The organism is Carnobacterium sp. CP1, assembly GCF_001483965.1.
In the GTDB taxonomy this organism is placed as follows: Bacteria; Bacillota; Bacilli; order Lactobacillales; family Carnobacteriaceae; genus Carnobacterium_A; species Carnobacterium_A antarcticum.
This window is the reverse complement of sequence record NZ_CP010796.1, coordinates 1,324,115-1,381,785: the sequence shown is the minus strand read 5'-3', so window position 1 is coordinate 1,381,785 and position 57,671 is coordinate 1,324,115. Positions and strand designations below refer to the sequence as shown.

Annotated in this window: 57 protein-coding genes (2 of these 57 running past the window's edge); 36 read left to right on the top strand and 21 right to left on the bottom strand. The window is 38.7% G+C overall.

The window, feature by feature from the left end; genetic code table 11:
* On the top strand, positions 1-473 hold the 3' end of the coding sequence (gene uvrC / locus NY10_RS06480) for an excinuclease ABC subunit UvrC (RefSeq protein ID WP_058919202.1). It extends 1,300 nt beyond the left edge of the window; the window shows 473 of its 1,773 coding nt (coding positions 1,301-1,773); its start codon lies off the left edge, out of view; its stop codon occupies positions 471-473.
* Between the two features lie 213 nt (positions 474-686).
* Positions 687-1,817 carry a cation:proton antiporter gene (locus tag NY10_RS06475; protein ID WP_058919201.1) on the top strand — a complete coding sequence of 377 codons (1,131 nt, stop codon included), beginning with the start codon at positions 687-689 and terminating at the stop codon, positions 1,815-1,817.
* Positions 1,818-2,136: 319 nt separating this feature from the next.
* Here the strand turns inward: NY10_RS06475 and NY10_RS06470 are convergent, their stop codons facing one another.
* From NY10_RS06470 to NY10_RS06460, 3 genes are all read right to left on the bottom strand, one after another.
* A complete protein-coding gene (locus tag NY10_RS06470; protein ID WP_058919200.1) occupies positions 2,137-2,493 on the bottom strand; it encodes an iron-sulfur cluster biosynthesis family protein in 357 nt (118 codons plus the stop codon).
* A 377-nt stretch (positions 2,494-2,870) separates the two neighbouring features.
* On the bottom strand, positions 2,871-3,602 hold the full coding sequence (locus tag NY10_RS06465) for an amino acid ABC transporter ATP-binding protein (RefSeq protein WP_058919199.1): 732 nt from the start codon (positions 3,600-3,602) through the stop codon (positions 2,871-2,873).
* A complete protein-coding gene (locus NY10_RS06460; protein ID WP_058919198.1) occupies positions 3,595-5,049 on the bottom strand; it encodes an amino acid ABC transporter substrate-binding protein/permease in 1,455 nt (484 codons plus the stop codon). The genes NY10_RS06465 and NY10_RS06460 overlap by 8 nt, the downstream gene beginning before the upstream one ends.
* Before the next feature lie 183 nt (positions 5,050-5,232).
* Between NY10_RS06460 and NY10_RS06455 the strand changes: the two genes are divergently transcribed.
* Complete coding sequence (locus tag NY10_RS06455) at positions 5,233-5,796, top strand: GNAT family N-acetyltransferase (RefSeq protein ID WP_058919197.1); 564 nt, start codon at positions 5,233-5,235, stop codon at positions 5,794-5,796.
* A gap of 51 nt (positions 5,797-5,847) precedes the next feature.
* Here NY10_RS06455 and NY10_RS06450 read toward each other — a convergent pair whose 3' ends face one another.
* Entirely contained in the window at positions 5,848-6,366 is a 519-nt protein-coding gene (locus NY10_RS06450) for an LURP-one-related/scramblase family protein (RefSeq protein ID WP_058919196.1), read from the bottom strand.
* A 270-nt stretch (positions 6,367-6,636) separates the two neighbouring features.
* On the opposite strand from NY10_RS06450, the gene NY10_RS06445 reads away from it, so the two are divergent.
* A complete protein-coding gene (locus NY10_RS06445) occupies positions 6,637-6,906 on the top strand; it encodes an ACT domain-containing protein (protein WP_058919195.1) in 270 nt (89 codons plus the stop codon).
* Between the two features lie 15 nt (positions 6,907-6,921).
* Complete coding sequence (locus tag NY10_RS06440) at positions 6,922-8,277, top strand: PFL family protein (protein ID WP_058919194.1); 1,356 nt, start codon at positions 6,922-6,924, stop codon at positions 8,275-8,277.
* A gap of 56 nt (positions 8,278-8,333) precedes the next feature.
* On the opposite strand, the gene NY10_RS12425 is transcribed toward NY10_RS06440, so the two are convergent.
* Positions 8,334-8,498, bottom strand: a complete 165-nt coding sequence (locus tag NY10_RS12425; RefSeq protein ID WP_082664202.1) for a YvrJ family protein — start codon at positions 8,496-8,498, stop codon at positions 8,334-8,336.
* Positions 8,499-8,677: 179 nt separating this feature from the next.
* The gene (locus NY10_RS06435; RefSeq protein WP_058919193.1) at positions 8,678-9,580 is read right to left on the bottom strand and encodes a Cof-type HAD-IIB family hydrolase; all 903 of its coding nucleotides are present in this window, start codon (positions 9,578-9,580) and stop codon (positions 8,678-8,680) included.
* A 182-nt stretch (positions 9,581-9,762) separates the two neighbouring features.
* Between NY10_RS06435 and NY10_RS06430 the strand changes: the two genes are divergently transcribed.
* The 5 genes from NY10_RS06430 (at position 9,763) to NY10_RS06410 (ending at position 13,542) form a co-directional block, all read left to right on the top strand.
* The gene (locus NY10_RS06430) at positions 9,763-10,443 is read left to right on the top strand and encodes a uracil-DNA glycosylase (protein ID WP_058919192.1); all 681 of its coding nucleotides are present in this window, start codon (positions 9,763-9,765) and stop codon (positions 10,441-10,443) included.
* A 183-nt stretch (positions 10,444-10,626) separates the two neighbouring features.
* Entirely contained in the window at positions 10,627-11,607 is a 981-nt protein-coding gene (gene pta, locus NY10_RS06425) for a phosphate acetyltransferase (RefSeq protein ID WP_058919191.1), read from the top strand.
* Positions 11,608-11,728: 121 nt separating this feature from the next.
* Positions 11,729-12,367: an NAD(P)-dependent oxidoreductase gene (locus NY10_RS06420; protein ID WP_442857102.1), complete on the top strand. Its 639-nt coding sequence runs from the start codon at positions 11,729-11,731 to the stop codon at positions 12,365-12,367.
* Between the two features lie 149 nt (positions 12,368-12,516).
* Positions 12,517-12,999 (top strand): tRNA (adenosine(37)-N6)-threonylcarbamoyltransferase complex ATPase subunit type 1 TsaE, encoded by a 483-nt coding sequence (gene tsaE, locus NY10_RS06415; protein ID WP_058919189.1) that lies wholly within the window; start codon positions 12,517-12,519, stop codon positions 12,997-12,999.
* A 3-nt stretch (positions 13,000-13,002) separates the two neighbouring features.
* Positions 13,003-13,542, top strand: a complete 540-nt coding sequence (locus NY10_RS06410) for a GNAT family N-acetyltransferase (protein WP_058919188.1) — start codon at positions 13,003-13,005, stop codon at positions 13,540-13,542.
* Positions 13,543-13,602: 60 nt separating this feature from the next.
* On the opposite strand, the gene NY10_RS06405 is transcribed toward NY10_RS06410, so the two are convergent.
* The 5 genes from NY10_RS06405 to NY10_RS06380 all read right to left on the bottom strand — a co-directional run bounded on the left by NY10_RS06405 (position 13,603) and on the right by NY10_RS06380 (position 17,912).
* Complete coding sequence (locus NY10_RS06405; RefSeq protein ID WP_058919187.1) at positions 13,603-14,136, bottom strand: 3'-5' exonuclease; 534 nt, start codon at positions 14,134-14,136, stop codon at positions 13,603-13,605.
* Positions 14,137-14,335: 199 nt separating this feature from the next.
* Positions 14,336-14,647, bottom strand: a complete 312-nt coding sequence (locus NY10_RS06400; protein WP_058919186.1) for a hypothetical protein — start codon at positions 14,645-14,647, stop codon at positions 14,336-14,338.
* A gap of 1,001 nt (positions 14,648-15,648) precedes the next feature.
* Positions 15,649-16,767: a lactate oxidase gene (locus NY10_RS06390; protein ID WP_058919184.1), complete on the bottom strand. Its 1,119-nt coding sequence runs from the start codon at positions 16,765-16,767 to the stop codon at positions 15,649-15,651.
* 55 nt (positions 16,768-16,822) lie between these two features.
* Positions 16,823-17,527, bottom strand: coding sequence for an LrgB family protein (locus NY10_RS06385; protein WP_058919183.1), 705 nt, complete (start codon positions 17,525-17,527; stop codon positions 16,823-16,825).
* Complete coding sequence (locus NY10_RS06380; RefSeq protein ID WP_058919182.1) at positions 17,520-17,912, bottom strand: CidA/LrgA family protein; 393 nt, start codon at positions 17,910-17,912, stop codon at positions 17,520-17,522. Before NY10_RS06380 ends, NY10_RS06385 begins: the two co-directional genes overlap by 8 nt.
* 176 nt (positions 17,913-18,088) lie before the next feature.
* Here NY10_RS06380 and NY10_RS06375 point away from each other — a divergent pair, with 176 nt between their 5' ends.
* From NY10_RS06375 to NY10_RS06365, 3 genes are all read left to right on the top strand, one after another.
* Entirely contained in the window at positions 18,089-18,994 is a 906-nt protein-coding gene (locus tag NY10_RS06375; RefSeq protein ID WP_058919181.1) for a LysR family transcriptional regulator, read from the top strand.
* A gap of 680 nt (positions 18,995-19,674) precedes the next feature.
* Positions 19,675-21,072, top strand: a complete 1,398-nt coding sequence (locus NY10_RS06370) for a 6-phospho-beta-glucosidase (RefSeq protein WP_058919180.1) — start codon at positions 19,675-19,677, stop codon at positions 21,070-21,072.
* A 114-nt stretch (positions 21,073-21,186) separates the two neighbouring features.
* Entirely contained in the window at positions 21,187-22,503 is a 1,317-nt protein-coding gene (locus tag NY10_RS06365; protein ID WP_058919179.1) for a PTS sugar transporter subunit IIC, read from the top strand.
* A 74-nt stretch (positions 22,504-22,577) separates the two neighbouring features.
* Here NY10_RS06365 and NY10_RS06360 read toward each other — a convergent pair whose 3' ends face one another.
* Complete coding sequence (locus NY10_RS06360) at positions 22,578-25,211, bottom strand: cation-translocating P-type ATPase (protein ID WP_058919178.1); 2,634 nt, start codon at positions 25,209-25,211, stop codon at positions 22,578-22,580.
* A 582-nt stretch (positions 25,212-25,793) separates the two neighbouring features.
* Between NY10_RS06360 and gmuD the strand changes: the two genes are divergently transcribed.
* The 3 genes from gmuD (at position 25,794) to NY10_RS06345 (ending at position 29,586) form a co-directional block, all read left to right on the top strand.
* Positions 25,794-27,188 carry a 6-phospho-beta-glucosidase GmuD gene (gene gmuD, locus NY10_RS06355; protein ID WP_058919177.1) on the top strand — a complete coding sequence of 465 codons (1,395 nt, stop codon included), beginning with the start codon at positions 25,794-25,796 and terminating at the stop codon, positions 27,186-27,188.
* 222 nt (positions 27,189-27,410) lie between these two features.
* Positions 27,411-28,703: a PTS cellobiose transporter subunit IIC gene (gene celB / locus NY10_RS06350; protein WP_058919176.1), complete on the top strand. Its 1,293-nt coding sequence runs from the start codon at positions 27,411-27,413 to the stop codon at positions 28,701-28,703.
* Positions 28,704-28,869: 166 nt separating this feature from the next.
* Positions 28,870-29,586, top strand: a complete 717-nt coding sequence (locus NY10_RS06345) for a GntR family transcriptional regulator (RefSeq protein ID WP_058919175.1) — start codon at positions 28,870-28,872, stop codon at positions 29,584-29,586.
* Positions 29,587-29,640: 54 nt separating this feature from the next.
* Here NY10_RS06345 and NY10_RS06340 read toward each other — a convergent pair whose 3' ends face one another.
* On the bottom strand, positions 29,641-30,393 hold the full coding sequence (locus NY10_RS06340; protein WP_058919174.1) for an exodeoxyribonuclease III: 753 nt from the start codon (positions 30,391-30,393) through the stop codon (positions 29,641-29,643).
* Between the two features lie 139 nt (positions 30,394-30,532).
* On the opposite strand from NY10_RS06340, the gene NY10_RS06335 reads away from it, so the two are divergent.
* The 3 genes from NY10_RS06335 (at position 30,533) to NY10_RS06325 (ending at position 33,686) form a co-directional block, all read left to right on the top strand.
* Positions 30,533-31,432 (top strand): Gfo/Idh/MocA family protein, encoded by a 900-nt coding sequence (locus NY10_RS06335; protein WP_058919173.1) that lies wholly within the window; start codon positions 30,533-30,535, stop codon positions 31,430-31,432.
* A 188-nt stretch (positions 31,433-31,620) separates the two neighbouring features.
* Complete coding sequence (locus tag NY10_RS06330) at positions 31,621-33,000, top strand: TrkH family potassium uptake protein (protein ID WP_058919172.1); 1,380 nt, start codon at positions 31,621-31,623, stop codon at positions 32,998-33,000.
* A 14-nt stretch (positions 33,001-33,014) separates the two neighbouring features.
* Positions 33,015-33,686 (top strand): potassium channel family protein, encoded by a 672-nt coding sequence (locus NY10_RS06325; RefSeq protein ID WP_058919171.1) that lies wholly within the window; start codon positions 33,015-33,017, stop codon positions 33,684-33,686.
* An 81-nt stretch (positions 33,687-33,767) separates the two neighbouring features.
* On the opposite strand, the gene NY10_RS06320 is transcribed toward NY10_RS06325, so the two are convergent.
* Positions 33,768-34,457: an RluA family pseudouridine synthase gene (locus tag NY10_RS06320; protein WP_058919170.1), complete on the bottom strand. Its 690-nt coding sequence runs from the start codon at positions 34,455-34,457 to the stop codon at positions 33,768-33,770.
* Positions 34,458-34,727: 270 nt separating this feature from the next.
* Between NY10_RS06320 and murB the strand changes: the two genes are divergently transcribed.
* The 10 genes from murB to NY10_RS06270 all read left to right on the top strand — a co-directional run bounded on the left by murB (position 34,728) and on the right by NY10_RS06270 (position 44,199).
* Positions 34,728-35,630, top strand: coding sequence for a UDP-N-acetylmuramate dehydrogenase (gene murB / locus NY10_RS06315; RefSeq protein WP_058919169.1), 903 nt, complete (start codon positions 34,728-34,730; stop codon positions 35,628-35,630).
* Positions 35,631-35,868: 238 nt separating this feature from the next.
* Positions 35,869-36,411, top strand: coding sequence for a helix-turn-helix domain-containing protein (locus NY10_RS06310; RefSeq protein WP_058919168.1), 543 nt, complete (start codon positions 35,869-35,871; stop codon positions 36,409-36,411).
* A gap of 90 nt (positions 36,412-36,501) precedes the next feature.
* Positions 36,502-37,593 carry an ABC transporter ATP-binding protein gene (locus NY10_RS06305; RefSeq protein WP_058919167.1) on the top strand — a complete coding sequence of 364 codons (1,092 nt, stop codon included), beginning with the start codon at positions 36,502-36,504 and terminating at the stop codon, positions 37,591-37,593.
* A 15-nt stretch (positions 37,594-37,608) separates the two neighbouring features.
* Positions 37,609-38,424, top strand: coding sequence for an ABC transporter permease (locus NY10_RS06300; RefSeq protein ID WP_058919166.1), 816 nt, complete (start codon positions 37,609-37,611; stop codon positions 38,422-38,424).
* Positions 38,421-39,254: an ABC transporter permease gene (locus NY10_RS06295; protein ID WP_058919165.1), complete on the top strand. Its 834-nt coding sequence runs from the start codon at positions 38,421-38,423 to the stop codon at positions 39,252-39,254. The genes NY10_RS06300 and NY10_RS06295 overlap by 4 nt, the downstream gene beginning before the upstream one ends.
* Entirely contained in the window at positions 39,251-40,324 is a 1,074-nt protein-coding gene (locus NY10_RS06290; protein WP_058919164.1) for an ABC transporter substrate-binding protein, read from the top strand. Before NY10_RS06295 ends, NY10_RS06290 begins: the two co-directional genes overlap by 4 nt.
* Positions 40,325-40,601: 277 nt before the next feature.
* Complete coding sequence (locus NY10_RS06285; protein ID WP_082664201.1) at positions 40,602-41,060, top strand: ASCH domain-containing protein; 459 nt, start codon at positions 40,602-40,604, stop codon at positions 41,058-41,060.
* Between the two features lie 60 nt (positions 41,061-41,120).
* Positions 41,121-41,792, top strand: a complete 672-nt coding sequence (gene rpiA, locus NY10_RS06280; protein WP_058919163.1) for a ribose-5-phosphate isomerase RpiA — start codon at positions 41,121-41,123, stop codon at positions 41,790-41,792.
* A 110-nt stretch (positions 41,793-41,902) separates the two neighbouring features.
* The gene (locus tag NY10_RS06275; RefSeq protein WP_058919162.1) at positions 41,903-43,204 is read left to right on the top strand and encodes a pyrimidine-nucleoside phosphorylase; all 1,302 of its coding nucleotides are present in this window, start codon (positions 41,903-41,905) and stop codon (positions 43,202-43,204) included.
* A 179-nt stretch (positions 43,205-43,383) separates the two neighbouring features.
* The gene (locus NY10_RS06270; RefSeq protein WP_058919161.1) at positions 43,384-44,199 is read left to right on the top strand and encodes a formate/nitrite transporter family protein; all 816 of its coding nucleotides are present in this window, start codon (positions 43,384-43,386) and stop codon (positions 44,197-44,199) included.
* Positions 44,200-44,254: 55 nt separating this feature from the next.
* On the opposite strand, the gene NY10_RS06265 is transcribed toward NY10_RS06270, so the two are convergent.
* Entirely contained in the window at positions 44,255-44,473 is a 219-nt protein-coding gene (locus NY10_RS06265) for a hypothetical protein (RefSeq protein WP_058919160.1), read from the bottom strand.
* 354 nt (positions 44,474-44,827) lie between these two features.
* On the opposite strand from NY10_RS06265, the gene NY10_RS06260 reads away from it, so the two are divergent.
* The 4 genes from NY10_RS06260 to NY10_RS06245 all read left to right on the top strand — a co-directional run bounded on the left by NY10_RS06260 (position 44,828) and on the right by NY10_RS06245 (position 47,412).
* The gene (locus tag NY10_RS06260; protein WP_058919159.1) at positions 44,828-45,538 is read left to right on the top strand and encodes an AzlC family ABC transporter permease; all 711 of its coding nucleotides are present in this window, start codon (positions 44,828-44,830) and stop codon (positions 45,536-45,538) included.
* Positions 45,535-45,858, top strand: coding sequence for an AzlD domain-containing protein (locus tag NY10_RS06255; RefSeq protein ID WP_058919158.1), 324 nt, complete (start codon positions 45,535-45,537; stop codon positions 45,856-45,858). The genes NY10_RS06260 and NY10_RS06255 overlap by 4 nt, the downstream gene beginning before the upstream one ends.
* Before the next feature lie 154 nt (positions 45,859-46,012).
* A complete protein-coding gene (locus NY10_RS06250) occupies positions 46,013-46,549 on the top strand; it encodes an acyl-CoA thioesterase (protein ID WP_058919157.1) in 537 nt (178 codons plus the stop codon).
* A gap of 35 nt (positions 46,550-46,584) precedes the next feature.
* Positions 46,585-47,412 (top strand): GNAT family N-acetyltransferase, encoded by an 828-nt coding sequence (locus NY10_RS06245; protein ID WP_058919156.1) that lies wholly within the window; start codon positions 46,585-46,587, stop codon positions 47,410-47,412.
* A gap of 206 nt (positions 47,413-47,618) precedes the next feature.
* Here NY10_RS06245 and fni read toward each other — a convergent pair whose 3' ends face one another.
* From fni to NY10_RS06215, 6 genes are all read right to left on the bottom strand, one after another.
* Entirely contained in the window at positions 47,619-48,692 is a 1,074-nt protein-coding gene (gene fni, locus NY10_RS06240; protein ID WP_058919155.1) for a type 2 isopentenyl-diphosphate Delta-isomerase, read from the bottom strand.
* 40 nt (positions 48,693-48,732) lie between these two features.
* Entirely contained in the window at positions 48,733-49,812 is a 1,080-nt protein-coding gene (locus NY10_RS06235; RefSeq protein ID WP_058919154.1) for a phosphomevalonate kinase, read from the bottom strand.
* 46 nt (positions 49,813-49,858) lie between these two features.
* On the bottom strand, positions 49,859-50,836 hold the full coding sequence (gene mvaD / locus NY10_RS06230; RefSeq protein ID WP_376821390.1) for a diphosphomevalonate decarboxylase: 978 nt from the start codon (positions 50,834-50,836) through the stop codon (positions 49,859-49,861).
* Entirely contained in the window at positions 50,826-51,767 is a 942-nt protein-coding gene (gene mvk, locus NY10_RS06225) for a mevalonate kinase (protein WP_156413277.1), read from the bottom strand. Before mvk ends, mvaD begins: the two co-directional genes overlap by 11 nt.
* A 99-nt stretch (positions 51,768-51,866) precedes the next feature.
* Positions 51,867-53,225 carry a tripartite tricarboxylate transporter permease gene (locus NY10_RS06220; RefSeq protein ID WP_058919151.1) on the bottom strand — a complete coding sequence of 453 codons (1,359 nt, stop codon included), beginning with the start codon at positions 53,223-53,225 and terminating at the stop codon, positions 51,867-51,869.
* Positions 53,225-53,485 (bottom strand): hypothetical protein, encoded by a 261-nt coding sequence (locus NY10_RS06215; protein ID WP_058919150.1) that lies wholly within the window; start codon positions 53,483-53,485, stop codon positions 53,225-53,227. The genes NY10_RS06220 and NY10_RS06215 overlap by 1 nt, the downstream gene beginning before the upstream one ends.
* A 240-nt stretch (positions 53,486-53,725) precedes the next feature.
* On the opposite strand from NY10_RS06215, the gene coaA reads away from it, so the two are divergent.
* From coaA to NY10_RS06200, 3 genes are all read left to right on the top strand, one after another.
* Positions 53,726-54,649, top strand: a complete 924-nt coding sequence (gene coaA / locus NY10_RS06210; protein ID WP_058919149.1) for a type I pantothenate kinase — start codon at positions 53,726-53,728, stop codon at positions 54,647-54,649.
* 124 nt (positions 54,650-54,773) lie between these two features.
* Positions 54,774-56,330, top strand: a complete 1,557-nt coding sequence (gene guaA, locus NY10_RS06205; RefSeq protein ID WP_156413276.1) for a glutamine-hydrolyzing GMP synthase — start codon at positions 54,774-54,776, stop codon at positions 56,328-56,330.
* Between the two features lie 222 nt (positions 56,331-56,552).
* Positions 56,553-57,671: the 5' portion of a TerB N-terminal domain-containing protein gene (locus tag NY10_RS06200; protein WP_058919148.1), read on the top strand. Its footprint extends 213 nt past the window's final position; 1,119 of the gene's 1,332 nt are visible here — the first part of the coding sequence; it begins with the start codon at positions 56,553-56,555; the stop codon falls past the right edge of the window.

Sequence of the window (57,671 nt, the reverse complement as noted above, 5' to 3'; positions counted from 1 at the left end):
GGAGACGCTACGAACGATTGCTTAAAGAAAACTTGCCGTTGCCGGATCTGATTTTAATGGATGGCGGTAAAATCCAAGTAAACGCAGCTATCAATATCCTCGAAAATGAATTGGGATTGGCTATTCCTGTAGCCGGCATGGTGAAAGACGATAAACATCGGACATCATCGCTTATTTATGGAGAAAAGCATGAGAAAATCGAATTAAAACCAACCAGCCAAGCGTTTTATTTGGTGCAGCGGATCCAAGATGAAGTCCACAGATTTGCCATTACTTTCCATCGTCAATTACGCAGTAAAAATAGTTTGTCCTCAAAACTAGATCAAATCGAGGGCGTTGGACCAAAAACACGAACTAAAATTTTGAAACACTTTAAATCGTTAAAGAAAGCTAAAGAAGCAAGTGTGGAAGAAATCAAAAGTTTGGGTATTCCAATCAAAACAGCTGAAAGAATCAAAGCAGAATTAGATTAAGCTAAGAAAAACGCTCTTTTCTACAATGAGAATTGTAGAAAAGAGCGTTTTTTTGTTCTGTTTTGTTAAAGTTATTCAATTAATGCAGAAAATATCCCTAAAAAGCCTGACATAAAGTATACTGTAAAAGGTAAAAATAATTGAATGAAAACTGAAAATTCGGGTAGGCCAGAATCATCTTTTTTTGTTTGAAATAGTAATAGGAGTGTCGAAATGTTTATTTTACAATTTTTAATTATTTTATTAGCTGCAAAACTGGCGGGACAAGTCAGTATTCGTTTAGGGCAGCCCTCTGTTTTAGGGAAAATCATCATCGGGATCGTTATTGGTCCGGCTATGCTAGGTTGGATACAAGATACTGAAATTTTAAAAGTATTTAGTGATATTGGAGTTTTATTGCTGATGTTTTTAGCAGGTTTGGAAACGAATTTGACTGATTTGAATAAAAACAAAAAGTCTTCATTATTCGTAGCTGCTGGAGGGATTTTATTTCCGATTGTCGGTGGGTTCGTAGGAGGATACGGTTATGGTCTTTCTATTGCTGAATCTATCTTCTTAGGTTTGATTCTATCCGCCACTTCTGTCAGTATTGCTGTACAGACATTGCGTGAGCTTGGCTGGTTGCAGAGCAGGGAAGGTTCTACCTTGCTAGGTGCCGCTGTGATAGATGATATCGTTGTTGTTATCCTATTGGCATTAGATATGAGCTTTTTTATGGGAACGAACGTTAATCTATTTGTGTTACTAGTTGAAAAAATTCTGTTTTTTGTCATCAGTCTGTTGATTTCGAAATGGTTGGTTCCTACTTTTATAGGGCTGTTTTCAAAATTAAAAGTTACTGAGTCTTTGTTAAGCGGATCACTGATCGTCTGTTTTGCTTTTGCTTTATTTGCAGAATATTTAGGAGTAGCTGGTATTATAGGTACTTTTATTGCTGGGATTGCCATTGGACAAACAGAATATAAAAAAGAAGTTGAAAGCAAGATAGAATCGATTGCTTATGGTATTTTTGTTCCAGTGTTTTTTGCCAGCATCGGGATTTCTGTTTCGTTCATTGGACTAAGCAACCAAATCGTCTTTACGCTTGTTTTTTCAGTAATTGCGATTGCTTCAAAATTCGTGGGCGCTGGTTTAGGTGCTCGCTTGTCTGGATTTAATACCCACTCTTCAATGGGGATCGGGGCAGGAATGGTTTCACGAGGAGAAGTAGCTTTAATCGTTATCGCTATGGGATTAGAAAATCAGTTGATTCCTGTCGTTTATTATACGCCTATGATTATTGTGGTGATCATTACAACGCTTGTAACGCCGCCACTATTGAAAGTGTTTTTCAACAACAAATGATTAAAGATACGTTTTTTTCTAAGTTATAAAAAAAGTCAGCTCATAGAGCTGGCTTTTTTGGTTCTATCATTTTTGATATTGATAAATGAGATGGCTGTATGCTATAAACTTGAAATTTTTGGAGAAATAGTGGCTGCTTGCAGCTATGAAGAGGATTCAATGCGAATTACGAAGCGCTTATGCTTCGTTTGAGGCTTGAAAACCTGGAGACTATAAGGCTCCAGGAGATCCCATGGCCTTCAACAAGCAAAAACATAAGTTTCGGAGAAAATTCCAACTCCCTAAGAGTCACCCACACGATCTGACAAAGAGCTGTTTTTTAACGTACAGCTAAAAAGACTGAAGAGCCTGTATCATCTGTAATCAACACATTAGGATTAATTAATCCGCTTGCACCTTTTAAAACCAAAGTGTTTTTTTCTTTTTGGTAATTTAATGTCAATTGTTCATCTAAGAAGTCTAAACTCCAACCTTGAATCGGCAAGTCGCCTAACGAACTAGCTAGAGTTGTGTCTAATTCAGGATCTTCTTGTTGGGTTAATTTTAAAGTGAAAATACCATTATTCCCGCAAATACAGCCAATCCGAGATTCATAGTAAACGACTAGTTTCCCTGGATTGAGAGTTTGTGCTTTTGAAATGCGTTGCTGTGCAGCTTCTGTTATTTCTAAAAACATATCAAACACTCCTTCGATACTCTTACTTCTTACTCTGCTACTCTATACAATAGTATCGCGGAAAAGGATGAAAGTCCACTGCAGCAGCTTAAAGAGTAGATTTTATCCTCATGATTAATAGGTTTTATTATTTTTGGTGTGGGTAAGTGAAATGATTGCATTCTATAACCGTGAAATCATGGCGACATCCAAGGCTCTAGGAGGTTCCATGGCTTTCCACAAGCAACACGTAAGTTTCGGAGGAAATTTCAACACCTAAGAGAGTCGCCAACACGATTTAACAAAGTAGCCGTTTAATGATTAAAAAAACAAATGAAAAAAGGTTCTATGGCACAAAACCATAGAACCTTTTTTGCTCCTGTGGAACAAAGGATTTTCTAAACTAAAATTTTATTTAAGAAGTCTTGAGTACGAATGTGTTTGGGATGATTGAAGATCTCTTCGGGCGTACCTTCTTCGACAATGTAGCCCCCATCCATAAAAATAACGCGGTCAGCCACTTCTTTAGCAAAGCCCATTTCATGAGTGACAACGACCATCGTCATCCCTTGGTTGGCAAGTACTTGCATGACTTCTAAAACATCCCCAACCATTTCTGGATCCAATGCACTCGTCGGTTCATCAAACAACATAATATCAGGCTGCATTGCCAACGCACGGGCAATGGCCACACGTTGTTTTTGACCTCCTGATAAAGAATTGGGATAATCGTCAACTTTTTCAGTTAAACCGACCGTTTCTAACAACCCTAGAGCTCTAGTTTTAAGTTCTGCATCGGTTTCTTTTTTTAATTCTTTAGGAGCCAAGGTAATGTTTTCTAAGACTGACAAATGAGGGAACAAGTTGAAATGTTGGAAAACCATCCCAATATTTTCGCGCACTTTATTGATGTTTTGAGAAGGATCGCTTAAGTCATAATCGTCGATGATCACTTTTCCGCCTGTGATTTCTTCTAATTGATTTAAACAACGCAAGAAAGTACTTTTTCCAGAACCGGACGGCCCGATAATGCAGACCACTTCTCCTTCTTTGATCTCAACATTTAAATCTCTTAATACTTCTAATTGACCAAAACTTTTTTTAAGGTTTTCAACTTTTAATTTAGGCATTGTTTAACTTCCTTTCCAAGTAATTTGAAAATTTCGTTAGAGCAGTAATCACGATTAAATACATCAAAGCAACGATCAACCACATATCGCCAGATGAGAAAGTCCGAGCAATAATGATTTTTCCGGTTTGTGTCAATTCAACGAGACCGATCACGGACAAGATAGACGTATCTTTTAACGTGATGACAAATTGGTTGATAAATGAAGGCACCATGATTTTGATAGCTTGTGGCAGCACGATTTTGCGCATAGAAAGGTTGTAAGGCAACCCTAAGCTGCGAGCTGCTTCCAGTTGGCCTTTATCAACAGCCTGGATGCCTCCGCGTACAAGTTCTGCAATGTAAGCAGCAGTATTTAAGCTTAATGTGATGATTCCGGCAACAGTGGCTGAAAGACGCAAGTCAAAGAGCTGCGGAATAGAAAAGTAAACAAAAAATGCTAAAACGATTAAAGGGATTCCGCGGAACAAATCCACATAAATAGAAGCGATCCATTTCAAAACCGTATTCGGTGAAGCGCTAAAGAGTCCCAAAACAACACCGACGATCGTAGCGATCACAAAAGCAATAAGCGTCAGCAATAAGGTCTGGCCTAATCCTTTTAAAAGTTCGCCGCTATTTTCTTTGATCAATGCGAAGAAACCCATATTAGATGCAGCAGCTGTAGAATTTTCGCCTAAATAAGTATCTAAAATCTCTTGGTATGTTCCGTTTGCACGGATATTGATCAATCCTGCGTTGAATTGTTCGATCAATTCGGGATTCATTCCTTTATTCACTGCAAAACCGTAATTATCGCCAGGTTCTGCTTCAGTCGGCAATTTTAATTTTAAACGGTCATTATTAAGTGCATAAGCCATGACTGGATAATCTTCAAAGGCGGCATCTGAATTACCAGCTTGAACATCCTCATACATATTAGCGGAGTCTTCAAAGGTATTCAGTTTAAATCCGTATTTTTTTTGAATGGACTCTGCAAAAGCAGATCCAGTCGTACCTGTTTTGACTGCAACTGTTTTTCCAGCTAAATCTTCATAGCTGGTGATCTCATCATCTGAAGCACCAACGGCCATGACGACCCCGCTTTCAAAGTATGGATCAGAGAAATCAAAAGAAGCTTTACGCTCATCTGTGATACTCATTCCAGCAATCATTCCATCAATTTGGTTGGATTCTAAAGCTTGTAGTGCGGCACTGAATCCTAAAGGTTTTAATTCATATTCGAAACCTTGATCCTCAGCAATGGCATTTAAAATATCAATATCGATTCCAACGTATTCTCCATCGGCCGTTTGGTATTCAAATGGAGCAAAGGTTACATCCGTTCCGATAAGGTATTTTCCATCTGTTGTTTTTGCAGAAGCATCCATAGGATATGCCATTGAAAAACATACTCCTACTATCACCATTAGTGCGACCAAAAACATTGAGCGTTTGTGCTTTTTCATAAATTTCCCCTCCTGTATAAGTTATTATTTTAATTTAAAGTGAAGCCATTTGCAACTGCTATGTTATCTTGCTGTGTTAGGAAACCTGACATAAAAAAATAGGAATGAATCCTGAAAGACCATTTGAAATAAAAACCTATTTTAGGTATAGTTGTAAAAAGATTTTGAGGAGTGTGGAAAACAATGATCAGACCAGCTGTAAAAGAAGATATTGATCAATTGATAGCATTAGTTTGGATCGTATTAGAAGATATGGAGCTGCCGCTGCTCAAGCAAGCATCGGAAAATCGTTTGAAGGCGCTCATGAAAGAAGCTATGCTGAATGAAAATTATCGTTATAGTTACCGGCGTGCAATCGTCTGTCTGCGAGATGGCAACATTGCAGGAACTGCTTTTGGATACAAAGGCGAACTGGAACCCGAAATAGACCAAGCATTTATAGAAGTCACGCAAGCAGCAGGATTGGAAGACGGCCATTTATTCCAAGATACAGAAACGCATCCTGGCGAATGGTATCTTGACACACTAGTAACCGATGCTGCTTATCGAGGACAAGGTGTGGCTACAGAATTGTTAGCTGCTCTTCCGGAGATCGCTAAAGCACAGGGTGAGACTCTTATCGGCTTAAATTGTGATCAAAAGAACCAACCAGCTAAACACTTGTACCAAAAAGCAGGGTACCAAAAAGTTGGAGAGTGTACGTTGAGCGGTACCGTATATGACCATATGCAACTCTCGTTAACTTAAAAAAGCTTCTGCTTTTGAAGATTTTCAAAAACAGAAGCTGAAATGAATGGTTTATATTGGTTGATAAAAGTGTCCTTTTGCGCGCTTGGCTGCAGCAGGCAAGCGTGTCAGAGTCAAATGGTCTACAATGACCGCGATACACAAACAAATAGGAACATCTTGGGATTGGTTAACGCTTAAAGCATAAAAATCACCAAAAGCTAAATATGCTTTTTCCATTGTCATAACGGGACGAGTCGGGTGATGGACACGATAATGGTGGTTATAAAAATCACCCGTTACGAGCCAATTTAACCGGCTGACTTTAAAATAAGGTCCTTTTATTCCAGGATGTTTTGTAATGGAAGCAATTTTTTTCCCGGCAACATAGACATCAAATTTAGGGAAAAGCGATAAGACCGTTTGCTTGACTTCGACTAGCAAGGTTCCATCCATTGCATAGAGTGAAAGTCCGTCACCGATTCTGCCCCATTTTCCAATAATAAGAAAGATGTCTTTTCCTTTTTCATCTTTAACGATAATTCGATTTTGAATAGATACATACGCTTGTTTCATATAAAGGTGTACCATTTTTTAATCACCTCAAGTTGATCGTTCATTGTCGTTCGTTTTGTCGTGAAGAGAAAAAACAAGCCCTTAGTTTTCTAATAAAGGACTGTTTAAAAAGGCGAAAGAGTTAGTTATTTAACAAGATATAGATTTCCTTAATTTCATTATAACAAAAATACTATAAAAAACGAAGGGGCCTAAAAATTACCCTACACTTGTTGGTTTCCTTTTTGTATACTAGGAACAACAAAGAATGAAAAGTAGAAAAATAAAAAAGGAGAGTAAAAAAACATGAAAGCTATCGTAACGGTAATTGGAAAAGATCAAGTGGGAATCGTGGCCAAAGTTAGCCAAACTTTGATGGAGTTAAATATCAATATTTTAGATGTTTCGCAAACAATTTTAGATGGGTATTTTACAATGATGCTCATTTGTGAAGTTGGAACAGCAAATCAGCCTTTTGATGAAGTTAAATTACGGCTGCGTGCTACTGGCGAAGAGTCAGGCGTAAAAGTCACGATCCAAAAGCAAGAAATATTTGACGCAATGCATAAACTTTAAAGGAGGAAACCAGACTTGGAACCAACTAATATATTAGAGACGATTCGCATGATTGAAGAAGAAAAACTTGATATCCGTACGATCACTATGGGAATTTCATTATTGGATTGTATTGATAGCGACGGTGAACGGGCTCGAAAAAAGATTTATGAAAAAATCGTCACACAAGCAAAAGACTTAGTAACAACCGGTGAAGCAATCGAAGCAGAATATGGCATCCCAATTGTGAATAAGCGTATTTCAGTTACGCCTATTTCGTTGATTGCAGGAGCTTCAGCTGATGAGGATTACGTAGCCTATGCTAAAACATTAGATGCTGCAGCCAGAGAAGTGGGAGTAAACTTTATTGGCGGTTTCTCTGCGTTAGTGGACAAAGGCTACCATAAAGGGGACTCGGTTTTGATTCGTTCTATTCCCCGTGCTTTAGCTGAAACAGAACGCGTTTGTGCTTCTGTTAGTGTAGGGTCAACGAAGAGCGGCATCAATATGGATGCTATTGCTCAAATGGGCGAAATCATTAAAGAAACCGCAGAATTAACGAAAGAAACACAAGGATTGGGCTGCGCTAAACTAGTTGTGTTTACGAATGCAGTAGAAGATAATCCGTTTATGGCAGGTGCTTTTCATGGTGTAGGTGAAGCGGATTGTGTCATCAATGTGGGAATCAGCGGTCCAGGGGTTGTGAAGCGTGCACTTGAAAAAGTGAAAGGCGAATCATTTGATGTGGTAGCAGAAACTGTGAAGAAAACAGCTTTTAAAATCACACGTATGGGGCAGTTGGTAGGGCAGCAAGCTTCGAAGCGGCTGAATGTTCCATTTGGAATCGTTGATTTGTCACTAGCACCAACACCGGCAGTTGGCGATTCAGTTGCGCATATTTTAGAAGAAATGGGATTGGAACGAGTGGGAACTCATGGAACAACAGCAGCTTTAGCTTTATTGAACGATGCTGTAAAAAAAGGTGGTATCATGGCATGCGGACATGTTGGAGGTTTATCGGGAGCATTTATTCCGGTTTCAGAAGATATCGGTATGATCGAAGCTGTAGAAGCAGGAGCATTAACGATTGATAAACTGGAAGCCATGACTGCTATCTGTTCAGTAGGATTAGATATGATCGCTGTTCCGGGAGATACGTCAGCCGCTACATTAGCAGCGATGATCGCAGATGAAGCAGCAATCGGGATGATCAACAATAAAACGACTGCTGTACGTGTTATTCCGGCTCCTGGTTCAAAAGTAGGCGATCGAATCGTTTTAGGCGGCTTGTTGGGAACTGCACCAGTGATGGCGGTCAATCCTTTTGGGTCATCTGATTTTATTGCCAGAGGGGGCAGAATCCCTGCGCCTGTACATTCATTTAAAAATTAAAATTCAACAAAAAAAGCATTTGAGACAATGAGAACCTTTGTCTCAAACGCTTTTTTTTATGGAGTACTTTTAAAGACATGGTTCAGGTCTTGAATAGCTTTGACTAATTCGTCGAGTTTTGTTTCCATTCGTTGGAGTAAAAACCAGGCAACAAAAATGGGGAAACCAAGACTGCCGATAATCTCAGCAATAACAGATAACCATTCCGTGTTCGCTTCCATTAGGACCGCTCCTTTCTTGAGAAGAGTGCCATCTCATTAAAGATAACGAAATGAAAACCAGCAGTGTCACCTATAGAGATACAAAAACAGCTCTTACCGATAAAGCGGCAAGAGCTGTTTTACATGAAATTCAACGAAGCAAATCATTGTTTTATTAAACGATTGCTATGGAACGTGCGTTAATCTTTTAATGGTACTGAAACCAATTGCTGATCCATGTCATTGCTGAGTGCCAATAAGACTGATTGAGCAACACCGTCATCATTGTTAGTAGCTGTAAGGTATTTAGCTTGCGCTTTGACGCCGTCTTCAGCATTTTCAACAGCCACACTGTAACCAGCTACTTTTAACATTGAGACATCATTAAAGTTATCTCCCAGAGCCATTACGTTTTCCATTGGGATGTTCCATTTTTCTGCTGCACGGGCTAAAGCAAGGCCTTTTTGAGCTTTGATGTGGTTGATTTCAATGTTGTTAATAAATGAAGCAGTAATGGCTAAATCACCGGTAGTAGCTAAATCATCTGCTAGAGGACTTAATACTTCTGGCCCATCTTCACTAAAAGTAATCATTTTTAAGATTTCAATAGAATCATTTTCTAATAGTTCTTCGTATTCAGCAACATAATTGATATTCATAATTTCTAAACGGGCAGCTGCCAAAACAACAGCCATTTTGAAAGAAGTATCTGGATTGGTTTTGTAAAGCAAAGAAGCAACTGATTCGATCCGTTTGGCTTTATTATCTGAATAAATACCATGTGAGGTAGTCATTTCACAGTAAAGATTTAAGTCTCTTGTTTTCTTCAAAATCGTGCGAACAGTGTCTTTCTCGATGCCGATATTTTCGATGACTTCGCCTTTTTCGTCATAGACTTGTGCTCCATTTAAAGTGATGAGCGGACAAGAAATGCCGACTTCTTCTAATAATGGTTTAGCTTCTGTGTATCCACGGCCAGTGGCGACCATAAAACGAATGCCTTGTTTTTGTGCTTCCAAGATAGCTTTAGCATTCGTTTTTGAAATAACCATACGTCCGTTAAGTAATGTTCCATCCATATCCGATGCAATAAGTTTAATCATGATTATTTTTCCTCCTAAAATTCATTTGTCCTTTTTAGTTTACCATTATTCAATCAAAAAAAGTATGAATAAAGTTTTTACCGTACTTAAACTGCTGCTTAGGTAAAGTAGTCGAAATACTTGTACGAGATTAAGAACTTTAGTACGATGAACAAGAAAAGATAAAGAATGGAGGCTATATTTTGACTATACCGATTAAAAATGACTGGGCGCCGATTTTAAACCAAGCGAGTTTGACTCCTACTTATCAAAAACTGAGACAGTTTTTGGCAAAAGAATACCAAGAAGAAACAGTTTATCCAGCAATGGATCAAATCTGGGAGGCTTTTGAGTGGACGCCGTATCATGAAGTCAAAGTAGTGATCTTGGGACAAGACCCTTACCATGGTCCGCATCAAGCTCATGGCTTGAGTTTTTCTGTACAACCTACAGTGAAAGTTCCACCATCGCTTTTAAATATTTATAAAGAACTAGAAAATGATTTAGGCTATCCTCCAGTAAAACACGGTTATTTAAAATCTTGGGCGGATCAAGGCGTGTTATTGTTGAATACAGTGTTGACCGTACGCAAAGGAGAAGCTCATTCACACCGGAATAAAGGGTGGGAACAAGTAACAGATATGGTGATACAAAAGTTGAGCGAACGAGAAACCCCTATGGTATTTATTTTATGGGGAAGTCCATCGATAAAAAAAAGAGCCTTGATTGATGAACAAAAACATACAGTCATTACTTCACCGCATCCTAGCCCGTTATCTGCTTACCGAGGATTTTTTGGATCAAAACCATTTTCGAAAGCCAATGCTGCATTGATTCAAATGGGGCAAGAACCGATTAACTGGCAGCTGCCGGAGGAAGTCTAAAATTTTCCAAGCGGTTATATGAGGGATATTTTCAAACTGTACTAACGCAAAATGGATAACAAATGAGAAAAGCGATGGAATATAGAGTTTATTTAGAAAACAGGCTCAAAAAACTGTTATTTTCTGACATAAGATAGTATGATAGAAGAGAAGTAAAAAACACAAAACGTGGAGGGAATTAGCGTGGAATTATTTGATAGTTTAAAATTTAACATTGTTAGAAAAAATATCCGAATTGTTTTTCCAGAAGGAACAGAGCCTCGTATTATTGGAGCAGTTGTTCGTTTACAATCAGAAGAATTGATTCACCCAGTATTGCTTGGTAACCCGGCAGAAATTAAAGACATTGCTAAAAAACGCGGTTTTAATGTCGATAACATCGAAATCATTGATCAAAACAATTATGAAGGCCTGGATGAATTGGTCGCTGCATTCGTTGAACGTCGTAAAGGAAAAGTTTCAGAAGAACAAGCAAGAGAGTTGCTGAAAGATGAAAACTATTTCGGAACGATGTTGACCTATATGGGCAAAGTTGAAGGATTAGTCAGTGGAGCGGTTCATTCTACAGGTGATACTGTTCGTCCTGCTTTGCAAATCATTAAAACAAAACCAGGTGTGAGCCGGACAAGTGGCGCATTCATTATGTTGCGTGGACGCGATAATGAAAAATACTTGTTCTCAGATTGTGCTATCAACGTAAATCCAAATGCTCAAGAATTAGCTGAAATTGCTGTTGAAAGTGCTAAAACGGCTGAATTATTTGGCATTGACCCTAAAGTGGCAATGTTAAGCTTTTCAACTATGGGATCAGCAAAAGCTGAAGAAGCAACCAAAGTCGCTGAAGCAACTAAAATTGCTCAAGAATTAGCTCCACAATATGAAATCGACGGTGAATTACAATTTGATGCTGCTTACGTAGCGTCTGTTGGACAACAAAAAGCACCTGATTCAAAAGTTGCAGGTCAAGCAACAGTCTTTGTATTCCCTGAATTACAGTCTGGGAATATCGGCTACAAAATTGCCCAACGTTTTGGTAACTTTGAAGCTATTGGACCTATCTTGCAAGGATTGAATAAACCAATTTCTGACCTTTCACGTGGTTGTAACGAAGAAGATGTTTATAAACTAGCGATCATTACAGCTACTCAAAGCTTAATGAACTAAAAAAAAGTGATGCTTTCTTTAAAAGAAGCATCACTTTTTTTCTATATAAGTGAGAATGTTTGCGCTTGCTCGCTGCTTCTTATTATAATGAATGAGAGCAATAGAAAGTAAGGAGGGATTCATGATGAAGATAGGAATTATTGGCGCTACAGGAAAATCCGGTTCGCGTATTACAGCAGAAGCATTGGATAGAGGATATTTAGTGGTGCCGCTTGTTCGAAATGCGAATAAATTGGAAGACCAAGACTGGACGATCGTCGAAAAAGATCTATACGATTTGAATTATGAAGACGTTAAGGGGTTAGACGTGGTAGTCGATGCTTTCAAGCCTCCTCAAGGACGCGAAGAACTTCACCAGACTAGTCTGGAACACTTAATAGCCATTCTGAAAGGACACTCCAAACCTCGTTTAATCGTTGTTGGAGGAGCAGGCAGCTTAATAGTCGATAGAGAAAACGGTACCCGGTTAATGGATACAACAGACTTTCCAGATGTTGCCAAACCAACTGCTTTTCATATGAGCAAAGCTTTAGAGACATTAGAAAAAACGACTGAGGTAAATTGGACCTATTTAAGCCCTTCTCAATTTTTTAATCCAAAAGGAGAACGGACTGGAGGCTACCAAGTTGGCACAGATTATCTATTAACCAATCACTTGGGTCAAAGTGAAATCAGTTACGCTGATTATGCCATTGCTTTAATAGATGAAATCGAAAATCGAGCTTTTGTCGGCAAGCGTTTTACGGTTTGCAGCAAATAAAAAAATTGTTTCGTTATTTTTCCATCATAAGCTTTTTAGCGGCTTTTGGTGGAATTTTTGTTTCGCATTTTTCTGCCTAGTGCTTTACAATTAAGTTAAAAGAAGTTCTATCAGGAAAACAGGATTTTATATAGATAAGAGGGAAAGAGATGAAACCAATTCAAGCGCACAATGAAGATGAAACAAAAGCAATTGCTGCTGCCCTGGCAGCCTTCCTTGTTCCAGGCGATATTATCTTATTAGAAGGCGATCTGGGAGCTGGGAAAACAACTTTTACTAAGGGGTTAGCAACAGGACTAGGAATCAAAAGAGTCATTAAAAGTCCGACTTATACCATTATCCGTGAATATTTAGATGGCCGGTTGCCTCTGTATCACATGGACGTTTACCGGTTAGAAGAAACCGGCGGAACAGACCTAGGGTTGGAAGAATATTTTGAAGGCGATGGAGTCTCTATCGTAGAGTGGGCTACATTCATTCCAGAGGATATCCCTAGTGAATACTTGCAAATCAAATTACAGCCCTCTGGAGAAGATTTAACAGAGCGCACCATCACTTTCAAAGCAGTAGGCCAACATTACGAAGCATTGTTGAGCCGTTTGGATGAAAGTGAAAAGGAAAAAGGAGTTTAGGAAATGTCAGAAAAACAATCAGTAGCTATTTCAATTCGTCCAGCATCGCCTAATGATGCTGCTGGCGTTTTGGCACACGTTAGCCAAACGTCAAAAGAAACAAGCTTTTTGACCATGGGAAGTGAAGGACCGAAGATAACGGTCGAAGAAGAAAAACACCATCTTAAAAAAATTGATGAATCAGATAACAACTTTTTGTTACTGGCTTTGGACGGAGAGAATATCGTTGGAATGGCATCTATCAACGGAGGTTCCAGCCCCAAAGTGAAACATATTGGAGAGCTGGGTGTTTCCATTGTAAAAGACTATTGGGGTATGGGATTAGGAACCTTACTGTTAGAAGACATCATTGAATGGGCAGCAGCATCCGGCGTTATCAAACGGTTGGAACTGACGGTTCAAGCACGTAATAAACGAGCGATCCATGTATACGAAAAATTGGGTTTCTTGCAAGAAGCAGTCATGCAACGCGGCGTAAAAGACGACGACGGCAGTTATTTGGATGTCTGCTTGATGAGTCTGTTGATTGGTGAAACAGAGTAAACAAAAAAGAGGACAAAGAAATATTTCTTTGTCCTCTTTTTTGTTAATGGTACTGCCAAGTCAAATATGTTTGACCATTTTTTTTAATGGATCCGTTCCAAAGCGATCTTCTAAATAAAGCAAGATATTCGCACTCGCATTGCTGTCATCCAAAGCGTGGTGATGATTCTTTAATTCGATACCTAGATGATCACAAACGGTATTCAATTTATGATTAGGAAGTTCAGTAATGAGTTTGCGGCTCGATTGAACGGTGCACAGTGTTTGGAAATGCGGTCGCTCAATTTCATAATAATCTAAACAACCGTGCAAAACGCCGCGATCAAAAGGCAGATTGTGAGCGACGATCAATTTGTTTTCTTTAAAACAGGGCTTGATGTCTTCCCAGACACGGGCAAAGTTCGGTGCATCTGCCACGTCGCTTTCATGAATCCCGTGAATTTGAATATTGCGCCAAAAAAACTCGGTTTCTGGTTTGATCAAAGAATAATAGTGGTCGACAATTTGGCTGTTTCGTACAATGGTTAATGCTACAGAACAAGCACTGTGCCGTTGGTGATTGGCTGTTTCAAAATCCAGTGCAATAAAATTCATTTTTTTCCTCCTCGAACAGACATTCTGTTAATAGTATAGTCGCTTTTATCTTAAAAGGCTAATTTCCGGTTTGATTATAAGAAAAGTTTAAGAATTTCAGTGGCTTTTCTTTTGGAGCATGTTCTAAAAGAAAGAGATGGATATATAAAAAGAGATGAGACTTTTGTCTCATCCCTTAAAGTGATTTTCCTGTGGATTTTTAAAATAATCCTTTCAGTAACTGATACAGTCCAATAAGATAGAATACTATAATGAAGTATTTTACTTCAATGAAGAAGAATGAATGCGTATTTTTAATAATGACTTTATTTCCATTTTCATCAAATAAATGCTGTTCCTTTTTAGGCAATTTATTTCCAATAAACCAAGACAATGTCCCTGCGATAAAAAAGACTAGACCAAATAAATACGGGAATTGATTCATCACATCATTATTTCCGGTTATAAATAGAGCAGGAAAATAAACCAGTGCAATACTTGCCATAACAATAGGGATTATAATAAAACCCAAACTTTCCAAACGATCATATTATAGTTCCTCCTTTTTTCTTTTTTTATTATACAGAAAAAGGAACTAAAAAACGATGATTTTACGTTTTTTTAGAATTGCGGCAATTGAAAAAACATGCCTATTTTATGTATCGGTGGGGTGGCTTTCAAACGTTATTCAGTCCTATCTGATTTTCTAAGGAGGCAATACCCTAAGATTAACAAACTATACCCCACGAAGATGTTTTGAGTTATTAATGCAAAAATAGCTGAATTAAAGACAACTGCTGAAAGAAATTTAAAGAGAAGACATTTATTCATTGGACAACCTCCGTAGATAGTTCTTATCTTACTTCTAGCTCTATTGTCTAGGAAACGTTGAGACACTAAAAGAACGCAATGGTTTACATCTGAGCACCTAATGGTTGATAAGGTGCTTTTTTCATACTATCAGTCTCATGTAAACCATTTGGTTGCTAAAAGGTAACCAATGGTTGATAGTCCATGGTCAGTGCTTTCGGTATGATGATATAGAAAGAAAGCTGCAAGGAGACGTGGCAAATCGATTACAAATCTCGAGGCGATCCATCTCTAAGTGGAAGAATGGAAATAGCTAGCCTAGTTTAGGCAATACCGTCGAATTTATAGAGTGATTTAATAGAAAGAAGGGTGAAAATTGTCTGCTGTAATAAAAAAAATATTGAAATCATCTGCTGATTCCTATTTGTCATTAGTACTGCTACTTACCATTACTAATCTTATTCTTACGTTAAGAGAGGATACGACAATCAAAGATAAATTCACTCGGGAATTTTTTTACAGTCTGGTTTGGATTATACCTATATTGATTGTAGCTGTGAGCATTAGAGTATTATTTACTCATTATATAAACAAAAAAAGAAGAATGTGAAATCGAAGAGAACATCTAGTCAACCCGCTTTTCACCTCGGAAAAAAGCCTCCAATAAAAAAGCAGCGCCGACGTCCATTACGGGCGCCAGTGCTGCTTCACTTACTCAAAAACTTATTTTTTCATATCAAACAAACGAGCGTTTTTCACGTCTTCAATTGTTTGTGTTCCAGCTAGCTGCATAACTCGTCTTAAATCTGTTTCGAAGTAATCTAAAACAGATTTAACGCCTTTCCATCCGCCTAAAGCTAATCCATATAATACTGGACGACCTACAGCAACGATGTCAGCACCGCTTGCTAGCGCTTTGAAGATGTGTTCTCCACGACGAATGCCACTGTCGAATACGATTGGAACACGACCAGCGACTGCTTTAGAAATTTCAGCTAATGTATCAAATGAACCCGGTGCTTCGTCTAATTGACGGCCTCCGTGGTTAGAAACCCAGACACCTGCTGCTCCAGCACCAATAGCTAAGACAGCATCTTCAGGAGTTTGGATCCCTTTAACAAAGACAGGCAATCCTGAATAATCAGAAATGAATTTAACATCTGCTGGACAGATTTTTTGTTTTGATTGAGCATAAATATTGTTCAGAGACATATTTTTACCTGATCCAGTCAAGTAACGCGATACGATCGGCATACCAAATGGGTAAACGAATTTATTCAGCATGTCTTTTTCACGGTTGCCGCTTAATGTTGCATCAGCTGTTAAGATGATTGCTGTAGCGCCATCAGCTTTTGCTTCGTCTAAAATGTTTTTATTCATTTCGTCATCTTTACTCATGTAGATTTGGAACCACCGTGGGCTGCCGTCTAAGCCTTTTTCGATTTCTTCAAATGTAGCTCCTGAGTAAGCACTGATGGACATGATCGTTCCGCCAAATTCAGCGATTCCTTTAGCTGTTCCGGCTTCTTTAGTTGCATGAGCTAACCCATGAGCTGCGATTGGGGCCATGATAAATGGTACTTTGATGTCATGGCCTAAAATAGAAGTTGAAGTATCAGGATTTTCGACATCCGCTAATACACGAGGCAAAATACCTTTGCGTTTCCAAGCTTCGTTGTTTTGTTTTAATGTGTATTCTTCACCAGAAGCACCTGAGATATAATCAAACCCGCCTTTAGGCACTACTTCGCGAGCTTGGTCTTCAAGTCGATAAGTGCTGATAACATCGATTTCTTGTTCTACTGTTGGTGCATCATATTTAATAATTTGTTCATCTACCATAGTTTTTCAACCATCCTTTTATGTGTATTTTTTTAAATTTTAAACCCATTTTAAATTAAAACAATAAATTGATAATCGGAACCGTTAATGGTGCTAAGATAACGACGACAATTCCCGTCACAACGATTGACAACCCAGACATCGCGCCTTGAACGTCACCCATTTCAATCGCTTTGGTGGTTCCCATTGCGTGAGAGGAACTTCCAAGAGCAACTCCCTGAGCTACTGGATCATCAATTTTGAATATTTTGAAAACTGTTTGTCCGACGACAGCACCAATCACTCCAGTAAATACAACCACCGCAACGGTTAAGGAAACAATACCGCCAAGGGATTCAGAAACGCCAACTGCAATCGCTGTAGTAATCGATTTCGGAATCAACGTTGCCACCATATTCCGGTCAAATTGGAACAACAATGCGAAAGCAAAAATCATTACCGTATGGAAAACCACTCCGGATACGATTCCAGTTAAGATTGCTGGATAGTATTTTTTCAAATATACAAAATTCTTTTCCAGTTTAATGGCTAAAGCTACAGTAGCTGGAGTAACAAACAAACTAAAGAATTGTCCGCCAGTATTATAGGTTTCCAGCGGTATATCGGTTACTAGAAGCAGAATGATAATGACAACAATCGCAAATACTAAAGGCGTAAACAGCGGATTCGGCCATTTGGCTTTTAATTTTCCAGCCAGCAAATACAAACCTACTGTAACCACGATCCACAAAAATGGACTGGTTAAAATCTTATCAAACATGCAAGTTTTCTCCTTTCTCCGGTACAGTGTTTTTCTCTGCACGGCGTTTTACGCCTTGTACCACTTTCCCAACAAATGCCATCATAAGCACGGTTGTTACTGCCATAATAATCAGCAGCTGCCACCACGTGTTGGCTAAAACATCAAAGTTTGATATCAACCCTACACCTGCTGGGACGAAGAAAATGCCCATGTTATCTGTCAGCCATGTGCCGGCTTCATCTACTTGCTCCATGCGGATCCATTTAAAATGCAACGCGAAGAACAGTAAAATCATTCCGATGACACTCCCTGGAATGGCTATAAATGAAGCCATTAAAGCGGAAATAACTTCCCCTAAAAAAGAGAATAAAAAAATCCAAAAAAGCTGTTTGATCAATTTCAAAATGCCACACCTTCCACTAATAATTTGTAAGCGCTTCAGTACATATACTATATCATGTTTTGTTTTACTTAGAAAATATTGTTTTTTTATGGTATGATAAATTATATTTATGAAAAGGGATTTATTATAGATTTTATTTATGTTACGAGCTTCACAAGCCTCGAAAGGAGAACACCATGAATCTGCAAGATTTAGTTTATTTTAACCGTTTAGCTGAAACACTGAATTTTACTGCAACTGCTGAACATTTTTATGTCTCACAACCCTCTATTTCGATGACTTTAAAACGCTTGGAAAAAGAGCTGGATACGGTCTTGATTGATAGAAAACGAATTCACAAGAACTTGCGTTTAACGGAAACGGGAGAAATATTGCTTAAATACTCTACACATATCTTAAAGTCGGTAGAACAGGCTAAAGAAGAAATTCATGATTTAAAAAATCAAGTCGTTTACTTTGGTTTTTTGCCGACCATTGGCGGTCATTTCATGGCCCAGCTGATGCCGCATTTGAAGAAGTTTTCTGCCTCTATGAAGCTTATTGAAGAAGAAAGCTCGGATGTCATGTTGGATTTGGTGCGCAAAGGACAAGTTCCGTTAGCCATTATTGGGAGCGATCGTCTTACTTTTGCCGAAGATAACTTGTTACAGATCCCTTTAAAAAAAGAAGAAATGGCACTTTGGGCATCTCCTGACAACCCTTTAGCCAAAAAAGACAGCGTCACAGCAGCAGAAATTCAAGACGAATTGTTTATTTCGTTAGCGCAAGGCTATACCCACCAGCGTATTTTTAAACAATGGATGAAAGACAATCATATTGAACAGCCGCAAACTCTTTATACCAAAGAAATCCAAACGGCATTGTCCATTGCTTCTTCCACTCACATGCTTGCTTTTATGAGCGACATCTTAGTAGAAGACCGTCCACGTCTAGTCAGAATTCCAATTGAAAATGCACCTCAGTTTTACATTAGCCTCATCGTGAATAAGAAACTCAGCAACACCACGTATTTCCAAACAGAGTTCAACGAGGTCCTGATTGAACTTGCTGAATCTTACGGAAAAGAGCTTCATAAAAAATAATGGAACGGAGTTTTTTTCAAAAAGAATACACTTGAAAGAGAGAATACAATAAAAAAGGACTGGGAACCGGCTAACAAAGGTTTTTAGCCTTTTTTTAGCAATTGTTATGAGCTGTTATTCAGTTCCTTATGGTTTTTCTGGATTTATTATTATAACAGTTGGCGATAACGATACTCAAATTTACTGACTTTAATGTTTTAAAAAAAGGGTGAATTTGAATGGAGGATAAGGTACGCAAACCCGTTTTGAGGACGGTAAGGATGAGAAATTTTTATCGGTATGGCATGCAAATCAAGTGCAGCAGATGTGCTTTTTGGCTGAGGCCGAAAAGGCCCGATCGAATCGGATAAAACCGATTGAGTGCCATATGAACGATGAATGGCAGTGGTATGATCCGTAAGAACACCATGATTTTTTAGAAAGCAGTTTTTAAAAGAAGGTAATGCTTAGTTATGCAACACTTATGAAAAAAGAATAAAATCATATTTAGTGACCAATCAGTCAACAGCTAATTTAATTGATACAATAGACCCCTAAAGGCAGGCATCCGTTTGTTTTTAGAGGTGCTTTTTTTGTACTGAAAAATTATTTTTAAATTAGTGCTTGACATGTAATGCATTACATAAAGTATAGTCAATTTAGGAAAAGAAAGCGTTTTATAAGAAGGGGGACAATTACATATGTCGAAAGAAGCATTGAAAATCGTTACAATTGGTGGAGGTTCCAGTTATACACCGGAATTGATCGAGGGATATATCAAACGGAAAGATCAATTGCCGATTAAAGAAATCGTTTTGGTCGATATTGAAGCAGGCAAAGAAAAACTAGAAATCGTGGGAGAAATGGCAAAACGAATGGTTAAAGCAGCGGGACTTGATTGGAAAGTGGAGTTGACACTTGACCGTAAAGCCGCTTTACAAGGAGCCGATTTTGTCACTACACAATTCCGAGTAGGTCTATTGGATGCACGTGTGAAAGATGAACGGATTCCATTATCGCATGGCGTATTAGGTCAAGAAACAAATGGAGCAGGAGGAATGTTTAAAGCGTTCCGAACGATTCCAGTTATTTTAGACATCATTAAGGATATGAAAGAAATTTGTCCAGACGCTTGGTTGGTCAACTTTACAAATCCAGCAGGTATGGTCACAGAAGCGGCTATTAAGCACGGCGGTTGGAAAAAAACAGTTGGGCTATGCAATGTTCCAATTGGACACTGTTCAACGGCTTCAGAAAAATTAGGCATACCGGAAGAAGAGCTGTTCTTTAAATTTGCCGGAATCAATCATTTCCATTGGCATCGAGTTTGGGATAAAACGGGTAAAGAAAGAACAGCAGAACTGATTGATTTGATTTACGGCCCTAATCAATCTGAAGAAGATAGCCACTTGAAGAACATTCATAACGCTCCTTTCCATTATGAACAAATCAAAGACTTAGGACTATTGCCTTGCGGTTACCACCGCTATTATTATATTGAAGATGAAATGTTAAATCATTCTATTGAAGAGTTCGAAAAAGGCGAGACCAGAGCTCAGGTGGTTAAAGAAACAGAAGCACGTCTATTTGAACTATACAAAGACCCGCAACTAGATCACAAACCAGATGAGTTATCGCAACGCGGCGGAACACACTACAGTGATGCAGCTTGTGAGATCATTGCCTCTATTCAAAATGATAAACGGACAGATATGGTTGTTTCTACTGAAAATAATGGAACGATAACGGACTTGCCATACGACAGTATTGTAGAAGTTTCAGGTGCTGTTACAGCCCATGGTGTAGAACCGTATAACTGGGGAGCGTTTCCTCCTGCAGCTAGAGGCATCATCCAGAATATGAAAGCTATGGAAGAAACGGTGATTCGGGCAGCTATTGATGGGGATTATGGTGCAGCACTGCAAGCATTTACGATCAATCCATTAGTACCAGGCGGAACAATAGCTAAAACGTTATTGGATGAAATGCTTTATGCACATAAAGATTACTTGCCGCAGTTTGCTGAAAAAATAAAAGAGATTGAAAAAAATCAACCTGAAACAGTTAACTATGTGGATGAATTAATGAAAAGCAATTAAAGGATAGAGATTCTGTTAAATTAAGCTGATGAAAAATTCAGCTTGATTTAACACTATTTAATGTAAGCGCTGTTTTATGGAGAGGGAAAAATAATGAACTAAGGAGTGTTAATAATGGATAAATTTTTAGATGTTCTTCAAGAAAAAATGGGACCGATTGCTTACAAATTAGATTCAAATCGTTATTTATCAGCTATAAAAACAGGTTTCTTTGGAGCTATGCCTATTTTGATTTTAGGTTCTATGTTCTTACTTTTCGGCAACTTGCCGATTAATGGATATCCTGAATTTATGGCATCCATTCTTGGAGAAAACTGGAGCAGCTACTTCACAGTACCTTACGATATGACGATGGATATTATGACGTTATTTGTTATCTTAGGTATTTCCAAATCACTGGCTAACTATTATAAATTAGACGATTTATCAGCGATTGTTATTTCAATTGTCGGTTTTTTAATTCTAACTCCAACGATTTCTACAGCAGATGGCGTTGCAGGCATTCCAACTAGCAATTTAGGGGCAAGTGGACTATTTGTTGGAATGATCACGGCTATTGTAGCCGTTGAAATTTCACGATGGGTAGTTGGAAAAGGCTGGACTATCAAGATGCCCGATTCTGTTCCTTCTAATGTTTCAAAATCATTTACAGCTTTGATTCCGGCATTATTTGTTATTTTAGCTTTTAACTTTATTCGGATTGGTTTTAGTTTTACTTCTTATGAAACAGTACAAGCTTTTATTTTTCAATTTTTGCAAACGCCTTTAACGGCCCTAGGAACTTCTTTGCCAGCGACATTGATAATTGTTTTTTTCGAACTTATATTGTGGGCATTTGGAATTCATGGTTCAAATATTGTTGGAGCAGTTATGACTCCAATTTGGTTGTCATCGACTGCTGACAATGCTGCAGCTTTTGCAGTCGGAGATGCATTGCCGCATATTGTGAACTATCAGTTTTATCAAAATTTCGTCAAAGTCGGCGGAGCTGGAGGAACGATCGGTTTAGCTATTTTATGCTTATTTGCAGCACGCTCAGCTCAATTTAAAACGTTAGGAAAACTTGCTTTTGGTCCCGCAATGTTTGGTATTAATGAACCGCTTATTTTTGGATTGCCAATTGTTTTAAATCCCATTATACTGATTCCTTTTCTAATAACGCCACTGTTGATGATTATTTTGACTTACTTTGTTATGGCTACAGGTTTGGTTCCTTTAACGAATGGGGCCAATATACCATGGACAACACCTCCAGTTATTGCTGGTTTCCTAGTGAGTGGTTGGCGCGGAGGGGTTTATCAAGTCATTCAAATTTTGCTCAGTGTCGTTATCTACTACCCTTTCTTTAAATTAGTAGATACGAAAGCCTATAACATTGAAATGGAGGGTCAAACAGCCGTTAATGCGGAAATGCAGGGAGCGATGGAGTAATATTAAAACGACAAAAAGCCCGCTACGACGAAAAATAGTCGCAGCGGGTTTTTGTGTTGAGCATTATTTTTTAATTAGTCCTTTTTGCGGATCACTAACTTAGTGATCTCCATTAAGACTACTGCTCCAGCAGCTAATCCAGCAGCAATTCCCCATTGTGTCCAGCCAAAGTTGGCAGGAATTGAGAAGAATTCACGGATACCTGGAAGAACGGTTAATCCATATAAAGCAGAACAGAAGAGAACGGCTAATAAGACGTACACGTTAGAGAAGAAGCCAGCTCCGATAGCGGTTTGTGAATTTGAACGAGCAGGGAAAGTTTGCAATGTACGAGCTAAAATTAAAGTCGTAAAGGCCATTGCGATACTCATTTCATCTGAATAACCCAGTCCAATATATTGAGAGATAATAACAGCTATACCGATCAATGCTCCGCGATAAAGAACAGAAACTAAAGTTTGACCAGCAAAAATCCCTTCATTTGGGTCTCTTGGTTTACGAGACATGACATTTGGTTCGCCTTTTTCCATACCTAAAGCAATTGCCGGAACGGAATCGTTAACTAAGTTAATGAACAACAGTTGTAAAGCAGTGAAAGGGTTAACCCAATCCATAATTAAAGCGGCGACAATAGCAATAATAGCTCCTAAGTTGCCGGCAAAAAGATAAGCGATGGCTTTTTTGATATTGTCATAGACATTCCGGCCTACTTCAACAGCGTTGATGATAGAAACGAAATTATCATCGGTCAAGACCATTGCTGCAGCATCTTTAGCTACGTCTGTTCCGCTTCCCATTGCAATTCCAATGTCAGCTTGTTTTAAAGCCGGAGCATCATTAACACCATCTCCGGTCATAGCGGAAACTTTGCCTTTATCTTGCCATGCTTGTACGATACGAATTTTGTTTTCTGGAGAAACACGAGCATAAACTGAAATTTGTTCTAATTTAGCATGCAATTCTTTTTCGCTTAATGCATCTAATTCTTGTCCGGTCAATGCGATATCGCCTTCTTCAGCAATTCCAATATCACGGGCAATTGCACGTGCAGTTGTTTTGTGGTCACCCGTAATCATAACCGTTTTGATGCCAGCTTTTTTAGCTTCTTCAACAGCGCCATAAACAGCTTCACGAGGAGGGTCGATCATCGCCATAATACCCGCTAGGATCAACTCGTTTTCGTCTTCAAAACTAACTGTTTGATTTGCTCCAATCGGTTTATAAGCAAATGCTAAGACACGTAGCGCACGGTCAGAGAAAGATTCGTTTTGGTCTTGCAACTCTTTTAATCGTTGTTCCGTTAATGGCAAGACTTCGCCATCAACCAATATTTTTGTACTGCGGGCAAAAACAACATCTGGGCCGCCTTTGGTTAACATCAATCGTTCACCATCAATGGTATGGACAGTTGACATTAATTTACGGTCGGAATCAAAAGGCAATTCTGCTTCACGAGGGTAACTCGTACGCAGTTCGCCATAAGGTTTGTTGACTTTATTGCTGAAAGCGATCATAGCAACTTCAGTAGGATCGCCTAATTCTTGGCCTTCTTCATTGATATTGGAATCATTTGCTAAAACAGCAATTTGCATCAAGCGTTTTTCATCAAATGACCACGTATCGGGATGGTCATTAAATTTGCCTGATTTGCCGTTTGCTAAGAAGTAATCGACGATCGTCATTTTGTTTTGTGTCAATGTTCCTGTTTTATCCGTACAAATAACGCTAGTTGCTCCTAATGTTTCAACAGCCGGTAATTTACGAATAATAGCATGTCGTTTGGCCATTTTATTGGTTCCCATCGAAAGAACGATCGTTACGATAGATTGTAAAGCTTCCGGTATAGCTGCAACAGCAACAGCAACGGCAAACATAAAGGCGTTCAACATATCCGCACTGATATTCGATGAACCGCCAAAATAAATACGAGCAGCTTCAATGGCAAAAATAACGACAGATAAAATTAAAATGCCGATACCCAATTGTTTACTGAATTGATCTAATTTCTTTTGCAGCGGCGTTTGTTTGGTCATGGCATTTTCAAGCAAGTTAGCGACTTGACCGATTTCGGTGTTATTACCAGTTCCGGTGATAACAAAAAGACCGCGTCCGTAAACGACCAAAGTACCGCTGTGAACCATGTTGGAACGGTCTCCGACAGGGACTGTATCAGCAATGGTCTCAGTATCTTTATCTGCCGGAACGGACTCTCCGGTTAGCATACCTTCATCAATTTTCAAAGATCCGGCTTCAAGCAAACGACCATCAGCAGGAACATAATCTCCTGCATCTAAGATCACGATATCTCCAGGAACCAACTCTCTAGCAGGAATCGTCACTTTTTCGCCATTTCGGATGGCTTTGGCCAACGGCGCAGACATGTTTTTAAGCGCATCTAATGAACCTTCAGCTTTTTTTGTTTGAACAACACTGATCACTGAATTGATCATCAACACAGCGAAAATAATGAAGGATTCTACTACAGAACCCATTAAAATCTGAACGACTGCAACGATCAATAGAACGATGACCATCGCATCTTTAAACGTTTCTAAGAAAAGCTTTAAGACAGAATCTTTTGCTTTCGTTTTTAATTCATTATGCCCATGTTCTTCGAGACGTGCGTTTACTTCACTCGTTTGTAAGCCGTTTGGCGTACTTTTTAATTCTGACAACAATACATCTTGTTCTTTTTGGTAAAATTCCAAATAAGACACCCCTTAATAGTTTTTATATACGAATAGAAATTCTCTACATTTAGATACTGGCATATCGGTTACGGTTTTACGAAAATCTCTTGCTTAGGTATGGCTAGTTTGTCCTAAAAGTGCGAAAACAAGTCGTAAAACCCTCTCTAAAGAAAGCACTCCAACAAATGGTGTTTCTAGACCGGTACGGAAATACCTCCTTTTATTAATTTTAAGAAAATCGATAAAAAAAGAGACTTATGCAGAATTGTCTCTTTACAGAAACAATGTGCATAAGTCTCACAATTTAAGACAACACCAGTAAATTTTGCGAATCTACTTGTTGGTGATGTTGCCACAGCTGCTGCTGCCTGTTACTCCCTTATGTATGAATATGGCTAGCCTGTCGATTTCTTCTTGAATTTAGTATAGCTATTTTTGAGGAATAAAGCAATGAAAAAAATGGGTTTATGAAAATTTCATGAAAACATTAAATTTTAAAAGAGTTAACTCTGGCTTGTATTCGTTATCGTTTAAATGTATACTTGTTTTATTGTAATGTATAGACAATTAAAAGTGAGCAATGAAAAGGAGTGCATTTATATGAAATATCAATTTCCTGAAAATTTTTGGTGGGGTTCTGCTGCCAGCGGACCACAAACAGAAGGCGTATATGAAGGCGATGGCAAAGGACAAAACATCTGGGATTACTGGTATGAACAAGAACCAACTAAATTCTTTCACCAAGTAGGACCAGAAAAAACGTCGCGTTTTTATGAAAAATACAAAGAAGATATTCAATTAATGAAGGAAACCGGACACAATAGTTTCCGGACTTCTATTCAATGGAGCCGTTTGTTCCCAGAAGGTGCTGGGGAAGTTAATCAAAAGGCTGTTGACTTTTACAATGCAGTGATCGATGAATTGATTGCGAATGACATTGAACCCTTTATAAACTTATATCATTTTGATATGCCAATGGCGTTACAAGAAAAAGGCGGTTGGTTAAACCGTGAGACTGTGGAAGCTTATGTTGTTTTTGCTAAAACATGTTTTGAATTATTTGGAGACCGAGTTAAAAAATGGTTTACACATAACGAACCGGTTGTCCCAGTAGAAGGCGGTTATTTGTATCAATTCCATTATCCAAACGTAGTTGATATGAAAAAAGCTGTTCAAGTAGGATACCATGAAGTGCTAGCCAGCGCTAAAGCGATCAAAGTTTACCACGAAATGAATCAAACAGGTGAAATTGGAATTATTTTGAATTTAACACCAAGTTATCCAAGAGATGAAAATAATCCTGAAGATGTTAAAGCAGCTGCTATTGCTGATGCTATTTTTAATCGTTCTTTTTTAGATTCTTCAGTCAAAGGCGAGTTTCCTCAAGATTTAATCGAGTTATTGCGTGACATCGATCACTTACCTGAAATTGAAACTGGCGATTTAGAGACCATTAAAGAAAATGCAGTTGATTTACTCGGTGTAAACTATTATCAGCCACGTCGAATCAAAGCGAAAGAAACGACAACTAAATTAGCTGAAGGGCCAATGCCGGACGATTACTTTGATAACTATATTATGCCAGGCCGTAAAATGAATCCTTATCGAGGATGGGAAATTTACGAAAAAGGTATTTACGATATTTTAACAAATTTGAGAGAGAATTATGGCAACATTCGTTGTTTCATTTCTGAAAACGGTATGGGAGTCGAGGGTGAAGAAGACTATATCAATGCGGATGGTTCAATTGAAGACGATTACCGAATCGAATTTGTGAAAGACCACTTGGCGTATGTTCATCAAGCTATCCAAGAAGGCAGCAATGTCCAGGGGTACCATATGTGGACATGCATGGATAACTGGTCATGGACAAATGCTTATAAAAACCGCTATGGTTTTATTGCAGTTGATTTAGAGCAAGAAGGCAAACGGACAATTAAAAAGAGTGGTCGCTGGTTTAAAGAAATGACCGATCAAAACGGTTTTAATGCATAACAGGATACGTAACAAAAACCAGTCTTGAAGGCTGGTTTTTGCTTATTCAAAGTAAAGCAAGTTTTTATTTTATAAAAGACTAGACATTAATAATAAAAGGTGATACAATTCTTTTGTAATCGATTTCAACAAGATGATATCTGACTAAAAAATAGGCCGCTTTTTAGTTGGAAAGCGAATAAAGACTCTATAAAATTATAAAAAGAAAAGAGGGTATTATCAATGAATGAGTTTATTGATAAACTGGGCGAAAAACTAATGCCTATTGCTGGAAAGCTCGGAGAAAACCGACATCTGAAAGTTTTACGTGATGCATTTATGCTTTCATTCCCGATCACTATGTTTGGATCTATTGTAGTAGTTTTAAACAACTTGCCATTTTTCAGCGATGCAACAAAAGGTACATTAGGAACGTTGTTTGGTAATGGACAAAACGCGACTATGTCGATCATGACCATTTTTGTTACTTTTGGTATTGGGTATTATCTAAGCAAGTCCTATGACGTAGAAGCCATTTATGGTGGTGCTGTTTCTTTATCTGCTTATCTGATCTTGACACCGTTCAATGCAGTGACTGAAGGTGGCGAAGCCATCACCGGTGTATTGACTTTAGACCGTTTAGGGGCTAAAGGGATGTTTATTGGGATGATTGCAGCTTTCATTGCAGCGGAAATTTACACACGTATCGTTAAAAAAGGCATCGTCATTAAAATGCCTGAAGGAGTTCCGCCTGCAGTAGCAAAATCATTTGCAGCTTTACTACCAGCAATTATAACATTAACTGTCTTTTTATTAGTAAATGCAGCCGTTGTCGGCTTCTTTGCAACTAACTTACACGATGTAGTCTATAATGTCATTCAAGTTCCATTGACAGGTTTAGGCAGTGGATTACCGGCTACACTGGTTGCCGTTTTCTTTGTACAATTCTTATGGTTCTTTGGATTACATGGACAAATCATTGTCAACTCAGTAATGGACCCCATTTGGAATACGTTAATGTTGGAAAATTTAGATGCTTATAAAGCAGGCGAAGCTTTACCGCATATCGTAACTAAACCATTCATGGAAATTTATACAGTAGGAATGGGTGGTTCTGGGAGCACGTTGATAGTCGTTCTTTTAATGGGTTTCATTATGAAGAGCAAACAATTGAAAGAAGTAGGGCGCTTAGCTTTAGGACCAGCTATCTTTAATGTAAATGAACCGTTGATTTTCGGTATGCCGTTAGTACTAAACGCTTCGATTTTTATTCCTTGGGTTTTAGCACCAATGGTGGTGACCGCCTTCAACTACTTTATGATGGCGACCAATATTTTCCCAACACCAACCGGAGTGTCGGTTCCGTGGACGGTACCTGTTATCATCAACGGAATTATGGCAACCAGCTCGTTTATGGGCGGATTGCTCCAAATCATCGATATGGCACTTATTGGCGTAATTTGGTTCCCGTTCTTAAAACTGATCGATCGTACCAATTTAGGACATGTCGATATGGGTGAACCTGAAAACGTTTAATAACAGTATTGAAAAAGTAAGCGGCTGGTCGAATTGGACTAGCTGCTTACTTTTTTTGTTAGTTAAACAAAATAAACGCTAAAATAATGTAGAAAAGACACGCAAAAGACTAGTCTTTTATAGACAGGTAAGTTATGATGTTCTTGGAAACAGAGGAGGTGCTAAAATGGTGAAGTATGAAGCCATAGCCAATGAAATAAGAAAACGGATTCTGCGAGGCGTCTATCCAGTAGAGTCGCTTATCCCTGATCAAATCAGCTTATCTAAAGAATTCAATGTCAGTCGTATGACCATGAAAAAAGCACTGGATATCTTAGCGATGGAGGGACTGATTTATCGTCAGCGCGGGTCCGGTACGTATGTCATGAAAACAGCGCTGCTAAACAAACAAGATGCTGTTGTAAATGAATACGATGGATTAACAAAGCAATTGAAAGGACATGAAATCACGAGTAAAGTCATTCAATTTAATGTGGAATTTCCTTCTGAAGAAATCATGGAGCACTTAATGATCAAAAAAAATCAACCGGTTTACAACCTGATTCGATTGCGTATCGTTGACGGGAAACCTTATGTCTTGGAGCATACGCATATGCCGACGGACTTGGCCACGGGTCTGACAGAAGAAATCATGGAGCACTCTATTTACCGCTACATTCATGAAGAATTAGGGTTGCAATTTGGCGGAGCTTTTAGGAAAATCCATGCGGATAAGCCTTCTAAATACGATCAAGAATACCTCGATTGCAAATCAGATGATCCAGTATTAGAAGTAGAACAAGTGGTTTATCTAAAAGATGGCCGGCCGTTCGAATATTCGCGAAGCCGTCATCGTTACGATACTAGAAGTTATACTATGGCGGATATTAATAAAAATATTTAATAAAAAGTGCCTCAACCGTTTTTTACTTATTTACGATTGAGGCACTTTATTCTTTTATTTTAACGTTAGTTCGACAGGGCAATGATCAGACCCCATGATTTCGGTGTGAATTTTAGCGTCTTCAAGCTGGTCTTTGAGTCTTTCTGAGACACAAAAGTAATCGATCCGCCAGCCGGCATTATTTTTACGAGCGTTAAATCGGTAACTCCACCAAGAATAGACGCCTTCAAGGGTTGGATAAAAGTAACGGAACGTATCAATAAATCCATGATTTAATAAGGTTTTGAATTTCATGCGTTCCTCATCAGAAAAACCGGCATTTTTACGATTGGTTTTCCAATTCTTTAAATCAATGTTCTCATGAGCAACATTTAAATCACCACAGAGAATAACAGGTTTTTCACTATCCAATTGATTTAAGTAAGCTAAAAAATCTTCTTCCCAGGACATCCGATAATCTAACCGGGCCAGTTCGCTTTGAGAGTTAGGGGTATAACAAGTTACGACATAATAATCAGGGTAGCTTAATGTAATGACTCGGCCTTCTGAGTCGTGTTCATTTTTTCCGATGCCGTAAAAAACATCTAGGGGTTTATGTCTCGTAAAAATAGCTGTTCCAGAATACCCTTTTTTTTCAGCATAATTCCAGTAATCGTAATAACCCGGAAGTTGTAAGTCAATTTGCCCTTCTTGCAGTTTGGTCTCTTGTAAGCAGAAAAAATCTGCATCCAGCTCATTGAAAATATCTAAAAAACCTTTTTTTACAATCGCACGCAAACCGTTTACGTTCCAAGAGATAAATTTCATAGTAAGTAGCTCCTTTAAAAATGTTTGATAACCTTATTGTACACGAATAAAAAAAGATAGTACATTATGAGTAGATAGTTGCTGAATCAGAGAAGTGTTTGATAAACTGAAAGAAAGATTAAAGAAATGGGGAGTACATATGTTAAAAGTAGGCGTTATCGGATTAGGCGGAATCGCACAAAAGGCATATTTGCCGGTCACTATGGCGATGCAAAATGAAGTAGAATGGCATTTATACACACGAGACCAAGAGAAGTTAAGTCAGATCGGCCAGCAATATGGCGTCTCTCATTTGTATCCTTCGATTGAAGCATTGCTGGAAAGCGGAATTGAAGCAGCATTTGTGCATACGGCAACTCATACCCATGCAGCAATTGTGAGACAGTTGTTAGAAAATGGAATCCACGTCTATGTAGACAAACCCATTAGCGAAGAGTTAGAGGAAGTAGAGGCATTGATGGCGTTAGCCAAACAAAAGGGCTTGCTGCTTGTAGCAGGATTTAATCGTCGCTTTGCTCCAATGATCCAAAAATTAAAAGAAGTACCTGACAAAAATATGCTCTTCGTTCAAAAAACAAAGCCCAACAGCAGCGGGACAGTGAAATTTGCCGTTTATGATATGTTTATTCATGTTGTGGACACCGCCTTGTATCTACTAGATGGTCCGGTTACAGTGACTTCTTATCAAGTGACGGAAGAAAACGGAGAATTGAAGAATTGTATTTTACATTTAGCAACTGCAACAACGGTTTGTGTAGCTTCAATGAATTATGTGTCAGGCGCAAACCATGAATCTGTAGAAGTTCATTCACCGACCGGCATGCACCGTGTCGTTAATTTGACGGACTACCAAAGCGATATAGCTGGCAAACAAACAGTGGAGCCTTTTGGCGATTGGGAACCGACCCTTGAGAAAAGAGGATTTGCTCCTTTGATCCGTTTATTTTTAGCAGCAGTTCAATCTGGTGAAAATCCGGTTTCGCTTGAATCAACCCTTTTGTCGCATCAATTGTGTCATCAAATTATCAGCGGCGAATAGCACCCGTTTATTCTTAAAAATAAGCAGAAATATACCCAATTAAAAAACCTTAAATAGGCGGGAAAAAGAAAGTCGTAAAGGCTTCTTTTTTCGTTAAAGCAGCAGTTTTAGATGGGTCTTTACTTTTCGGAAATTGAGTCTATAATACATTCATGCGTCTAGGAATTTAGAGGAAGAGGTTTTTTCAAATGCTGTTAAATAAGTTTAGAAGACTATCGATATCGACCAAGATAGCTTTTAGTTTTGCATTCGTCATTTTTATAGGATCTTTATTATTATCTTTACCCATCAGTACTTTAGCAACATCACAAATGACTTATTTCGATAACTTGTTTACCGCAGTATCTATGGCATGTGTAACAGGGTTATTTACATTTCCTGTAGCCGAATCGTATACAGTTTTTGGGCAAGTAATTTGTATTGTTTTGATGCAAACCGGGGGCCTTGGATTAATGACGATCATAGCGACAATCGTCATGCGATTAGGAAAGAAAATCAGCTATACAGATACGATGGCGGTTAAAGAAGCACTTAACCGAGATCAACTAGATGATTTTAAAACTTATTTATGGTCAATTATCAAATATACCTTTCTGATTGAAGGAGCGGGCATGTTGTTATTGGCAATACGTTTTGTTCCCAAACTCGGTTGGGGTAAAGGTCTTTTTACATCTTTATTTTTAGCCGTTTCAGGGTTTTGTAATGCAGGGTTTGATAATATGGGAGCAATCAGCCTTCAACATTATGTACACGATCCTTTAGTGAATCTAGTATTAGCCTCGTTGATCATTCTGGGAGGAATTGGGTTTTCTGTTTGGTTTGATGTTACTCATAATGTTCACTCCATTATAAAAAATAAAAAAAGACTAGGACTAAAAAAAACTTATCGTTTTTTAAAACCTCATACAAGACTAGCAATCAACATGTCGCTTATTTTGATTTTGGTTGGAACGATGATGTTTATGGTAGTTGAATGGAATAATCCTAATTCGATTGGTACTTTTACTGTTGGACAAAAAGTGTTAGCTTCTTTTTTCCAAACAGTTACGATGCGAACAGCGGGCTTTGCAACTATTGATTACGCAGGTATTCTGCCTTTTTCGTTACTATTTTTTATCTTTACGATGTTTATCGGAGGATCGCCTGGCGGAGCAGCGGGAGGAATTAAAACGACCACTTTTGCTTTAGTATTATTATTGATTCATAATGAAATCAAAGGACAGCGTTACATTAACTACGCGCGCCACACTATTCCAATAGAAACGATTCGCAGAGCTATTGTGGTAGTCGCCAGCTTCTTTATGTGTTTAATGGTGGGAGTCAGTGTGTTACTCATTGTTGAAGACCAGCCATTTTTAAACTTGCTGTTTGAAGCTGTTTCAGCTTTAGCAACTGTAGGAGTTAGTGTGAATTTGACGCCGGAACTTTCGCGGATCAGTCAGACAGCGCTGATGCTGCTGATGTTTATTGGACGTATTGGTCCAATTACTATTTTCTTAAGTCTCATTAGACGGAAACGAAAAGGCAAAGAACGTATCTATGCGAAAACAAATATTTTAATTGGATAGGAGAAGTTGCAGAAATGGCAGTTAAAACAATTGGTGTATTAGGGTTAGGGGTATTTGGTTCTTCGATTGCTAAAGAATTGAGCGACTTTGACTGCGAAGTGCTTGCTGTTGATTTAGATGTTAATAATGTGGATCGTGTTGAACCGTATGTAACAGAAGCTATCCAAGGAGATATTACCGATTTAGATTTTTTGAAAAACATCGGGTTTGATAACTGCGATGTAGTTGTTGTTGCAACTGGTACTAGTTTAGAAGCGAGTGTTTTAGCTGTAATGAACTGTAAAAAGTTGAGAATCAATACGATTGTTGCAAAAGCTAAAAATAAAGTTTTTATGGAAGTTTTATACGCTGTCGGTGCAACAAAAGTCGTTCGTCCTGAAAAAGAAATGGGAACGCGAGTGGCTAAAAATTTATTAAGACGCCATATTACGGATATCGTTGATTTAGATGATGAATTTGCAGTGATCGAGTTTTATCCGCCAGCCAGATGGGTAGGACGTAGTTTGCAAGAATTAGATTTACGCAAACGGTATGAAATGAATGTGATCGGAATCAGAAGAAAACCAGAGAAAAGGCTGGATGTTTCTTTTGGTCCTGATTATATCATTGATGGATCCGATATTATTGTAGGCATTGCGGAATCTGAGATTTTTGAACGCTATGATTACTTGAATAAATTAAAATAATAACAGTAAAAAAATGACGGCTTTCAAGAATTCTTGGAAAGCCGTCATTTTTTCTGCAGCGAAGGTTTTGCTATTGGTTCGCTAAATTGTGGTGGCTGTTTCCGTCCAAAGGGTCCACGGGTGCTGCTCAGGTGGAGCAGAATGGACTTTAATGACCGTGTCTTTGACCGGATGTTTAAATTCAAGGTAACGAGCCCATAAAGCTAGTTGTTGTCCTGATTGATTCACTAGTGAACCGTATTTTTGGTCGCCGTATAACGGCAGACCAACGGAAGACAGCTGTACGCGAATTTGATGAGGACGACCAGTGTGCAGTTTAACAGCAAGTAAAGCCATGTTTTTTTTTTTTTCAAATACTTTGTATTCTAAAACAGCTTTTTTAGCTTTGTTTTGCTGAGACGAAACAACTGACACTTTGTTCTTTTTCGTATCTTTAAGCAAGTAATGTTCTAACTGCGTCTTTTTTTTGATAGGTGTTCCTCTGACAACGGCTAAATAATGACGAGTGATTTCTTGGCGTCTCATCAAATCAGATAACCGTGAAGCTGCTTTCGACGTTTTTGCAAATACCATTGCTCCACCGACCGGTCTATCTAGCCGATGGACTAATCCCAGGAAAACGTTACCCGGTTTATTGTACCGTTTTTTTAAGTCTTGTTTTAAAAGCGTTAATAAATCAAGGTCTCCGCTGCTATCGGCTTGAACTGGAATGTTAACCGGTTTTTCAACAACGAGTACGTGATTATCTTCATACAAAATCGAGATGTTCATGAAAGGCTGGCCCCCACTAAATCATATTTGCAAACGATCTGAGAAAACCATGATTGAAGCAGTTTTTTTAAAAACTTGATTTCTGTCGTACCTGCAAGAACCAGTATAGCGAAGGAAATGAGAAAAAGGAAGCTTGAAAATGTTAAACGTGATTTTTAAAAAAGATGAAAACTAAATTTAAGGTAAGAAATAGAGCTAGGGCTATTCAAATGAATGCGGAACATGTTAGAATGTTTTATAGTAAATTAACCGCGAGAGGGACTTTAAATAATGTTAATAGAACAAATGAAAAAAGTATTTCCAAATTCAATGATCAAAGCAAATGAACCATTATCGCTTTACACGTATACCGAAACAGGCGGACCGGCAGACATCTTAGTATTGCCGAAAGAAAAAGAAGAAGTTGCTGCAATGGTAAGATGGATCAACGAGCAGCAAGTGCCGTTGACTGTTTTGGGAAATGCAAGCAACTTGATTGTTAAAGATGGCGGAATCCACGGTGTGGTGATGGTTTTAACAGAAATGAATGACATTACTGTTAACAGACATCAGATAACCGTACAAAGTGGTGCACGTTTGATCGATACCTCTTATGCGGCTCTTGAAGCCGGTTTGACAGGGTTAGAATTTGCTTGTGGGATTCCGGGCAGTATCGGCGGCGCTGTATTTATGAACGCTGGGGCTTATGAAGGTGAAGTCAGTGAAGTGATCCATACGGTGACGATTTTAACACGGGATGGCGAAATAAAAACACTGAAAAATAAAGACCTGGAATTCAGCTACCGTCACAGTGCTATTCAAGAAACACGCGATATCGTCTTAGAAGTTGAGTTTCATTTAGAAAAAGGCAAGCCAGCTGATATCAAAAAGCGTATGGAAGAGTTGACCTTTTTGAGAGAGTCGAAACAACCGCTAGAATACCCTTCATGTGGGAGTGTCTTCAAGCGTCCTACAGGCTATTTTACAGGCAAGTTGATCCAAGAAGCCGGTTTGCAAGGTAAAATCTGGGGCGGGGCACAGATTTCAGAAAAGCATGCAGGTTTTATTGTCAATATAGCCCAAGCAACGGCTACTGATTACATTGAACTGATTGCTTATATTCAGAAAGTTATTTTAGAAAATACCGGTGTTGAATTGGTGCCGGAAGTGAGAATTATTGGTGAAGACCTTTAGAGAAAGAATTTTGTCCTATAGTTATTCACAAAAAAGATTAAATTAACCTAGGTTATAATAAAAACAAGAAGATCGCAGTGGATTTATTCCATTAGCGGTTTTTTTTTATTGATTTTACAATAAAAAAATATATAATATAGAAGGTATTAGTAAACTAAATGGTTACTCTGACTAAACTTTTGTGGGTGATTGTTTACTGAAAGTAAACAAAGAGTTGAAAGAGCACAGGAGGAAAAAAATGGAAATTGGCAAACGCATCAAAAATCTACGCATTCAAAAGAACTTTACTCAAGAAGAATTGGGAGAACGGACTAATTTAAGCAAAGGCTATATCTCTCAATTGGAACGAGATCTCAGTATGCCTTCTATGGAAGTGTTTTTCGATATATTAGAAGTATTGGGCTGCAGCCCGAAAGATTTTTTCGATAAGACGCATATCGAACAACGAGTCGTTTACCAAAGCAATGAGATGACTCGATTTGAAGATCCAGATAAAGGTTATGAAATTGAATGGCTGATTCCGGAAGCCAATGAAAATGAAATGGAACCTATTTTTTTAAAGCTGGCTGAAAAAGGCGAATTTAAAGAGTTTAGCCCTTCTTTAGCTGAAACATTTGCTTATGTAAAAGAAGGCCGGGTTTGTGTGGAAATCGGTTTGAAACGTTATTTTGCAGCTAAAGGCGACTCGATTTATTTTCATGCAACTGAAAAACATAAAATTATCAACGATCATCAAGGAGAAAGCTTACTGTTGATGGTAGTGACGGATTCCTACCTCTGACCGAAGGGAACAAGCAGAATACTAGAATTTAAAAAGGTTCGGTTCTATGATGAATAGAATGAATAGGAACCAAAAAAGGAGCATGAAAAGATGGCAGAGAATGCAATTATTCGATTCGATCAGATAAAAAAACAATACGATGATAAAACTGTTTTAAAAAACATCAATTTTGATATTGAACGCGGAAAATTTTATACCTTATTGGGACCTTCAGGATGTGGGAAAACCACTATTTTGCGCTTAATTGCGGGTTTTGCGGAAGCGACTGAAGGGACGATCACATTGGATGGAAAAGTTGTCAATGACCTTCCTGCCAATAAACGAAAAGTAAATACCGTTTTTCAAGACTATGCTTTATTTCCGCATATGGATGTTTTTGAAAATATCGCTTTTGGTTTACGCATTAAAAAAATGGGAAAGAAAGCGATCCAAGAAAAAGTTGAGGCAGTCTTAAAAATGGTGCGGTTGTCTGGGTATGGAGACCGAGCAATCAGTGAGATGTCAGGTGGGCAGCGACAACGGGTAGCGATTGCGCGCGCATTGGTTAATGAACCGGAAGTTCTGTTATTGGATGAACCATTATCAGCCTTAGACTTGAAACTAAGAACAGAAATGCAGTATGAATTGCGAGAGCTGCAGCAGCGTCTTGGGATCACATTCGTTTTTGTCACTCATGACCAAGAAGAAGCTCTGGCAATGAGCGATGAGATCTTTGTTATGAAAGACGGGGAAATCGTTCAAAGCGGTACACCAGTCGATATTTATGATGAACCGATCAATCGTTACGTAGCTGATTTTATTGGGGAGAGCAACATCGTTGATGGACACATGTTGGCAGATTACCAAGTTTCTTTTGTTGGGCATACATTTGAATGTGTTGATGCCGGAATGAAACCGAATGAAAAAGTAGAAGTAGTGCTGCGTCCTGAAGATTTAGTGCTGACGTCTGTAGAACAGGGGAAACTAACGATCAAAGTTGATACTCAGTTGTTTAGAGGGGTTCATTATGAAATTATTGGTTATGACCGTGATGGCAACGAATGGATGGTCCATTCGACAAAAAAAGCTGAGGTCGGCAGTGAAGTCGGACTTTATTTTGAACCAGAAGATGTGCATGTGATGCGTTTTGGCGAATCAGAACAAGAATTTGATGCTCGTCTTGAGAGTTACGACGAAGATTAAGAGGAGGCAAAACAAATGACTAAACAATCTAAAGCTCTTTATTTTATACCTTACAGCATCTGGCTGGTTTTATTTGTGATTGCTCCATTACTCTTGATCTTTTATCAGTCTTTTTTTTCCATTGATGGACAGTTTACAATTGAAAACTATAAAACGTACTTTGAGTCCAGCACTTATTTGACGATGACGTTAAATTCCGTTTGGTATGCTTTTTTGATCACTGTTTTGACGCTGCTCATCAGTTACCCAACAGCCTACTTGCTGAATAAAACCAAGCACAAGCAATTATGGTTGTTATTGATCATTTTACCGACATGGATCAATTTGCTGCTAAAGGCTTACGCGTTTATTGGTATTTTTAGTGCCAATGGATCAGTCAATGATTTTCTGGCATTTATCGGAATTGGCCGGCAACAAATTTTATTTACGGATGTCAGTTTTTTGCTGGTAGCTACTTATATTGAGATTCCTTTTATGATTCTGCCTATTTTTAATGCACTAGAAGAATTAAACCCTTCTTATATTAGTGCAAGCCGTGATTTAGGGGCAAATAATGTTGAAACGTTCCGGCGTGTGATTTTTCCTTTGACCTTGAGCGGTGTGAAAAGCGGTGTACAAGCTGTTTTTATTCCTTCTTTGTCGCTCTTTATGTTGACCCGTTTAATCGGTGGAAATCGCGTGATAACACTTGGAACAGCTATTGAACAGCACTTTTTAGTAACGCAGGACTGGGGAATGGGTTCGACGATAGGCGTGGTGCTGATCGTCGCTATGTTGCTTATCATGTTGGCAACAGGAGAAAAGCGAAAGAAAGGAGAGAATCATAAATGAAAAAGAAAAAATTTAAACTCTCCAATCTTTATTTGATCTTGGTTTTTGCGGTTCTTTACGCTCCTATTTTTTATTTGATTTTTTACTCTTTTAATGCGGGCGGGGATATGAATCAGTTTAGCGGGTTTACTTGGGATAACTATACGGCTGTTTTTGAAGACGTTCGGTTGATTACAATTGTTTTGAATACATTCTTGGTAGCCTTATTGTCTTCTTTGATTGCAACTATTGTTGGAACTTTTGGAGCATTGGCTATTTACTACACTAAGAAACGACAAACACGCAACGCACTTTTAAGTATGAACAATATCTTGATAGTTTCACCAGATGTTATCATCGGAGCCAGCTTTCTGATTTTATTCACTTTCATTGGTTTTGGACTAGGTTTTGCTTCGGTATTGCTGGCTCATATTGCTTTTAGTATACCCATTGTGGTTTTAATGGTGTTGCCTAAATTAAAAGAAATGAACGATTCAATGATTATGGCAGCTCGTGATCTAGGGGCCAATAATTGGCAAGTATTGAGCAAAGTGATTTTGCCCAGCATTACACCAGGGATCCTAGCAGGATTTTTTATGGCATTTACGTATTCACTGGATGACTTTGCGGTAACATTTTTTGTAACAGGCAATGGGTTCACAACATTAGCAGTAGAAATCTATTCGAGGGCACGCCAAGGTGTTAGCTTGGAGATCAATGCATTAAGTGCGTTAATGTTTATCTTTTCGTTAATATTGGTTATTGGGTATTACTTTATCCAACAACACAATGTGACAAAAAAACAAAAAAATAAAAAATTGCATCAAACTGAGGCGGTGACTATGCGATGAAACGTTTGATCACTCTCGTATTATTGATTTTAATGGTTAGCGGCGGAATTTATTTTTCAGTCAGCCAACTCAATAAAGCGCAAGGCATTACATCTGATAATACATTGAGTCTCTACAATTGGGGAGATTACATCGACCCAGCGTTGATCACAAAGTTTGAAAAAGAAACAGGCTATCGAGTTTCTTATGAGACTTTTGATTCGAATGAAGCCATGTACACTAAAATTGAACAAGGGGGGACAACTTACGATCTGGCTGTTCCCAGTGAATACATGATTCAACGGATGATCAAAGAAGATTTATTGGTTAAATTAGATCATGAAAAAATAGCAGGGATGGCAAACTTAGATGAACAGTTTTTAAATAAAGCCTTTGATCCGGAAAATCAGTATTCGATTCCGTATTTTTGGGGAACGTTGGGCATTATTTACAATGATAAATTTATCGCAGAAGACGCGATTCAGCATTGGGATGATTTATGGAACCCAGATTTGAAAAACGATGTGATGTTGATAGATGGAGCTCGTGAAATTATGGGATTATCCTTAAACAGTTTAGGCCATTCGTTAAATTCTAAGGATCAAACAGAGCTAGAAGCAGCAGCTGAAAAATTAGATGGTTTGACTCCTAATGTCAAAGCGATCGTCGCAGATGAAATAAAGATGTATATGATTCAAGAAGAAAGTTCTGTAGCGGTCACTTTTTCAGGTGAAGCTGCAGAAATGTTGGATGGAAATGATCGATTGCATTACGTTATCCCAAGCGAAGGTTCGAATGTTTGGTTTGATAACTTTGTGATCCCTAAAACAGCTGAAAATTTGGACGCTGCTTATGCCTTTATCAATTTCATGTTGGAGCCGGAAAATGCAGCCCAAAATGCTGAGTATGTAGGGTACTCTACTCCAAATAAAGTCGCAATGGAATTGCTGCCAGATGAACTCACAGAAGATGAACAGTTTTATCCAGATTCAAAAACGATGGAAAATTTGGAAGTCTATGAAGACTTAGGCAGAAAGTACATTGGCATTTATAATGACTTTTTCTTGGAATTTAAAATGCATCGAAATTAATAACAGATAAGTTTAACACAATCTTCTTTAGTGGAAGATTGTGTTTTTTACTGCTAAAAAAGTTGTGCTAGAATCTGAATGAATGACAAAATAATAATAAGTCAGCTGACTCAAAGAAAAAAATTGAAACCGAACAAATTTTAACGGATTATGGTACAATACTCTTTGATTGTTAGTTAGTATGAGTAGCTAAGTACGATGCATGAGACAGAAAAAAATTTACGAAATGAACTTAATTTGCCTGTTTCACAGTATCGAGAAAAGTAAGGGTGGAGCAATGATAAACGAATCAGCAAAAGAATTATGGGAGAATTTCAACCTGCAAATCCCTAATTTGCCAAGTCATTATGAATTATTGTCATTCGGGGATAACGAAAGCACTGCAAATGAAGCAGCTGCATTGGTGTTAGAAGGTTTGAAAACGGCTAGGACGACGTTATTGTCAGAATACGAAGATAATGATCGACCAGTGCCGCAAAAAGGTGATTATTCCATTATTTTAGACGGCAATCAACAAGCGATTGGTGTAGTTCAAACATTGAAAGTTTCCATCATGCCGTTTGATGAAGTGACGGATGAGATAGCTTACGAAGAAGGTGAAGGCGACCGAACTTTGACGAACTGGCGTAAGGTTTATCAACCTTATTTTCAACATCAATGTGAAAATAAAAACCAACTGTTTTCAACGACAATGGAGATTGTCTGTGAACAATTTGAATTAGTGTATGCAGCCTGACAGCAAGAAGATGTGATGTGAATCTAGTACTTTCTGAAACAATTTAGGAGGAAAACAGACATGAATATCAAACAAATGGTTGGAGAAAAAGCAGCAGAGTATGTGAAAGACGGGATGGTCGTTGGACTGGGGACAGGTTCAACAGCTTATTATTTAGTTGAAGCACTGGGTCGGAGAGTGCAAGAAGGTTTGACGATGACTGGTGTAACGACTTCATTGCGTACCAAAGAACAAGCAGAAGCATTGGGCATTCCGTTAAAAGATTTAAATGATGTGAAAGAAATCGATTTGACGATTGACGGAGCAGATGAGATCAGCAGCGATTACCAAGGCATAAAAGGCGGCGGTGGTGCTCATTTATTTGAAAAAATGGTAGCTGATCACTCTAAAAAAGTCATGTGGATCGTGGACAGCAGTAAAATGGTCGAAACGTTAGGTGCTTTCCCATTACCTATTGAAGTCGTGACGTTTGGTTACCAACAGCTATTTCGTTTATTTGAAGCAAAAGGGTACCAGCCGACTCTTCGTTTAGATGAAGCAGGCCAAACCTACATTACCGATGGCGGTCATTACATAATTGATTTGCATTTAGGGGAAATCAAACACCCTCATACACTGGCTGCTTGGTTAGATAGTTTAACAGGTGTGGTAGAGCACGGACTCTTTTTAGATCAGGTCGATACCATCTTGGTTGGGCATAAAGACAGTGTCGAAGTCATAACGGCTCGTTAAGGTCAACCCGCCGATTTACGGTGGGTAAACTTTCAAAACCATTGAAACCGTTATCATTTCGTTGTATGATAAGATAAAAATGTAATAGCAACTAGAAGGGAATAGATAAGATGAGAATAGTAGATTTGATTACTAAAAAACAACATGGGGAAGCATTAACAACTGAGGAAATTGATTTTATGATACAAGGGTTTACAGCAGGAGACATTCCTGATTATCAAATGAGTGCGATGGCGATGGCCATCTATTTCAAAGATATGAACGATCAAGAACGAAGCGACTTGACGATGAGCATCGTTCGTTCCGGCGAGACGATTGATTTATCCGCTATCCACGGCATAAAAGTAGACAAGCATTCTACAGGCGGCGTAGGAGACACAACTACTTTAGTTTTGGCGCCTTTAGTGGCCAGCTTAGGAGTTCCAATCGCTAAAATGAGCGGGAGAGGGTTAGGCCATACCGGCGGAACGATTGATAAGTTAGAAGCTATTCCTGGTTTTCATGTGGAGTTGACGGAAGAAAAATTTATTGAATTGGTGAACAAAAATAAAGTAGCGGTCGTGGGGCAATCGGGTAATTTAACCCCAGCCGATAAGAAATTGTATGCTTTGCGAGACGTCACAGGAACGGTCGATTCCATTCCATTGATCGCTAGTTCGATCATGAGTAAAAAAATCGCTTCAGGTGCAGACGCTATTGTGTTGGATGTTAAAACTGGCGCGGGAGCATTCATGAAGACAACTGAAGACGCACGTGAATTAGCTCATGCAATGGTAAAAATCGGTAAAATGGTGGGACGTGATACCATGGCCGTTATTTCAGATATGAGCCAACCATTAGGATTTGCTATTGGAAATGCTCTAGAAATCAAGGAAGCGATTGATACGTTAAATGGCCATGGCCCTGCGGACTTAGTCGATTTATGCTTAACGCTAGGCAGCCAAATGGTTCATTTAGCAGGAGTGGGAAGTGATTTGTCAGAAGCCAGAGCTTTACTGGAAGAAAATTTGACGAATGGAAAAGCATTGGAAAAATTCAAAGTTTTTGCTGCTTCTCAAGGTGGAGACATTTCAGTTATTGAGAATCCTGAATTATTGCCACAAGCCGCTTACGAAACAGAAGTTCTGGCTGATCGTGACGGAAAGTTGTCTCAAATTGTTGCCGACGGTCTAGGAGTAGCTGCGATGATGTTAGGAGCCGGCCGCGCCACAAAAGATAGCGAGATTGATTTAGCTGTTGGCCTGGTTTTGCATAAAAAAGTAGGAGACGCTGTAAAAAAAGGCGATCCTCTGCTAACAATTCATAGCAACCAACTAGAAATTCCTGAAGTAGAAGAAAAAATATGGGAAAGCTTAACCATTTCAGAAGAGGCAGATCCTATTCCTTTGATTCACGAAGTTATAGTTGATTAAACTATTCACAATCAAAATTCAAAAAAGTATTGCTTAAAATGAAATAAAAAGGTATTCTAACTATAATAGATAGATTGCCTTTTTATTTTTTGCGTTTACATGTGATTAGTTGAGCAATTAAACCGTAAGAAAAAGAGCGAAGTGATTATACTGCTTGTTGAGCAGAGAGGAGAAAAGCAATGTACACACCAGAAGAAATAATGGAGCTGGTTATCGCAACCGGCCAAAAAAAAATCAAAAAAACACTACAAGCAAAATGGATTCTCGGTTTTTTAGGCGGAGCGTTGATTGCTTTGGGTTATTTAGGGTATGTGCGAGTAGCAGCACCTATGATCGAAGAGTGGGGTAGCTTAGCAACGTTTATTGGAGCGTGTGTTTTTCCGATAGGACTGATTTTGATTTTATTGGGAGGCGGAGAATTAGTTACCGGCAATATTATGGCCGTTTCTCTTGCTTGGTGGGATAAAAAAGTCACTACCAAAGAACTGTTAAAGAATTGGGCAGTGATTACGGCTGCTAATTTGATCGGAGCCGTAGCTGTTGCTTATGTTTTTGGACATGTGCTCGGATTGACAAGTGCTGAGCCGTATTTGCAGGAAACCATTTTAATAGCACAAGCGAAAATCTCTGCCCATCCATTAGAAGCCTTTCTATCAGGGATTGGAGCTAACTGGTTTGTAGGAATGTCTTTATGGTTATGTTATGGAGCTAAAGATAGTATGGGGAAAATCATGGGAGTCTGGTTTCCGGTAATGACTTTTGTTGCGATCGGCTTTCAGCATAGTGTGGCGAATATGTTTATCATTCCAGCAGCTATTTTTGAAGGTGGCGCTACATGGAGCCAATTTATTGCTAATGTGGTTCCTGTTTATTTGGGAAATGTTGTAGGCGGGGCTATTTTTGTTTCGTTATTTTATTACCAAGCTTATCATCAAAAGGCGGCTGAGCCATTGGCTGAACCAGAGGCAACACTGCATACTATCATCAAAGAGTAACGGAAAAATTAAAATGAACCAACAGATAAAATGAGCTTTCGTTTTATCTGTTGGTTCATTTTTTTTGGTCTTGATCAGGACCTACAAATAAATAGCGCAAGACAAGCAAGACAATGCTGAAGATACCGATAATCAAAATAAAACTCATTGTCGCATGTAAAACAGCCCAAAATCCTCCACGGATAATGAGATTTCTTAAGCCGGAAAAAAAGAAATAACTGATAAAGTACACGATACTCATTAAGAAACTGCCATAAACAATTCGTTTTAACATATTTAGCCCACTTTCAAAGGTTTACTATTGCTTTAGTATACCAAACAACTAAGGTGAGACAAAGCAGAACTGAGAGTGTGCGTACCTTATGGACAGAGGCTTAAACTCTTTATGGTCCACAAAAGGGGTTTGCGTACCTTAAGTACAGAACTTTAGAGTTTTTACGGTCCTCAACTAGCATTATCCAATCCAATCGGATCTTTTCGGCTGTCGGCCGAAAAGCACAACTTAAAAGCTTGTTACTAAGATGAGACATGGCAGAATCCACTAGAAAGTTTAAAAAGAAAAATGAAAAAATGATGAGAGTTGTGCTATACTTGCTGTTAAAGTTTACAAACCGAGAGGAGCAAGGAGATGGAAAGACAAGTTTGGCAGGCAGGATTTAAATCGATTTATCCTGTGCTGATTGGGTACATACCTTTAGGAATGGCTTGTGGCATGCTATTATATGACGCTGGATTTTCTATTCCGGCTATTTTTCTGATGAGTTTATTGGTTTTTGCCGGTGCAAGCCAATTTATGGCTGCATCGATGGTTGTGATGGGGGTGACGGCATCAGCTATTATTACGATGGTTTTTTTCTTGAATTTACGACATTCATTAATGAGTTCTAGTATGTCGCGCTATGTTAAAAAAAGTTCGGTGCCCTTTATTTTGCTTTTCAGCCATACGTTAGCCGATGAAGCTTATGCCGTGAATTACAATCAATTTCAAAATCATGACTGGACAGCTCAGAAAGCATTAGCGGCTAATTTATGGGCTTATTTAACTTGGAGCATCAGTACAGCTATTGGCGGGTGGATTGGCAGCACATTGGCGATCAATACGACCATTATGAATTACGTCTTGATCGCCATGTTTATTTATCTGCTAGTCAATCAATTGGTTTCTAAACTAGTTGTTTTTGTCGGATTGTTTTCAGGAGTTGTCTCTATTATTTTGATGGTTGTATTGAAACACAACATTGCTCTCGTTATTGCAGCAATTTTAGCTTCTTTTGTCGGGTATTTTGCAGATAGCTACTTGACGAAAAAGAAAACCAAAGAAAAGGGGTGGGCACAATGAACTCAAATCCTTGGCTCCTGATTGTTGGTATGGCCATCGTCACTTATTTGCCGCGCATGATCCCGTTGTTAGTCTTGAGCAAACGAACGATTCCTGAAAAACTAGAGAAATGGATGTCTTTTATTCCAGTTTCTATTTTTTCAGCTTTGATTTTTTCAGATATTTTTTTCTGGGAAGGGAAATTGAACTCAAATCCATTGATCAACGTTAAGCTGCTGCCTTCCATATTGGTTTTTATTTTTGCTTATTACACGAAAAATCTATTGTGGTCGATGGCTTTGGGAGTCTTGAGTATTACATTAATGGTGTATTTATTTTAAGCAGAGAGCGCGTTCAAAAATAAACATGCTGATGTACAGAAAATAGATAGTCTGACTTTGCTGTTCTTAAATGGCTTATTGCTCGTTTCAGCAGAAAATCATGCTATAATTGGTGCTGAAGGAACAAGTATCAAGAATAGTTGGAGGAAAGAGAATGACTGAAAAAATGAAACGAGAAACTAAAAAATGCATTCAGACAAAGGTAGTGCAAACGCATCGCGTTTTGCCATCCGATTTAAACCATCACCAAACTTTATTTGGCGGAAATTTAATGAGCTTGATTGACAATACAGCATCTATTTCAGCTGCACGTCATTCACGTGGTGTAACCGTTACAGCTTCAATGGACTCTCTTGATTTCTTACATCCTATTTATGGAAATCATTCGGTTTGCATTGAAAGTTATGTATCCGGAGTGGGGAAATCATCAATGGAAGTATTTTGTAAAATTATGGGAGAAGACTTGATGACTGGAGAACGCTATTTAGCGGCTACTAGTTTCGTTACGTTTGTATCCATGAAAACAGAGTCGCATCCAAATGTACTCGTCCCTTTAATTGAACCGACGACAGAAGAAGAACGATTAGTCTGTGAAGGTTACCAGCAACGTCGTGAAAAGCGCATCAACAATCGTGATTTTAACGAACGCTTTGCCAATGCGATTTCTTATGAAGCTCCTTGGGAAGCATAAAAAAATAAACAGTCGATTCATCAGGAGGGATAGCGTTGATTTATAAATGCATTGAAGATCATCGAGAGCTGCTGCTCAACTTTTTAGCGGTTGACCCCATCATGAATTTATTTGTGATTGGAAACATCGAAACATATGGATTTGATTCACTTGATCAAGATGTCTGGGCTTACACAGATGACAGCAGTCAAATTACTGGGATTTTGTTAAGATATAAAGAAAATGTCATTCCTGTTCATGGAGAAAATTTTGACGGGTTTGAAACGTTCCTGCCTTTGCTGCAAAGTTTAGATGAAATCACTGCTGTTAGCGGTGCAAGTTCGACCATTGAACAGTATGCTGAATTTTTACCTGAATTAGAATTGACAGAAACCACAATAGCTTTATGTCAAGATTTACTGGAAAGTCCCAAAAATATTGATTTAGTAGAACCACTGAAAAAAATTGGTATACCTGCTTACTTAACGTTTCAACAGGAATGTTTTGGGAAAACAACCGAGCAAGAGCTGCCTTTATTAGAAGCAATGAATGCAGACACAATTTTGATTCACGTAATCAAAAACGATAATGGAGAAATTCTTTCTGCTGGACGTTTGGCCGTAGAAACAGCCGAAGCTGGAATGATCATTGATATAGGAACGATTGAATCAGAACGAGGCAATGGGTATGCTTCAGCCATCATCGCTTCGCTTGTGCAGCATTGTCAGCAAAAAGGTAAAAAAGCTTGCTTGTTTTATAGCGATGCTAGCGCAGGCAGACTGTATCACCGTTTAGGTTTTCAAGATACTGAGTTGAAATGGAGTATGTTAAAGCCGAGAGAAGAAAAAGACAAGAAAACATTGTTTGAAGAATTAACCACTTAAAGGCTTCTGAACCTAAAAAAGCTTGAAACACCTTCCTTTTCAAACTGGGAATGTTTCAAGCTTTTTTTGTTGCTATCTGAATCATTTTTAATTCAATTGAGTATACGGGGTAGCTTTAGTAAACAAAGACAAAAAACTCCCCATTTTGTTGTGTGCTTGTTGAAACAAACATCAAAAAAGAGAGTTAGTCATTATTCAATTCAGTATTATTTTTTGGGAAGAGTTGAACGGGTCGCAAAATTTTTATAAGTGATTTCGCGTGCTTGACACCAATCTTTTACTTCACCGGTTAAAATAAGATCCGTTTGCTGCAGTTCAGCAATTGTTTTTTTGCCTAGCAGCGTCATAATGGTTCTTAATTCATCTTTCCAATGATTAACTTGAACGATCGTTTCATCAACGCCATCTTTAATGATCATATGCAAGAGTAGACCAGAAATGCCAACCGCTTTTGCTCCTAAAGAGAGAGCTTTTACGATATCCAGAGGGTGGCGTATTCCGCCGGAAGCTAGTATTTCAACGCTTTCCAAGTGAGATTGAGCTTCCAATAACGAAATAACGGTGGATTGTCCCCAGTTTTCCAAGTAATCCAGTTTATTTGTTTTACGGCGGTAATTTTCAATTTGAGCAAAATTCGTTCCGCCTTGGCCGCTGATATCAATAGTAGCTACTTTAGCAGCGCGCAATTGAGCAATGGTTTCACGGCTCATGCCAAAACCTACTTCTTTAGCAATGACAGGAACTTCGACAGCGGCCACTATTTCTGCCAATTGCGGCAGCCAATTCGAAAAGTCCCGATCTCCTTCAGGCATGATCAATTCTTGCGGAGCATTGATATGGATTTGTAAAGCGTCGGCTTTTAATAAGTCGATGGCTTTTTTTGCATTTTCTACGGTTTGACCGGCTCCTAAATTAGCAAAAACTAGTCCAGTAGGGTTAACTTCACGAATAATTTGAAAGCTGTCCAGTACAGTCGGATCTTTTAGAGCAGCACTGACAGAACCAGAAGCCATGGCGATTCCGGTTTCGCGTGCAACGATCGCTAATTTTTGGTTGATTTTTTTCGTCCAATCGCTGCCGCCAGTCATGGCGTTAATGTAAAAAGGGTATTTCAATTGAAAGGTTGCAAATGAAGTAGAGAGGTCCACTTCTTCAACCGCTAACTCAGGAAAAGAATGATGAACATAACGTAAAGCATCAAAATCTGTCTGCTGATCCTTTTGAAAAAACTTCATTCCCAAAGAAACATGCTCATTTTTTCGATTGTTTTTCGGCTCCATTAACGTCACTCCTTCTATCTAAAATATGATGATTCAGACACTACTTTTCAGCCTTTGTGTAAACATGGAGCGGCAAATTGGTAATGTCTTTTTCTTCCCAAGCGGTCATTAAAGAGAGCAGCCCTTCTTTACGGTCGAATAAAACAATTCCGCAATCGCCGCCGCCTGCACCCGAGGATTTAGCTGCACCATTGTATGTTTCAGCTACCTCGCACAATTGGGTCAAAGATGGAGTCTCAATGGTGACGCCAGTGTCTTTGCTCATTTGAACTAATAATTCACGATTTTTTCTAATTTGTGTTTGAATGGCTTTAATATCGCCTGCTTGAAAAGCTTCAATCATCCGATTGACACACAGCGCGCTTTCTTTTAAAAATACTTCGTACGCTTGTTTGTCGCGGCTGCGCTGGTTGGTTACTTCATCAACCAAATGAGACGTTGAAGCCGGTGAGCCTGTCCAGCCGATTACCAAACGCAAATCTAAAGGAGGCGTTAAAGGTGTAATCGAGAGATGAGGCCATTCTCGTTCGATCAGCGTTTTGACACTTTGGTTTTGTTCTTGCTGTTTCAACACCCATTCACGATCAAAAGTCGTGAATGCCAACCAGCCTCCATAAACGCTTGCAGCAACATCGCCACAAGAGCCATTGCTTTTTACGGAAAGATGAGCCAGTGCTGCTAGTTTGAAAATCGTTTCATTATTAGCCCCTAAGTCATAATACTGACAAAGAGCTTGTACAGTCGCAACAGTTACAGCAGCACTGGAACCTAAACCGTACTTGCGGCCATTAGAACTGTCCAACTCACTGTCGACCATTAAGCTGTAAAAAGACAGTTCTTTGCCGAGTTCTTTGGCGTAACTTTCTGTCACATTGATAGCCGCTAAAATATAGTGAAAAGGGTTCTCCCGTTTATCTAATACCAATAAATCATTTTGTCTTCTCCATAAAACAGGTAAATTACCATACTGAAAAGAAGTGATACTGCCAACATTTTCTGTTTTTTCTAATGATACGGTGATGAACTGATCAATAGCTACCAAAATGGCAGGGTGACCAGGTTCAACAACCGCATACTCACCTGCAATATATAACTTTCCAGGCGCAGAAACTTCGATCATTTAAAGACTCCTCCTTAAGCAACTTCAAAAAATTGCCGGTATAAAATTAATTAGACATGATTTGAAGCCCTTTTCCAGGACGCGAAACGATCAATTGTTCAGTCCGGAAGACTTCGGCGAAACGAGCCTTGATTTTTTCACTGTCGCTCAATCGGCACAAGACTTTGACATTTGGTCCAGCATCCATTGTAAAGTAGCAAGGAATGCCTTCTTTTCGCAATTGACGCACTAATTGCATCGCAACGACGCTATAGGGTTCCCAATAAGAAAGCGGCGGGTTAGCCCCTAACATCGTTCCATGCATTTTCATGCCGTTGCTCTCAGTTATTTCGCCAACTTTTTGAAAATCATGTGAATGAATCGCTTTTTTGATCTCGATCAAATCTTTAGCCGTGCTCTCCAGCCAGCCCGCGTAAAAAGGGGAAGTTTCGACGGTGTTTTTCATACCATCCCGACTAGACACTTCTTTTTGACGGCTATTGACGACCACAACGAGCATACCGATATCCCAGTTTGCGTCATCAATCGGAACAGCATAAGAATCTTCTGAAGAAGTACCCATTTGCCATTCAACAAATCCGCCATAGATACTGCGAGTAGCTGAACCGGATCCTCTGCGCGCGTAGGTTGATAATTCTTGGTCTGGTAAATTTAACCCGCTGGCTAAATTAGCTGCTCCGGCCAAAGCAGCCATCCCAGAAGCTGAAGAAGCTAAGCCGGCAGCAGTAGGCACAAAGTTGGTGCTTTTGATCAAAGCCGGCGTTTGGATGCCAGTTGGCTCTCTAAACAACTTTAAAAAGCGACTGACTTTTTGAGTCGCTGCTTCATTTTGTAAAACGCCATTTAAGTAAAATGTATCTTGGGTTATGTCTTCTTTAAAAGCTACAGAAGTTTCTGTATAAAAAGCATCCAGTGTCAAAGAAAGACTGCTGCTCGTTGGCAAAATAGCTGCTTCATCCCGTTTGCCCCAATATTTGATCAAAGCAATATTCGTGTACGCACGAACTTTTTTCTCAATCGTCACGTTTGTCATCTCCCATTTGGTAAGTCCAAGTATTGACTGCACCTGCATCTAGCAAAGCACTAGAAACAGCAGCAGCAGTTTCTTTATCAGCTGTCAAAGCAATCATGCACCCTCCACGACCGCCACCGGTCAGTTTGGCGCCTAAAGCTCCAGTTTTCACAGCAACTTGGACCAAATCATCCAACATACGGTTGCTGACGCCCAAAAAGGCTAGCTGTTCATGAGCTTGGTTCATATGCACGCCCAATTCTACAGGTTTATTGCCTTCAATTGCAACTTTAGCTTGTTCAGCTAAGCGGCCTAAAGTTGCGATTGCGGTATGTGTCAGTTCTGGAGCTGTTTTATACAAATCAGCGATACTATTGACTGCTTCTTTAGTTTGCCCGGAAATACCCGTATCGGCAACGACTAGATAAGCGGTCAGGTTAAGCGGAAAAGGCACGAAAGGTTGGCCTTTAATAAAGAAAAGCGGGTCTTGTCCGCTCGTCATGGCGGCATCTAAACCGCTTGGATTGCCGTGCGCAATTGTTTCTGAGATATTGGTCAATTCCAATAATACTCCATGAGATAACGGTTCTTCAAAAAAACGATAAAGTGCACGAATGGTTGCCACAGCTACAGCTGCGCTAGAACCCATGCCTCTTTCTGGAGGAATGGTACTCTTAATGGTGATGTTAAAGTCTTGCAGCGGCTGATTCAATCGAGCCGCTGTTTCAGTGATAACGGCCACTAAATTAAGCAAACGTTCAGGAGCTTTAGAAAGGGCGCCTTGATAAAATACGCAGTCTAAAGTGACAGTTCCTGAAGTTTTTGTGACAGTCGTTTCAATGGATGTTGCTAGGAAGGGGAGGGCCACAGCAGGTTCGCCGTAAACGACGGAATGTTCCCCCATTAAAATGATTTTTCCGTTTGATGTACCTGTTGCTTTCATGATATTACTCCTTTTTTGTTTCATCTAACCAGCAAATAGAAAAAGCAAATGAAAGAAAGCAGCCATCAAAGGCTGGTTCCTTTCCTAGTTATAAAGCTTTTACAGACTAGCTAGTTTTTCAATAATCCATGGCGCAGCGTAGAGCGTCATAAATTGAATGCCGTAATTTACGCCCATCTTATTCAGTGTCCCACAGGTAATACCAATTAACAATACTCCAAAGATATTAATCAAGCCGGCGTCCATATAGGCCAATAGCAAAATGAATGAAATGAACAACCCTAAAACAGCTTCATGTGGGATTTTTGTTAAAACAAATTGCGAAATTTTTCCTGCATACCGAATAATAATAAAATAAGAAATGGCACTTGAGATCACTGCTCCAACCAAGATAGCCCAAGTGAAATCGGCACGACTTAAGAGATGGTGCAAATTGTGATCGACTGTGAAAACAGGCGGTGCGTTAAAGAGAGCACTCCCGGGTCCAATTGATGTAGGCGATAAAGGAATGCCCAAAGCAATCAAAGGAATGATGATTCCAGATAAGTAAGTTGAATGAGCTAAAGCACTCATTGTTGTAACCGCAGTTGACGCTTTTTCGATAGGGTCTTTCTTACGATTCGCAACGGCTTCACCAAATAAAATAATTAATCCAACAGGGCTTAAAACAAATAAAAAGTTCGAGAAAAAAGACGCCAATGAAGCAGACGTGACTTCCTGTTTGGTCAAAATTTTAAAAGGGTTTAATGTCTTTTCTTCATTTAAGTTTTTTGGGATGGTGATGACCTTTAATTTGTCGGTCAGCATGTCGGTGCGGCTTTCTTTGTTTAATAAAGAAAAAAGCGAAATAATCAATGGGCCGATCGTGATGCCCAGAAAAAAAGATGTTGTAATATTAGTATCTGCTGGGACTATGCCGGTGCCCCAATATAGATAACGCAAACTTTGAAACAATAACGCTAAGGGGATGATGCTGAAAAGAGCTAATAGTTTATGTTTTCCGATCAAAGACAAAAAAATAGCACCGAGAACAAAGAGCAGCGATGCATAAGGTTGGATCGTCGCAGCAAAAGGGGCTAATAGGTTAGCCAGCACTAATGCGACAGGGATCGAAATGGCCGTTCCAATAAGCGAACCGGCAGCCATCTTTTTGATCGTAATCGTGGATAAACCTCGATTTTTTAAGTATAAGGCGTGCTCGATCATAGGGCTGGATAAAACACCGCCCGGTAATCCCACCAGTGCAGTAGGCATCGAATTAGTTAAATTTAAAGTTATGATAGCTGATATGAAAAAAGTTAAAATGATGATCGGCGGCGTTCCAGCCAAAATCAATGCTAATGAAACGGGCACTAGAACGGAGGTTTCATCCGTACCGGGAACAAACCCAATAAAGGTATACAATGCGACCGCCGCTAAAGAAGCGACAACCATTTGAAACAATAAAATAATATCCATCAATCGTGTTCTCCTTGTCCGTTAGTTTGTTGGTTTTCATCCGTTTTAAGAATCCGTTTGGGTTTAATAAAGACGGTTGAAATAATAAAACCAATCACTGCGCCTGCTAAACCAAAAAAAAGCTGTTTGGTCTGGTCATCGCTCGGAGCAAGGAAAAAAGCGCCCATCGTTGAGCCGCTTGAAATACAAATAGCCAATACTAAACTACGAAGTTCAACAACATCGCCCCAAATTTCAACCAAGTCTTTTTTTTCTTTCATTTTTACACTCTCCTTTATACTGTTTCTTACTCCTTCAAAACAGCAAGTGTCACTAACCTCACAAAAAAAGTTGAGAGAATTCCCAACAAAACTATAGTACACTAAATGAAACAAAAAAGACTAGTTAAGTTTCTTTTAAGACGAATGCTGGTTTTAAAGGGATTTTCATAGAAAGCTATAAAAAAGATGTTTTCTTTGGTACAATTATGCGGAAGTTTAAGAAACTTGGAGGCTTATTAGATGAAAGAATCAGCAACGTTTCATATTATTGAACGAAATGAATGGAAAGAATTGAATAAAAATACTGCCGCACCTTTAAGCCACCAAGAATTAGAAGAACTGACCGGATTAAATGACCGTATATCTCTAACAGACGTGGAAGAAGTTTACGTTCCCATCGTACAACTTTTATCTATCTATATGAAGCATTATGAACAACTGCAAGCTCAAAAAAATAATTTTTTGGGACAAGCAGTTAAAAAGAAACCTTATATTATCGGGATAGCAGGGAGTGTAGCTGTGGGAAAAAGCACGACCGCACGCTTGCTGCAAATGATGCTGTCACGTGTCTATAAAAATAAAACCGTTGAAATGATCACGACAGATGGTTTTCTTTACCCGAATGAGGTTTTATTGAAAGAAAATTTAATGGATCGTAAAGGATTTCCGGAAAGTTATGATATGCCTCGATTGATCTCTTTTTTAGGCGATATCAAAAATGGAAAAGAAAACATGGTTTCTCCTGTTTATTCGCATGAAGTTTATGATATTGTAGAAGGAGAATACCATATCTTGAACCAGCCAGACATTTTGATCGTGGAAGGAATCAACATCTTGCAATTGCCCGCTAATGAGCAAATTTATGTGAGTGATTTCTTTGATTTTTCGGTATATGTGGATGCTGAACCCGCACAGATCGAAAAATGGTACTTAGAACGATTTGGCTTGTTGTTAGATACAGCTTTTACCAAACCTGACAACTATTATTATTCTTATGCCCAAGGCAATCGTGAAGATGCATTTGCCATGGCTCGGGATGTTTGGAAAAGAGTCAACTTGCGGAATTTGACGGAATACATCCTGCCGACACGAAATCGAGCTGATTTGATCATTCATAAGAGCGGAAATCACGTTATTGACCAACTATTACTGCGAAAATACTAAAAAAAAAGCAGAAAAGCGTTTTCGGTATATTGACCTGTATCGCTAGAGCCGATACAATGTACCCAAGTAGAGTTTATAAGATAAACGGTTTAATGAACAAAAAATATTAGATGAGGTGAACTGCGTGGCAATTGTTACTGATTTAACGGAAGTTGAAAAAATTATCGTGCTTGATTTTGGGAGCCAATACAATCAATTGATTACACGACGTATTCGTGAATTTGGAGTGTATTCTGAATTGATTTCTCACAAAACGACAGCTGAAGAATTAAGCAAAATGAATGCAAAAGGAATCATCTTCTCAGGTGGGCCAATGAGTGTTTATGACGAAGGAGCTTATTCTATCGACCCAAAAATTTTCGAAATGGGTATTCCTATTTTAGGGATCTGTTATGGAATGCAGCTAATGACAACAGCACTAGGCGGAACAGTTAAATCTAGTTCAAACCGTGAATACGGCAAAGCCAGCATCGACATTACAAATTCGACGGCACCTGTCTTCAATTCTTTAGCACAAGAAGAAACGGTTTGGATGAGCCATGGCGATTTAGTGACTCATGTACCTGAAGGATTTGAAGTTTCAGCAACGAGTCCTCACTGTCCGATCGCTTCAATGTTTGATCCTGTCAGAAACTTCCATGCGGTTCAATTCCATCCAGAAGTTCGCCATACTGAACAAGGAAATGAAATGTTGAAAAACTTTACTTTCAATGTCTGTGGATGCGAAGGAAACTGGAGCATCAGCAATTTCATCGAATCTGAAATCGCAAAAATTCGTGAAACAGTCGGCGACAAAAAAGTTTTACTAGCCTTATCCGGCGGAGTTGACTCAAGTGTTGTAGGCGTCTTATTGCAAAAAGCCATTGGCGACCAATTGACGTGTATCTTTGTTGACCACGGCTTGTTGCGTAAAAACGAAGGCGACCAAGTAATGGACAGTTTAGAAGGCAAATTCGGCTTAAACGTTATTCGTGTAGACGCGAAAAAACGCTTCATGGATAAATTAGCCGGTGTCAGCGATCCTGAACAAAAACGTAAAATCATCGGAAATGAATTTATCTATGTTTTTGATGACGAAGCGACAAAATTAAAAGGTATCGAATTTTTGGCACAAGGGACGCTTTACACGGATGTGATCGAAAGTGGAACCGATACGGCTCAAACGATCAAATCACACCACAACGTTGGCGGACTTCCTGAAGACATGCAATTTAAATTGATCGAACCTTTAAACACTTTGTTTAAAGATGAAGTTCGTGAATTAGGAATCGAATTAGGCATGCCTGAAGCTCTTGTTTGGCGCCAACCTTTCCCAGGCCCTGGATTAGGTATCCGTGTCCTTGGTGAATTGACAGAAGAAAAATTAGAAATCGTTCGTGAAAGTGATGCTATTTTACGTGAAGAGATTGCAGCAGCAGGTCTTGACCGTGACATTTGGCAATACTTCACCGTTCTTCCAGGAATCCGCAGTGTTGGAGTTATGGGAGACGGCCGGACATACGACTATACAGTCGGTATTCGTGCTGTAACGTCGATTGACGGCATGACAAGCGACTTTGCACGTATTCCATGGGACGTCTTGCAAAAGATCTCTGTGCGCATCGTAAACGAAGTAGCACACGTCAACCGTATCGTGTATGACATTACGAGTAAACCACCAGCAACTATAGAGTGGGAATAGTTGCAGATAGATACACGTTTTAGATTGTTGACGTAATAAGCTTTTAGCTTAATCATCACACTGTTTAAACATGAAAATATACCTTGAACCTGCTATAATGTAACTGCATTGTGACCATTGAAGCTAGTCTTAATTGACTAGCTTTTTAATTTAACTAAAATTTAGAAAATAAAAACCATATTTAAAAAATTTGATATATAGTATTTTTAGGGAGGAATAATAATGGGACTATTTGACTTATTCAAGAAAAAAAAGAAAACTACGTCACAAAACAATACCAATAATAACTTAGATATTTTTACTAAATCCATTCCACTTAATGTAAGGAAGCTACTTTTTATTTCTGAAACAAGAACAGCTGTTAATAAAAACTCAAATACATATAACGGAATAACTATTACGCTCGGTTCTGAAAGCGATTATGAACCATCAGAGATTATAACCACCCTACCTGTTATCAAAGGAAAAGCTGAACCATTGGGATACTATCCTTCTTACTATGAAATGTCACCTGAACAAAGATATAATTATTTAACCTTTTTGACTAATATCAACGAACACGCTGATATCGGATATATTTTTGTGTATTATTATGGTTTGGAGAGAAAAATTTTTTTGGATGATAGTTTATATGAAGCTGTTGACATGATAACAACCTTACAAAAAAAACATAACAATCGTTCCTTTATCGCATATTCTAATGATGCTTTAATATATGCAGCTATGAAGAAAAAAGATCCCAACATTTTACTTAATATTAATTTAGATACCTTAAGACCTGAATTGTTATTTTTAGTAAAAGGATCTTTCATTGGGGAATTTAATGCTGCGGATTTAATGGCATTGGCAAAAGGAGTAGGTTTTACTAACAATAGATATATAAAATCAACACCCGAGATATTTCAAAAAAAATTAACAGAACTATTAATTAAAAATTATGGTTCAAAAAATTATAGGCTAGATAAATCAATGAAAATGGATACACATGAAAAAATTAGATTAACCTTATCAAATATTTCTATAAAAAATAGAGAATTTGAATATCCAAACACTTTACTAAGTTCTAAAATTCAATCTGATATTTATTTATTACTAAAAGAAAGTCATGAAATGACTAAAAAAGATGTTGCCAACATGCGCAAAACTAAAAAAGAAACACTTCCTGAAAGTACCAATGAAGTAAATCTACCAAAAAAAGAAAAACCAGTAATTTTCATTCCAACTGATAATTTAACATTGAAAGAAAGAATACTTTTATCAAAAGAACCATTATCAGATGGATTTGATGAAGAAATCAAAGGGATTAACTATTATAAGCAAGGAAAATATAAAGAGGCAGAA

Coding starts and splice junctions, on each gene's coding strand:
- gmuD (WP_058919177.1), top strand. CDS start 25,794: ATGAAATATCAATTTCCTGAAAATTTTTGGTGGGGTTCTGCTGCCAGC.
- NY10_RS06340 (WP_058919174.1), bottom strand. CDS start 30,393: ATGAAATTTATCTCTTGGAACGTAAACGGTTTGCGTGCGATTGTAAAA.
- NY10_RS06285 (WP_082664201.1), top strand. CDS start 40,602: ATGATAAACGAATCAGCAAAAGAATTATGGGAGAATTTCAACCTGCAA.
- NY10_RS06260 (WP_058919159.1), top strand. CDS start 44,828: ATGGAAAGACAAGTTTGGCAGGCAGGATTTAAATCGATTTATCCTGTG.
- NY10_RS06300 (WP_058919166.1), top strand. CDS start 37,609: ATGACTAAACAATCTAAAGCTCTTTATTTTATACCTTACAGCATCTGG.
- NY10_RS06405 (WP_058919187.1), bottom strand. CDS start 14,136: ATGAATTTTATTGCACTGGATTTTGAAACAGCCAATCACCAACGGCAC.
- NY10_RS06290 (WP_058919164.1), top strand. CDS start 39,251: ATGAAACGTTTGATCACTCTCGTATTATTGATTTTAATGGTTAGCGGC.
- tsaE (WP_058919189.1), top strand. CDS start 12,517: ATGAAACCAATTCAAGCGCACAATGAAGATGAAACAAAAGCAATTGCT.
- NY10_RS06445 (WP_058919195.1), top strand. CDS start 6,637: ATGAAAGCTATCGTAACGGTAATTGGAAAAGATCAAGTGGGAATCGTG.
- NY10_RS06390 (WP_058919184.1), bottom strand. CDS start 16,767: ATGGTAGATGAACAAATTATTAAATATGATGCACCAACAGTAGAACAA.
- NY10_RS06365 (WP_058919179.1), top strand. CDS start 21,187: ATGGATAAATTTTTAGATGTTCTTCAAGAAAAAATGGGACCGATTGCT.
- NY10_RS06320 (WP_058919170.1), bottom strand. CDS start 34,457: ATGAACATCTCGATTTTGTATGAAGATAATCACGTACTCGTTGTTGAA.
- NY10_RS06345 (WP_058919175.1), top strand. CDS start 28,870: ATGGTGAAGTATGAAGCCATAGCCAATGAAATAAGAAAACGGATTCTG.
- celB (WP_058919176.1), top strand. CDS start 27,411: ATGAATGAGTTTATTGATAAACTGGGCGAAAAACTAATGCCTATTGCT.
- NY10_RS06275 (WP_058919162.1), top strand. CDS start 41,903: ATGAGAATAGTAGATTTGATTACTAAAAAACAACATGGGGAAGCATTA.
- fni (WP_058919155.1), bottom strand. CDS start 48,692: ATGGAGCCGAAAAACAATCGAAAAAATGAGCATGTTTCTTTGGGAATG.
- NY10_RS06420 (WP_442857102.1), top strand. CDS start 11,729: ATGATGAAGATAGGAATTATTGGCGCTACAGGAAAATCCGGTTCGCGT.
- NY10_RS06325 (WP_058919171.1), top strand. CDS start 33,015: ATGGCAGTTAAAACAATTGGTGTATTAGGGTTAGGGGTATTTGGTTCT.
- NY10_RS06330 (WP_058919172.1), top strand. CDS start 31,621: ATGCTGTTAAATAAGTTTAGAAGACTATCGATATCGACCAAGATAGCT.
- mvk (WP_156413277.1), bottom strand. CDS start 51,767: ATGAAAGCAACAGGTACATCAAACGGAAAAATCATTTTAATGGGGGAA.
- NY10_RS06215 (WP_058919150.1), bottom strand. CDS start 53,485: ATGAAAGAAAAAAAAGACTTGGTTGAAATTTGGGGCGATGTTGTTGAA.
- NY10_RS06235 (WP_058919154.1), bottom strand. CDS start 49,812: ATGATCGAAGTTTCTGCGCCTGGAAAGTTATATATTGCAGGTGAGTAT.
- NY10_RS06375 (WP_058919181.1), top strand. CDS start 18,089: ATGAATCTGCAAGATTTAGTTTATTTTAACCGTTTAGCTGAAACACTG.
- NY10_RS06455 (WP_058919197.1), top strand. CDS start 5,233: ATGATCAGACCAGCTGTAAAAGAAGATATTGATCAATTGATAGCATTA.
- rpiA (WP_058919163.1), top strand. CDS start 41,121: ATGAATATCAAACAAATGGTTGGAGAAAAAGCAGCAGAGTATGTGAAA.
- NY10_RS06295 (WP_058919165.1), top strand. CDS start 38,421: ATGAAAAAGAAAAAATTTAAACTCTCCAATCTTTATTTGATCTTGGTT.
- NY10_RS06470 (WP_058919200.1), bottom strand. CDS start 2,493: ATGTTTTTAGAAATAACAGAAGCTGCACAGCAACGCATTTCAAAAGCA.
- NY10_RS06265 (WP_058919160.1), bottom strand. CDS start 44,473: ATGTTAAAACGAATTGTTTATGGCAGTTTCTTAATGAGTATCGTGTAC.
- NY10_RS06335 (WP_058919173.1), top strand. CDS start 30,533: ATGTTAAAAGTAGGCGTTATCGGATTAGGCGGAATCGCACAAAAGGCA.
- NY10_RS06385 (WP_058919183.1), bottom strand. CDS start 17,527: ATGTTTGATAAGATTTTAACCAGTCCATTTTTGTGGATCGTGGTTACA.
- NY10_RS06270 (WP_058919161.1), top strand. CDS start 43,384: ATGTACACACCAGAAGAAATAATGGAGCTGGTTATCGCAACCGGCCAA.
- NY10_RS12425 (WP_082664202.1), bottom strand. CDS start 8,498: ATGGAAGCGAACACGGAATGGTTATCTGTTATTGCTGAGATTATCGGC.
- coaA (WP_058919149.1), top strand. CDS start 53,726: ATGAAAGAATCAGCAACGTTTCATATTATTGAACGAAATGAATGGAAA.
- NY10_RS06310 (WP_058919168.1), top strand. CDS start 35,869: ATGGAAATTGGCAAACGCATCAAAAATCTACGCATTCAAAAGAACTTT.
- NY10_RS06435 (WP_058919193.1), bottom strand. CDS start 9,580: ATGATTAAACTTATTGCATCGGATATGGATGGAACATTACTTAACGGA.
- NY10_RS06255 (WP_058919158.1), top strand. CDS start 45,535: ATGAACTCAAATCCTTGGCTCCTGATTGTTGGTATGGCCATCGTCACT.
- NY10_RS06250 (WP_058919157.1), top strand. CDS start 46,013: ATGACTGAAAAAATGAAACGAGAAACTAAAAAATGCATTCAGACAAAG.
- NY10_RS06460 (WP_058919198.1), bottom strand. CDS start 5,049: ATGAAAAAGCACAAACGCTCAATGTTTTTGGTCGCACTAATGGTGATA.
- NY10_RS06370 (WP_058919180.1), top strand. CDS start 19,675: ATGTCGAAAGAAGCATTGAAAATCGTTACAATTGGTGGAGGTTCCAGT.
- NY10_RS06305 (WP_058919167.1), top strand. CDS start 36,502: ATGGCAGAGAATGCAATTATTCGATTCGATCAGATAAAAAAACAATAC.
- NY10_RS06450 (WP_058919196.1), bottom strand. CDS start 6,366: ATGGTACACCTTTATATGAAACAAGCGTATGTATCTATTCAAAATCGA.
- murB (WP_058919169.1), top strand. CDS start 34,728: ATGTTAATAGAACAAATGAAAAAAGTATTTCCAAATTCAATGATCAAA.
- NY10_RS06465 (WP_058919199.1), bottom strand. CDS start 3,602: ATGCCTAAATTAAAAGTTGAAAACCTTAAAAAAAGTTTTGGTCAATTA.
- NY10_RS06220 (WP_058919151.1), bottom strand. CDS start 53,225: ATGGATATTATTTTATTGTTTCAAATGGTTGTCGCTTCTTTAGCGGCG.
- NY10_RS06410 (WP_058919188.1), top strand. CDS start 13,003: ATGTCAGAAAAACAATCAGTAGCTATTTCAATTCGTCCAGCATCGCCT.
- NY10_RS06475 (WP_058919201.1), top strand. CDS start 687: ATGTTTATTTTACAATTTTTAATTATTTTATTAGCTGCAAAACTGGCG.